Origin of the sequence: Aureibaculum luteum (assembly GCF_003449015.1) — a bacterium.
Taxonomy (GTDB): domain Bacteria; phylum Bacteroidota; class Bacteroidia; order Flavobacteriales; family Flavobacteriaceae; genus Aureibaculum; species Aureibaculum luteum.
Genome location: NZ_QRGD01000002.1, coordinates 634,386 through 692,056, shown reverse-complemented (window position 1 = coordinate 692,056; position 57,671 = coordinate 634,386). Strand labels below are relative to the sequence as shown.

Annotated in this window: 46 protein-coding genes and 1 pseudogene (2 of these 47 cut by a window edge); 18 read left to right on the top strand and 29 right to left on the bottom strand. The window is 31.6% G+C overall.

Annotated elements, in window-relative coordinates:
- The 3 genes from D3P13_RS08210 to D3P13_RS08195 form a co-directional block, all read right to left on the bottom strand.
- Nucleotides 1–1,771, bottom strand: partial view of a GmrSD restriction endonuclease domain-containing protein gene (locus D3P13_RS08210; protein WP_117881080.1) — the 5' portion only. The gene continues 107 nt to the left of window position 1, outside the view; the window shows 1,771 of its 1,878 coding nt (coding positions 1–1,771); its start codon is at nucleotides 1,769–1,771; its stop codon lies beyond the left edge, outside the window.
- Entirely contained in the window at nucleotides 1,768–2,952 is a 1,185-nt protein-coding gene (locus D3P13_RS08205) for a DNA cytosine methyltransferase (RefSeq protein ID WP_117881077.1), read from the bottom strand. The genes D3P13_RS08210 and D3P13_RS08205 overlap by 4 nt, the downstream gene beginning before the upstream one ends.
- Nucleotides 2,953–3,885: 933 nt before the next feature.
- Nucleotides 3,886–5,925 (bottom strand): hypothetical protein, encoded by a 2,040-nt coding sequence (locus D3P13_RS08195; protein WP_117881070.1) that lies wholly within the window; start codon nucleotides 5,923–5,925, stop codon nucleotides 3,886–3,888.
- 201 nt (nucleotides 5,926–6,126) lie between these two features.
- On the opposite strand from D3P13_RS08195, the gene D3P13_RS08190 reads away from it, so the two are divergent.
- The gene (locus D3P13_RS08190) at nucleotides 6,127–6,549 is read left to right on the top strand and encodes a hypothetical protein (RefSeq protein ID WP_117881067.1); all 423 of its coding nucleotides are present in this window, start codon (nucleotides 6,127–6,129) and stop codon (nucleotides 6,547–6,549) included.
- A gap of 38 nt (nucleotides 6,550–6,587) precedes the next feature.
- On the opposite strand, the gene D3P13_RS08185 is transcribed toward D3P13_RS08190, so the two are convergent.
- From D3P13_RS08185 to D3P13_RS08130, 12 genes and pseudogenes are all read right to left on the bottom strand, one after another.
- On the bottom strand, nucleotides 6,588–9,326 hold the full coding sequence (locus D3P13_RS08185) for a S9 family peptidase (protein ID WP_117881064.1): 2,739 nt from the start codon (nucleotides 9,324–9,326) through the stop codon (nucleotides 6,588–6,590).
- A 41-nt stretch (nucleotides 9,327–9,367) separates the two neighbouring features.
- A complete protein-coding gene (locus D3P13_RS08180) occupies nucleotides 9,368–10,987 on the bottom strand; it encodes a M28 family metallopeptidase (protein ID WP_117881061.1) in 1,620 nt (539 codons plus the stop codon).
- 105 nt (nucleotides 10,988–11,092) lie between these two features.
- Nucleotides 11,093–11,227, bottom strand: a complete 135-nt coding sequence (locus D3P13_RS22315; protein ID WP_262511826.1) for a hypothetical protein — start codon at nucleotides 11,225–11,227, stop codon at nucleotides 11,093–11,095.
- Nucleotides 11,228–11,984: 757 nt separating this feature from the next.
- Nucleotides 11,985–12,545, bottom strand: a complete 561-nt coding sequence (locus D3P13_RS08175) for a DinB family protein (RefSeq protein WP_117881058.1) — start codon at nucleotides 12,543–12,545, stop codon at nucleotides 11,985–11,987.
- Nucleotides 12,546–12,601: 56 nt separating this feature from the next.
- Nucleotides 12,602–13,138: a Crp/Fnr family transcriptional regulator gene (locus D3P13_RS08170; protein WP_117881055.1), complete on the bottom strand. Its 537-nt coding sequence runs from the start codon at nucleotides 13,136–13,138 to the stop codon at nucleotides 12,602–12,604.
- A gap of 166 nt (nucleotides 13,139–13,304) precedes the next feature.
- Complete coding sequence (locus D3P13_RS08165) at nucleotides 13,305–13,871, bottom strand: class I SAM-dependent methyltransferase (protein ID WP_117881051.1); 567 nt, start codon at nucleotides 13,869–13,871, stop codon at nucleotides 13,305–13,307.
- Nucleotides 13,872–14,066: 195 nt separating this feature from the next.
- Entirely contained in the window at nucleotides 14,067–14,744 is a 678-nt protein-coding gene (locus D3P13_RS08160; RefSeq protein WP_117881047.1) for a DUF4386 domain-containing protein, read from the bottom strand.
- Between the two features lie 152 nt (nucleotides 14,745–14,896).
- A complete protein-coding gene (locus D3P13_RS08155) occupies nucleotides 14,897–15,376 on the bottom strand; it encodes a DUF423 domain-containing protein (RefSeq protein ID WP_117881045.1) in 480 nt (159 codons plus the stop codon).
- Between the two features lie 148 nt (nucleotides 15,377–15,524).
- On the bottom strand, nucleotides 15,525–17,282 hold the full coding sequence (locus D3P13_RS08150) for a serine hydrolase (protein ID WP_117881042.1): 1,758 nt from the start codon (nucleotides 17,280–17,282) through the stop codon (nucleotides 15,525–15,527).
- A gap of 185 nt (nucleotides 17,283–17,467) precedes the next feature.
- A pseudogene (locus tag D3P13_RS22205) lies at nucleotides 17,468–18,586 on the bottom strand (SGNH/GDSL hydrolase family protein).
- A 146-nt stretch (nucleotides 18,587–18,732) separates the two neighbouring features.
- Entirely contained in the window at nucleotides 18,733–20,064 is a 1,332-nt protein-coding gene (locus D3P13_RS08135; RefSeq protein WP_117881032.1) for a sulfatase family protein, read from the bottom strand.
- 131 nt (nucleotides 20,065–20,195) lie between these two features.
- Nucleotides 20,196–20,921, bottom strand: a complete 726-nt coding sequence (locus tag D3P13_RS08130; protein ID WP_117881029.1) for a lysozyme inhibitor LprI family protein — start codon at nucleotides 20,919–20,921, stop codon at nucleotides 20,196–20,198.
- A gap of 323 nt (nucleotides 20,922–21,244) precedes the next feature.
- On the opposite strand from D3P13_RS08130, the gene D3P13_RS08125 reads away from it, so the two are divergent.
- Nucleotides 21,245–21,709, top strand: a complete 465-nt coding sequence (locus D3P13_RS08125) for a hypothetical protein (RefSeq protein ID WP_232829156.1) — start codon at nucleotides 21,245–21,247, stop codon at nucleotides 21,707–21,709.
- A gap of 282 nt (nucleotides 21,710–21,991) precedes the next feature.
- Here the strand turns inward: D3P13_RS08125 and D3P13_RS08120 are convergent, their stop codons facing one another.
- The 3 genes from D3P13_RS08120 to D3P13_RS08110 form a co-directional block, all read right to left on the bottom strand.
- Nucleotides 21,992–23,215 (bottom strand): toxin-antitoxin system YwqK family antitoxin, encoded by a 1,224-nt coding sequence (locus D3P13_RS08120; RefSeq protein WP_117881024.1) that lies wholly within the window; start codon nucleotides 23,213–23,215, stop codon nucleotides 21,992–21,994.
- A 190-nt stretch (nucleotides 23,216–23,405) separates the two neighbouring features.
- Nucleotides 23,406–24,413, bottom strand: coding sequence for an LLM class flavin-dependent oxidoreductase (locus D3P13_RS08115; RefSeq protein ID WP_117881021.1), 1,008 nt, complete (start codon nucleotides 24,411–24,413; stop codon nucleotides 23,406–23,408).
- Between the two features lie 221 nt (nucleotides 24,414–24,634).
- On the bottom strand, nucleotides 24,635–25,207 hold the full coding sequence (locus D3P13_RS08110) for a DUF2911 domain-containing protein (protein WP_117881018.1): 573 nt from the start codon (nucleotides 25,205–25,207) through the stop codon (nucleotides 24,635–24,637).
- Between the two features lie 463 nt (nucleotides 25,208–25,670).
- Between D3P13_RS08110 and D3P13_RS08105 the strand changes: the two genes are divergently transcribed.
- Nucleotides 25,671–26,531 (top strand): outer membrane beta-barrel protein, encoded by an 861-nt coding sequence (locus tag D3P13_RS08105; RefSeq protein ID WP_117881015.1) that lies wholly within the window; start codon nucleotides 25,671–25,673, stop codon nucleotides 26,529–26,531.
- Between the two features lie 338 nt (nucleotides 26,532–26,869).
- Nucleotides 26,870–29,008 (top strand): YccS family putative transporter, encoded by a 2,139-nt coding sequence (gene yccS, locus D3P13_RS08100; protein ID WP_117881011.1) that lies wholly within the window; start codon nucleotides 26,870–26,872, stop codon nucleotides 29,006–29,008.
- A 107-nt stretch (nucleotides 29,009–29,115) separates the two neighbouring features.
- Here the strand turns inward: yccS and D3P13_RS08095 are convergent, their stop codons facing one another.
- On the bottom strand, nucleotides 29,116–30,165 hold the full coding sequence (locus tag D3P13_RS08095; protein WP_117881255.1) for an ATP-grasp domain-containing protein: 1,050 nt from the start codon (nucleotides 30,163–30,165) through the stop codon (nucleotides 29,116–29,118).
- Nucleotides 30,166–30,366: 201 nt separating this feature from the next.
- Nucleotides 30,367–31,329 (bottom strand): NAD(P)-dependent alcohol dehydrogenase, encoded by a 963-nt coding sequence (locus tag D3P13_RS08090; RefSeq protein WP_232829155.1) that lies wholly within the window; start codon nucleotides 31,327–31,329, stop codon nucleotides 30,367–30,369.
- 349 nt (nucleotides 31,330–31,678) lie between these two features.
- On the opposite strand from D3P13_RS08090, the gene D3P13_RS08085 reads away from it, so the two are divergent.
- The 4 genes from D3P13_RS08085 (at nucleotide 31,679) to D3P13_RS08070 (ending at nucleotide 35,984) form a co-directional block, all read left to right on the top strand.
- Nucleotides 31,679–32,647 (top strand): sugar phosphate isomerase/epimerase family protein, encoded by a 969-nt coding sequence (locus D3P13_RS08085; protein ID WP_117881008.1) that lies wholly within the window; start codon nucleotides 31,679–31,681, stop codon nucleotides 32,645–32,647.
- A gap of 74 nt (nucleotides 32,648–32,721) precedes the next feature.
- Entirely contained in the window at nucleotides 32,722–33,291 is a 570-nt protein-coding gene (locus D3P13_RS08080) for a Crp/Fnr family transcriptional regulator (protein ID WP_117881005.1), read from the top strand.
- Nucleotides 33,292–33,391: 100 nt separating this feature from the next.
- Nucleotides 33,392–34,132 (top strand): acyl-CoA desaturase, encoded by a 741-nt coding sequence (locus tag D3P13_RS08075; RefSeq protein ID WP_117881249.1) that lies wholly within the window; start codon nucleotides 33,392–33,394, stop codon nucleotides 34,130–34,132.
- Between the two features lie 193 nt (nucleotides 34,133–34,325).
- On the top strand, nucleotides 34,326–35,984 hold the full coding sequence (locus tag D3P13_RS08070; protein ID WP_117881002.1) for an FAD-dependent oxidoreductase: 1,659 nt from the start codon (nucleotides 34,326–34,328) through the stop codon (nucleotides 35,982–35,984).
- Nucleotides 35,985–36,034: 50 nt separating this feature from the next.
- On the opposite strand, the gene D3P13_RS08065 is transcribed toward D3P13_RS08070, so the two are convergent.
- Nucleotides 36,035–37,237, bottom strand: coding sequence for an acyl-CoA dehydrogenase family protein (locus D3P13_RS08065; protein WP_117880999.1), 1,203 nt, complete (start codon nucleotides 37,235–37,237; stop codon nucleotides 36,035–36,037).
- Between the two features lie 328 nt (nucleotides 37,238–37,565).
- Here D3P13_RS08065 and D3P13_RS08060 point away from each other — a divergent pair, with 328 nt between their 5' ends.
- The 3 genes from D3P13_RS08060 to D3P13_RS08050 all read left to right on the top strand — a co-directional run bounded on the left by D3P13_RS08060 (nucleotide 37,566) and on the right by D3P13_RS08050 (nucleotide 39,917).
- On the top strand, nucleotides 37,566–38,177 hold the full coding sequence (locus D3P13_RS08060; protein ID WP_117880996.1) for a DEAD/DEAH box helicase: 612 nt from the start codon (nucleotides 37,566–37,568) through the stop codon (nucleotides 38,175–38,177).
- 56 nt (nucleotides 38,178–38,233) lie between these two features.
- Entirely contained in the window at nucleotides 38,234–38,878 is a 645-nt protein-coding gene (gene thiE, locus D3P13_RS08055; RefSeq protein ID WP_117880969.1) for a thiamine phosphate synthase, read from the top strand.
- 139 nt (nucleotides 38,879–39,017) lie between these two features.
- On the top strand, nucleotides 39,018–39,917 hold the full coding sequence (locus tag D3P13_RS08050) for an EamA family transporter (RefSeq protein ID WP_117880966.1): 900 nt from the start codon (nucleotides 39,018–39,020) through the stop codon (nucleotides 39,915–39,917).
- 158 nt (nucleotides 39,918–40,075) lie between these two features.
- Here D3P13_RS08050 and D3P13_RS08045 read toward each other — a convergent pair whose 3' ends face one another.
- From D3P13_RS08045 to D3P13_RS08025, 5 genes are all read right to left on the bottom strand, one after another.
- Nucleotides 40,076–41,089, bottom strand: a complete 1,014-nt coding sequence (locus D3P13_RS08045) for a cadherin repeat domain-containing protein (protein WP_117880963.1) — start codon at nucleotides 41,087–41,089, stop codon at nucleotides 40,076–40,078.
- 325 nt (nucleotides 41,090–41,414) lie between these two features.
- Nucleotides 41,415–44,282: a sensor histidine kinase gene (locus D3P13_RS08040; RefSeq protein WP_117880960.1), complete on the bottom strand. Its 2,868-nt coding sequence runs from the start codon at nucleotides 44,280–44,282 to the stop codon at nucleotides 41,415–41,417.
- A 65-nt stretch (nucleotides 44,283–44,347) separates the two neighbouring features.
- Complete coding sequence (locus D3P13_RS08035) at nucleotides 44,348–45,094, bottom strand: LytR/AlgR family response regulator transcription factor (protein WP_117880957.1); 747 nt, start codon at nucleotides 45,092–45,094, stop codon at nucleotides 44,348–44,350.
- Nucleotides 45,095–45,271: 177 nt separating this feature from the next.
- Complete coding sequence (locus D3P13_RS08030) at nucleotides 45,272–45,763, bottom strand: phosphate ABC transporter permease (protein WP_117880954.1); 492 nt, start codon at nucleotides 45,761–45,763, stop codon at nucleotides 45,272–45,274.
- Between the two features lie 74 nt (nucleotides 45,764–45,837).
- Nucleotides 45,838–46,830 carry a hypothetical protein gene (locus D3P13_RS08025; RefSeq protein ID WP_117880951.1) on the bottom strand — a complete coding sequence of 331 codons (993 nt, stop codon included), beginning with the start codon at nucleotides 46,828–46,830 and terminating at the stop codon, nucleotides 45,838–45,840.
- A 246-nt stretch (nucleotides 46,831–47,076) separates the two neighbouring features.
- Here D3P13_RS08025 and D3P13_RS08020 point away from each other — a divergent pair, with 246 nt between their 5' ends.
- Both D3P13_RS08020 and D3P13_RS08015 read left to right on the top strand, forming a co-directional pair.
- Nucleotides 47,077–47,937 carry a LytR/AlgR family response regulator transcription factor gene (locus tag D3P13_RS08020; protein WP_157972862.1) on the top strand — a complete coding sequence of 287 codons (861 nt, stop codon included), beginning with the start codon at nucleotides 47,077–47,079 and terminating at the stop codon, nucleotides 47,935–47,937.
- Between the two features lie 105 nt (nucleotides 47,938–48,042).
- Nucleotides 48,043–49,161, top strand: coding sequence for an acyltransferase family protein (locus tag D3P13_RS08015; protein ID WP_157972861.1), 1,119 nt, complete (start codon nucleotides 48,043–48,045; stop codon nucleotides 49,159–49,161).
- A gap of 77 nt (nucleotides 49,162–49,238) precedes the next feature.
- Here the strand turns inward: D3P13_RS08015 and D3P13_RS08010 are convergent, their stop codons facing one another.
- Nucleotides 49,239–50,297, bottom strand: a complete 1,059-nt coding sequence (locus D3P13_RS08010) for a mechanosensitive ion channel family protein (protein ID WP_117880942.1) — start codon at nucleotides 50,295–50,297, stop codon at nucleotides 49,239–49,241.
- A gap of 206 nt (nucleotides 50,298–50,503) precedes the next feature.
- On the opposite strand from D3P13_RS08010, the gene D3P13_RS08005 reads away from it, so the two are divergent.
- Genes D3P13_RS08005 through D3P13_RS07990 form a run of 4 tightly spaced genes read left to right on the top strand, consistent with a single transcriptional unit; the run spans nucleotide 50,504 to nucleotide 55,594 of the window.
- Nucleotides 50,504–51,184, top strand: a complete 681-nt coding sequence (locus D3P13_RS08005; RefSeq protein ID WP_117880939.1) for a TetR/AcrR family transcriptional regulator — start codon at nucleotides 50,504–50,506, stop codon at nucleotides 51,182–51,184.
- Nucleotides 51,177–52,841, top strand: a complete 1,665-nt coding sequence (locus tag D3P13_RS08000) for a peptidase domain-containing ABC transporter (protein ID WP_117880936.1) — start codon at nucleotides 51,177–51,179, stop codon at nucleotides 52,839–52,841. Before D3P13_RS08005 ends, D3P13_RS08000 begins: the two co-directional genes overlap by 8 nt.
- A 3-nt stretch (nucleotides 52,842–52,844) precedes the next feature.
- Nucleotides 52,845–54,206 carry an HlyD family secretion protein gene (locus D3P13_RS07995; protein ID WP_117880933.1) on the top strand — a complete coding sequence of 454 codons (1,362 nt, stop codon included), beginning with the start codon at nucleotides 52,845–52,847 and terminating at the stop codon, nucleotides 54,204–54,206.
- Nucleotides 54,206–55,594, top strand: coding sequence for a TolC family protein (locus D3P13_RS07990; RefSeq protein WP_117880930.1), 1,389 nt, complete (start codon nucleotides 54,206–54,208; stop codon nucleotides 55,592–55,594). Before D3P13_RS07995 ends, D3P13_RS07990 begins: the two co-directional genes overlap by 1 nt.
- Before the next feature lie 72 nt (nucleotides 55,595–55,666).
- Here the strand turns inward: D3P13_RS07990 and D3P13_RS07985 are convergent, their stop codons facing one another.
- Nucleotides 55,667–56,149 (bottom strand): ATP-dependent zinc protease family protein, encoded by a 483-nt coding sequence (locus tag D3P13_RS07985; RefSeq protein WP_117880927.1) that lies wholly within the window; start codon nucleotides 56,147–56,149, stop codon nucleotides 55,667–55,669.
- Nucleotides 56,150–56,244: 95 nt separating this feature from the next.
- A complete protein-coding gene (gene rimK, locus D3P13_RS07980) occupies nucleotides 56,245–57,123 on the bottom strand; it encodes a 30S ribosomal protein S6--L-glutamate ligase (protein WP_117880924.1) in 879 nt (292 codons plus the stop codon).
- A gap of 479 nt (nucleotides 57,124–57,602) precedes the next feature.
- Here rimK and D3P13_RS07975 point away from each other — a divergent pair, with 479 nt between their 5' ends.
- On the top strand, nucleotides 57,603–57,671 hold the beginning of the coding sequence (locus D3P13_RS07975; RefSeq protein ID WP_198679989.1) for a DUF4832 domain-containing protein. It continues 1,428 nt past the right edge of the window; the window shows 69 of its 1,497 coding nt (coding positions 1–69); it begins with the start codon at nucleotides 57,603–57,605; its stop codon lies off the right edge, out of view.

Sequence of the window (57,671 nt, the reverse complement as noted above, 5' to 3'; positions counted from 1 at the left end):
AATGAATAAATTCGGCATTATAATTCATCAAATAGATAAAATTATTAATTAATACTTCTTTATTAATTATCAACTTTTTTAAATCTGATAAACTTAAATTTGCCAGTGTAACTGACCATACTTCAAAAAGAGCTTTATTTATTGGCTTTCTTCTCTCACCTTCACCTCCATACATTTTTCGAAAAGCATATGGTCCAAAAATATCGTAAGCTGCTTTCATGGATTTTTGGAAGCTTTTAACGAGTTTTTCCGATTCTTCATTATTAAAACTGTTTAACTTTCCCATGGAAGAGTTTAAGAATGTATCCAAGTCAGGTTTATAATCTCTATAATCATTTATGTAAAAGGCAACAAATCGATTGGCAAAATCTCGATCTAACATGCGGTCAGTATTGATTGAATACGTTGTTGCAACCTTAAACTCCTCACACTCTGCTAATCTGGCGATTAATTTTGAGGCTCTGCCTTGATTTAGAGCATGTCTTATTTCTTGTGAAGAAAGAACTAGACCTCCTGTATTTATCCTGTTAAATACATTATATTTAACCTTCTCAGGAGTTCCTGGATTAATTACGTAAGCAAGTATTTCGAATTCTTCAATTCTTCTTTGTAAATCTCTAGGTAAATCAGAGAATTTTTTCCCATTAAATTGATGTAAAAATTCTAAATTTTCTAGAGCAAAATTTTCATCTTCAACAAAATTCTTTAGTGAAGTTAAACGTTGTAGACCGTCTACTATGAGCCACTCATTATCATTGGATCCATCAAAATAAAAAGCCGGTAGTGGAAATCTTATTAAAATGGATTCAATTAGCCTACTTTGCTTAGTCTTATTCCATAATCCAGCTTTCCTTTGAAAATCTGTGAATAAATTAATTTCCTTATTTCTTAATCTTTTGAAAATTACATCGAGTATTAATGTTCTTGATGAAATGTCTACTTTTTTAGGATCAAACGGATCATCAATTATATTCGAATCATCATATGTAATTTCTAATTCTACATCCTCATCCTCTTCGTTAAATTCTATATCAGTTTTTGAAATTTCAAGTTCAACTTCTTTTTCGGTAACTAGGTTATTAATTCTATATCTATCGATTTCATTAATAACACTGCCTTCATTAGTCAAACCCCAAATAGTTCGCTCAATTTGCTCTATTAATCCAGCTCTTTTCAAGTAGTTTCTTGTCCATGCCAAGTTATATCCAAGTTTAGTCCTTTTACCATAATTTGTGTTGTGTATTTCCTTTCGGCCACTTTCAGAAACACCTAACTTATCGGCTACATAATTCTCAATATTATAAATAGAAGTTTTACCACCAGAAAGTTTCATTGCCTCAAGAGATAATTCATAAAGGTCATCATATTTTGAACTTAATCCTATGATATCCCAATCATCAATATTTTTATTTCCAATAACTAGTTCATTCTGATGGTTAATAAATACAAACCAAATGTCATTTCCCTTTGGTTTGAAGCCTTTTTCATCAGACAAGTACAGTCTTAATTCGTTTTTATTCTTTTTTGGAAAGACTAAATTCAACTCAATTTGAATCATACTAGGGTACAATAAAAATTTCTTTGCTGCTAACTTTGGATTACTAGCTTTATTACCCCTATGAATGTTAGATTTTTCAAAATATGATAGGATTATTTCCTTCTCATCACGTGTCACGGTTATTTGTGAGTCAAAGTTCTCTCTTTCGGTGACGTTAGAAAAAGATCCAAAGTCGCAATTGAAGTACTTCTTATGTATAACTTGAAAAATCATTTAATTGCGGTTTTTAGTAAAACATCTATGATTTTCTTACCAATCTCTTCAATAACAGGCACGGCAACAGAATTACCAAATTGCTTATATGAAGCTGCATTACTCCTGGGAAGAATATAAGACTCTGGAAATCCTTGTAAACGAGCACATTCTCTTGGAGTAAGTTTACGTGGATTAAGACCCATTTGCGGAATCAAACATTCTTTACCATCTTTTCCATATCGTGCGACCAGAGTATTAGAGGGTTTATCGATATCGGCAACATTAGCAGTAAAACCAGTGCCACGTTCAAGATTTCTTTTTGTTCTATTTATATGTCCCTCCCATAATTTATTTGAAATTGTATATTCAGGTGAAACACTATCTTCTAAAATGGATTTCAATTTTTTGAATTCAGATTTTGAACTGGGAAATTCAAATTTTTTCGGATCTTTTTTAAAACAAATCATATAAAAACGTTGCCTTTTTTGGGGAACCCATTGGGCAGAGTTAATGGTTTTACTATAAAAGCTATAACCGAGATCTTCAAAAGTCTTTTTTACTGTTGAATAAGTATTACCTCCATCATGCCCTTTAAAATTTTTTACATTCTCAAGAAAAACCACATTAGGCCTTTTAACATCTACTATTCTTGCAATATCAAAAAAGAGATTGCCTTTATCTTCATCTGAAAATCCATGCAACTGTCCTAAAAAGTTACGAGCGGAAACCCCTGCTAAACTAAAAGGTTGACAAGGAAATCCAGCAGCCAATATATCATGATTTGGTATCAATTTATTTAATTCCTTATCAGTAATTCCTGAGTCAGTAAAATCTCTTATATCACCAAAAGGAAACTCTCCAAAATTGGACTCATAGGTTATTTTTGCCGCATTATCTATCTCTGAAGAAAACACACATTTACCACCTAAATTCTGTAGTGCAATTCGAAACCCTCCTATGCCGGCAAAAAGGTCAATAAACTTAAACTTTGGCTTTTTAGGAGGTGGAAAAGGAACGTCATAGACGGTTGAACCCATTTCTTCAAACCTTGAAGCTATAAAATCTAACGCCTTCTTTTTATAAATTGTAGCTACTTCGTTTTCACTATTCTGCAAATAATGCGTTATATACGCATGTTCATTCGTGAACTTTCTATCCCTTTCAATTTCTAGATATTTCTTAATTTCTGAGTAATTCATCCAATTTTTTGACGATAAATTTTTAATTTATCAAATGTAATGATTAGAATTATTTTTTTAAGTAAAAAGCATTTAAAATTATAATTGAATTTTTAACATAAATTCCATTCCACACACATTCCACTACTCTCCTATCGTCGTTTCGTGTAAAGAGTGTTCCATTAACTTTACTAAAAGATGTTTTGAAAAAGAAAACTTTTAGGGAAATATGCAGATAATTTGCTTTTTCATCAAAGCAAAATCACATAACGCAGAACATTATAGGACAAATCATAGTAATTTGCGGATAGCGTAGCTATTTGACATAATATCAGATATAACAACACGCAGTGTTTTATATCGACAGATATTATGTTAAAGCAAATTACGGTTCTCAATACAGAATTATAATTAGTTCTACATTAGATCCTATAATTATATTATGTAAAATATCCCAAAGTGTTTTGTTTAAAATTTCCATATTCAGTACTTGGGTCAAGAAAATTTAAAATACTCAATTCTCAGCAATTAACATTCCGTACAAATATTCAATACTTTAACCAAATAGCGTCATAATCTTTCGTCAATTCAATTAATATAGCATTAATTCCTTCATAATTATTTATAGCATTTAATTGTGCTATGATCGCAACTATCAACAACCATAATATATAATTTAGTGTTTTTTTTCTAAAAAAATATTCTTTAATGTAAAATATAAAAATTATAAAAGGTTTTTTAAAATTCATTTAAATTGTTATAAAGTCGCCTCTAAAATAGTATAATTTTAACGTAATTTTTAGAAATAAAGTTGTTATTTCGAAACGTTTAATTCATATTCCACAAGTATCCTACCTTCTAATAAAAAAAAAGATGAAATAGCTCCACTCCTATCCACTAATCTTCACATAGTTCCACCTCTATAAATTAGCAAAAAACGATGTTTAGCATCGTTTATTTCAAAAAGTATTTCACTTTAAACTCCCCTTCATTATTATCTGGAAACTTGTCGTTAATTTTAAAATACAAGATGCCACTTTTATTGGCTGTAAAGGTTTTACGAGTACCAATGTAGGTCCAACTACCACTGCCAATTCTCGCCATTAAAGCACCATGGTTATATCTTTTATCTATACTAAACGCACCATAACCAGAGATACCTGCAGGAGATACAGAACCCATAAAATCACCTACTTTTACCTTACCTGAAGCTGTAATCGTAACTTCTTGTCCCTTTTTTACAGCTACATCTGTTACTGTTTTTAGTGAACTTACACTCCAAGTGTCTACCTGAAGTTTATCGGCTAACATCGGAAAGGCTAATTCTCTATTTTCCATAGCTTCTAGAATTAACGTTCCCTTCGCATCTACTTTTAAACTATATTGAGTACCTCCACTTAAAATATAATTATCTTTAGCGGTTGGCATTATAGAAGGTGTCATTATGGTTTTGTCTATATTTCTGAATTCAGAAACAAGCTCTTTACTGTACAATTCAATCATTTTTTTTGACGCATTTGGAATTGTCAACTCGATAGAAGCAAAGGTTCGTCCCACAATACTTGAGGCTCTAATTTTAAAACCACTTCGGTTATAAAAATTTTCAAAAGGTGAAATGGTACCCGTTTCTTCTCTCATGTAGCCTGTATTTTCTACATGTCTAATAAAGAATTCTGCATCTTTTACTTTGTACATTTTGTTATCTTTGACTAACTTTAAATAATAAAATAGCATTACATGTAAAGCTTCAAATTTCGGTAAGTTAGAACCATGCTCTACCCTGAGTTCTTTACGTAATTGTACAACCCTATTTTTATGGTTGTTTATGGTTTGCTGTCTTTTATTTTCTGCTATCGTAAAAATTTGTTCCGCTGCTCTTTTTTGGGCTAATGCCTTTTCTGCCGCTATTTTTTGTGCCTGTTTTATACTATTTTCTTTGGTGGTGAGCTGCTTTTTAAGAACAGTAATTACAGGACTATTTTCCGTTACATTGCTTAAATACGTTGTATTTATATTTTTAAGCTTTGAAAGCTCATTTTGGCTTAAAATTGTCAACCCAATTTTTGAAGACATAGCTGTGACAATGTCCGTTTTTTTAATCTTAATGGCTTCAAAGTGATTTTTTACAAAGTTATATTGACGGTAACGCGAGAAAGATCCATCAAATGATTTGTAATAGTTGTTGATAGTGTTGATATTCTTATCACTAGAGCTTATTTGATTTAACTTTTTTTGTTCATTTTTTACTAACATTTCTAGTTTTGTAATTTTATCCTTTTTTAGAATTTCGGCTACCTCTTTTTTAATATGAGGAGAAGCAGCTGCATAAATGCTGCGATTGTTAGATTCAAAATTTTCTATATTGCTTATTATTAATAAATTGGCATTCTTTTGAGTCAATTCATTGGCTAAGCTTAAAAGGGTTGTATTTGCAATTTTGTTTTCACTTTCTGAAATTACGTTTAAATAATTTTCTACCTCTGAGGGCATTAACCATACAAAACGCGTCTTTGCCATATTTTTATACTTGGTTAGTTCATTAAAAGTAACGCCACCTGATGTAAATAAACTCAATAGTTGGTTGTATTCTGCTCGTATTTTATTTACTTCTGTACTTTGTGCCTTTACATTTTCTGTAATGCGTGGATTGGTTAAGGGCTCAACACCAAACATGGACAACCAACCTATATTCTTTAAACTTTGATACTTTTTTTTAGCTCTACATTTTTTAAGCTTTTTTGATATCGATTTCCCTGCGTTTGTACTTATCTTATCATACGGTTTTCCTGCAAAAGGAACAAAGTATTTGTCCGAATATAAATTATAAAGTATTCTATTACTGACAACACTTCCAGATCTAATATGATAGGTATCTACTTTAGGGAATTCTGCACTAATTATGGTATTCCATTCCTCTAAAGAAGCACAGTTTTGGGCATTAGTAGTCGGATAACTAAGAAATAGAATAAGTAGGATAAGTAGCGGTTTTTTCATAGTTTGGGTTTGGGTTGTGTTCTAAAATTTAAGAACTTTTAGCTTTTAAATTTAAATAAAAAAAATAACTTGGTTATTTAAAGCACTCTACTTCTTTTACTTATGTATCTTTAATATTACCACCTCAATAAATTCCCCAAAAACGATGTTTAACATAGAAATACACTTAACTTTGTTATTAGCAATTAAAATGTAATAATTATGAAAACTAAAATCTTACTTGTATTCGCACTATTTATGTTTATGCAATCCTGTAAAAATGAACCCAAAGAAAAAGAAGAAACCCGTATGGATCGTGTAATGGCGGTGCATGATGAATTGATGCCCAGAATGGGAGAAATTGGAAAACTGACCACTGCTTTAGAAGCAAAAATTGATACTACTGCAACTGGAGAAAAATACAAATTAGCCAAAGATAGCCTTGTAAATGCTTATGATTATATGATGGATTGGATGAAAGGATTTGGCGATAAATTTGATTCAGAAGAGGTGTTAGAAGGTAAAGCACTTAATTCTAAAAAAGAAGCTTTATTGATTGAAGAAGAAAAAAAGGTACATATCATGAAAGATATGATGCTAGGTAGCATTGCCAATGCAGAAGCCTTGTTGGCAAAAGAAAACTAGAATTTCAATACAATTTTGAAGGGGAAATGGTACCACTACTACTCCCCTTTTTTCAATACTTCTGGACCTACCCTTTTTTTATCGGCATGTTTGATACCTTCTTTTATCCAAAGTGGTGCTTCGCTATCTTTTAAATAATAGTCGAAATACTGCTTCATCCGGATTTGAAAATCTTTTTGATTCTCCTGTTTAGCCAAATGATGTGGTTCATTTGGATACGACAGTAATATCACCTCTTTACCCAATCTTCTTGCTGCGGAATAAAACTCTAAACCTTGGTTCCAATCTACCGCACCATCACTTGTACCATGTAAGATTAAAAATGGTGTGTTGATCTTTTTTGCATGATGTACTGGCGATTGACTTTGATAAAGCTCTAAGTTTTCATAAGGACTCACGCCCATCCTACCCTGAGACCATTCTAAAATGGGACCATTTAAACTTCCTGATCGCTTGTAAGCGATATTGTACATGCTCACCAAATTGGTTAATGGGGCACCGGTTACCACGGTTGCAAACATATCCGTTTGCGTAACAATAAAGGAAGATTCATAACCGCCCCAGCTGTGTCCTTGCAAGCCAATATGGTCTGGATCTGCATAGCCCAATTTAATCACTTCTTTTGCGGCACTGGTAACATCATCTAAGGCTGATGAACCCGGTAAACCTTCATCAAAAACGATATCTGGCATTAAAACCAAATAGCTATTGCTCGCATAGGTAGACATGTGTGGTCTGTCGTCATAGGTTGGCATTGAATATTGATGATGTCGGTTAGACATTTTCTCGTAGAAATACACAATCATAGGATATTTTTTAGACGCATCATAGTCCGCCGGTAACGCCAAGGTAGCTTGTAGTTCATTTCCGCGTTCGTCCGTATAGTCAACCAATACTCTTTTGCCCCATTTAAAATCAGCTTGTTGCGGATTGGCATTCGTAATTTTTTTAGGTCTTTTAAAGGCTAAGTTAGACGTCCAATAATCAGGAAAATCAACAAAGGTTTGTTGGGTAAAGATGATGTTGTCTGTATCTTTTGCCTTGATTACGCGTCCCATCATTTTGTCTTCATAACGCAATACTTTTGGTTTTTTACCTACCGTAAGTTCATAATAACCCGATTTTTTAGTGCGGTCGCCAAATGCATAGAGCAATAAGGGTTTGGAAAGGTCAAACGCTTCTGCTTCAAGGTCTAATTGCAGTAATCGAAATCGGATTTTGCCTTCAGTGCCTACCCCTTGTGTTAGGTTTGATGCAGCTTCTGAATTCAGTGAGATACTCCATATATCAAACTTGTGATTTAAGAGTAAAGTTTCTCCATCTTTTGACCATCCTGCAATACCATAGGTAGGTTTTTCAACGGGTATATCGTAATCTTCATTAGCAAAATTGATTCCTGTGCGTTCCGTTAAATTAGATAATGTCCCTTTAGCAAAATGATAGCCCATTACGGCACCGTCTTTAGAAAACAATGCCCATTCGCCATTGGGAGACATTCCCATATTTCGCAACACCCTTTTGGCGATTAACTTTTTAGCTCCTGTTTTGGTATTGATACTGTATAAATCGGTGTAGCCTCTGACAATATTCACATCTTTACGGTATAAGGTATCGACGCTACCCACAGCCCAATCTGATTTTTTACTGACATTTACATTGGGCATTTCTTCATTTTCTAAGGGTATAAATTTCTTGTTTTCTAAATTTAGTACCGCAGTATATGTTGCCTTTTCATCTCGCTTGGCTTGAACCGCTTGTCGAGATTGGATGCGTTCATCTTTATAGTGCCAAACATCTACATCTGCCTTTAATAAATCGTCCTTCTTAATAACGTCTTTTTGGGCTTTTACACCGAATGTAATTTGTGTTCCAGCTTTATTCCAAGTAAGGTTACCATAATTACTAATAGTCAGTAGTTTAGTAAAATTTGAATCTCCTTCTGGGGAATAGATATTTGGGGTAATAGTAGTGGTTATTCCTGAGGATAATTTAGAAGTATAAATCAGCTTGTTTTCACGTTCTACCAGCGTGTCTATTTTTGTCCCGAATACTGCTGCCAATCGGTCTCCTTTTTTATTCCATGTCATTTGAGCGTAGGTAAATTTACCGGTATGCAATGGATAGGTACGTAAGGTATTTAGGTCGATAAGGAAGAGTCCGTTTCCATCATCTTCATCAGCATCAACCACATAAGAAAAGAGGGTGCCTTCTTTGTTAAAGGCATAGCTGGCTACATTTCCAATATTCAGTGTGATGTCTTTGTTTAAATCTTTTAGCAACACATCACTTCCTTTATGATCTGCCTTTTTATCCATCGGATTTTTTTGAATTGCGATAAATTGAGACGTTTTTGAAAAATGATAACCTTTTACATTCTTTACCTCAGAGACTTTGTTGTTTTCTAGATTTAGTAGTTGCAAGTCACTAAGCACAGGCTTTTTAGCCTTTTTAAGCTTATCGGCTTCTTTTTTCGCAGGATCTACTAAGTAGGCTACCCATTTACTATTCGGAGCAAACGTAATATTTTTTCCATTAATAGCGGTTCGTAAGGTATCGCCTTCTGTTTTTTTAATGTGTAAGGTGGCATCACCATCATTGGGTACATAACTAAAAGTAACCCAGTTTCCATTGGGTGATATAGCGGTATTGGTAATTTTATTCCATTGGGCATAGTCGTCTAGCGTTAATGGTTTTTGCGTTTGACCAAAACTGACGAGGCTACACATGAGTAGGCCAAGAAATAAGGAATAGGTGCGTTGATGGTTTAGGGTTCTCATAACGAAAGGGTTAGATTGATTGTATTCAAATTTACTATTTTTTATTTTCTTGCCGCTTTAAACTCACTACCAGCATACCATTTTGGGAAATGAGTCTCATTTCCTAATTTTAAGCCTACGTTATAAAATAGCTGTAAGTCCAATTGAATACCACTCAATTCAAAGGTATTGGCATCGTAATTATCTGATACTTGATGGTATTTTGATTTTCCATAAGTATCATTAAACGCTTTCACTTCTGCAATGCTATGATTAAATCCTTCATAAGTACCGGCGGCATACAACGCAGGGATTCCTATTTTTGCAAAATTAAAATGGTCTGATCTAAAGAAATAGCCTTTTTCGGCTTCTGGATCTGGGATGACATACCTGTTTTGTTCTTCAGCTGCAGCTTTAGCATAGGTATCCATTTCAGACTGACCAAATCCAGTAATGGTTAAATCTTTCATTTTTCCAGGGCTCATAAGTGCATCCATATTAATATTGGCAACTGTTTTTTTAGGTTCAAAAATAGGGTTGGCGGCATAATAGGCTGAACCCAATAAGCCTTGTTCTTCTCCAGTTAATGCAATAAAAACCATAGAACGTTTTGTGGGTCCACTTTTCTTAAACGCTTCTGCAATGGCTAATAATCCTGCAGTTCCTGAAGCATTATCTACCGCTCCATTGTAAATAGAGTCTCCATCTACCGCTTTGCCTATGCCTAGATGGTCCCAATGTCCAGAATAGATAATAAATTCATCTTTTTGATCTGTACCCGGTATCATGGCAAGGACATTTTTAGAAAAGTCTTTTTTGATGCTATTCTGAATCCCCACCGAAACGTTTACGTCTAGTGGAATCGGATGAAAACCTTTGTTGTGTGCAATGGTTTTATAATCTTGCCCTTTCATGGTGGATATATCAAACATTTTTTGAGCACTTTCGCCACTAATCCATGTTTCAACATCTACCAGTGGAGCATCACTCTCTATGACCAGTTTGGCACCACTCCAACTCGACTCAATTACGTTCCAACCATATGAAGCAGGTTCCGTTTCATGAATAATAATTACGCCAGCGGCACCTTGTCGTGCGGCTTCTTCATATTTATACGTCCAACGACCATAATACGTCATGGTATTTCCTTTAAATAAAGTGGAATCTCCTGATTTAAATCCCGGATCGTTAATTAACACCACAGCCGTTTTTCCTTTCCAGTCAATACCTTCATAATCATTCCATCCATATTCAGGAGCAACAATACCGTATCCCGCAAATACCAATTCTGAGTTTTGAAGGCTCACTTCGGGAATGGTCTTATTGGTAGTGGCTACAAAATCTTTTAAATAGGTTAAATCAAAACTTTCATTACCATTCGTAAAAATCATGTTTTCAGTAGGTTTACCCGTAATTTCTACCATTGGAACCTCTTGAAAATAGCTCTCTCCGTTTCCTGGTAAAAGGCCTAATTTCTCAAATTCATCTTTTAAATAGTTTACGGTTTTCACTTCGCCTTCGGTAAATGGTTTTCTTCCTAAAAAGTCATCTGATGCCAAGCGTTCAATATGTGTAGCAATGGTGGTTTGATCTACTTCAACACGATCTGTATTCGATTTCTTGTCGTTTTTACAGGAGCTAAAAAGCACTGCAAGTACTAGAATTTTTAAATAATTTTTCATTGTTGTTAGGTTGGTTAGATGTTGGTTTTAGAAACTAAAGATAAGATTTATTATTTACCCCTCGATTATTACAGATTATTCAATAGCTGCAAAGGGTTTCTTTATTTATTCTTCCGCTGATGGTGTGTCTTCTTTATTAGAAGCATCATTTTTATAGTTACGCCAGATATAGAAAAGCCGTACACCCAACCTCGTAAAGAGGATGATGGCGATAACCATTACAATATTGAAGCCGTCCATTGGTGGTGTGTTATGGTTTCGTTATGGTCTCGAGGCATCGTGAGTGTGTAAGAACCAAGTGATAATTTAAAGGTAAAGAAAGTATATTGGATATTTATCAAGTTCAAGAATAGTTTCGCTTATTAATTGCATAACTATTCCATACGCTGTTAATAAAATCTATCCTCTAAAATTACCCATTTTCTTAAATAAGAGCCATAATAAATATAACATACCAAATGCTATAAGAATAAAGCCTATCCGATATGCTAACTCTATGATAATTTGTTTTTCCATAATTAGCTACTTAAAAATTCACATTTAATATTTATTTATGGTTCCTATTTATTGTATGAAGCTATTGTGTTTAGTTTAGAATATATCCTTAAAGATACTTATTTTATTTAAAATTAACGAGAGGTATTGCCTATTTTAACTGTTATGTATTCAAAGTACTTTGTGGTCCTTATGGGTTTCTTCAAAAAGTTATTAATTTTAGTAAATAGCATATAAGTTGACACTAGCAATTAATTTCTTGCGTGGTCGCTACTCGCTTTTATTTTTTTCTGTCCTTAAATTTTAATGAAACTCCACTTATTAAAAAGGTAACACAGGCTATAATTAGAAAAAATTTAAACCAAGTTGAATTACCAAAAATATCTGTAAACGTAATAATGAGGTAGAATGCAAAGAAAAGGGCGGATAGAAATAAGTAATTATTAGATTTTGTCATTTTTTATTTTTTTAATTATACGTAGACTTGAATATAAAATAACGCTTAGCTGTTTTCTATAGATTTTTTTAATGTTTTTTCTGCTTGTTTTATATGTCTTTCATTATGATATATTAATACTCTAAAGGTGTCTCCTAATCTCAATTTAATTAATTTTGAAATTGAAATAGCGGTTTTAGTTTTGTCAAGATTTACATGTTTTGATTTATCTAAAAGCTCGATGATTTTATGCTGTTGGTTTATAAATTTTTCTAATGTTTTACTATTTAGTTTTGAATTTAAAGGGTTCATAGATTTAAATGTTTTCATTTTTTTTAATTTCTTAGTATATGAAACCGATTTGCTAAAATATTTCCCTAACCAATTGCTATTAAATATTTCTGAACTTTTATGTTTAGACGTTTTTATTTTATTCGTTATTTCGGGTAAATAAAAATCTCCATATCTATTGAGATGTTCAATACATTCTAATGCACTCCAATTTTCAGAACTTTGTTTCCAATTTAAAAAATCAATAGGTTGCGTTTTTAAATTTTCTGCTGCGTTCAGATTCTCTTTGGTGATTTCTAATAAGTTTTGTAATAATTTCTCAGATGCTACTACCATACTATTTATTTTATTGCAAATATCAATTGATAATTTGTTATAAAAATTGATTGAAATTAAGATTTTTTAATTCTTGATAATGTTTCTGGTGTCATTCTTAAATATGATGCGATGTATTTATTTGGTATTTCTTGAAATAGTTGAGGGCTTCTTTTTAAAACACGATTATAGCGTTCAGTAGGTGAAGATGTTAGAATGTCTCTTTCTCTTTCCATTTGTTGTAAGACTAAATTTTCCAAAATAATAAGCCATATTTTTTCATTCTCTATTGACGATGCAATAAACGATTTATACTTTTTTTTATTTATAACTTTTACTCTTGTTTTTTTTAGTGCTTGAATAAATAACTCAGAAGGTTGTTCATTTAAGAATGAATCTAAAGCGGCGATTAGATTGTCTTTATAACCGAATCTAATTGTATGTTCTTCATTTTCGTCGATAACAAAAATTCTTAAGCTTCCTTGTATTACGAAATAGATGTTGGTGTCAATACTACCACTTACTTTTAAATATTCATTACGCTCTAATTCAATTTCTTTATCCCAAAGATTTTCGCTATTGATGCTATTAATAAATTTTAATAAAGGGTTCATATGAGCTTGCAGGTAAAGTTTAAGCATACGATTTGCCACTAGTTCACCTTACTCTTGTGTGGCTTGTCATACGCAACTAATTTAGTAAATAAATCTCATCCCGATGTTTTGAGGTTAATAAGTGGAAAGTAACCAAGCAATTAATTGAACAAGTTATTGTTATGCGTTATTTTTTACGTGCAATCAATAAAAGCGAATCGTTGTCCTCAAATTCTTTATATTCTTCGACTGATAAAATTTCAAAATATTTCCGAAACGCTTCTGAAAGAGACAGTAAGCTATGATAATTTACAAAAAGACCTTTAAAAATTTCAGAACCTTCACCTTTCCAAAAAGAATGACAAATGATGCCATTTGAATTTAGAATTTCGCTTTGCCTTCTCATAGATTCGATTAATTCGTCATCTTTTAAATGATGCATTACTTTGTTTGAATAAATTCCATGAAATTTCATTTCCGTTTTTAAAGAAATGGCATCTAATTCAATGAAATTGCCATCAGGATTTTTACTTACCAAATGATTCATAAATTCACTTGAATTATCAGAACCAGTTACCTTATAAAATTCGTTTAATATTTTCCAACCCGTTCCAGGACCAGAACCAATTTCAAGTAGTGATGATTGTAGAGGTAAAACCTGTTTAAGTTTTTCAATTAAAAGCTGTCTATTAACATTTTTTGCCAATTTAATGTATTCTTCAACAGATTCTTTTGTTTTATAATAATCTCCCATATGTGAATTTCAAATGTATTACAGCAATTAAATTAACGTTTGCGTTTCGTTAAGGTCTTAAAGATACTTATTTTTTAAAATTAGAGAGAGCTAGAACTCATTGTAGATTTTATGTAGCTTTTTGATGCAATGGTAAATGAATCTGAAATGAAAATTTTAGCTTCATTCTTTGTTTTGTGCAGTTTTTTCTCAATGTCATTGTTTAATTTTAGTTTCCACCATGGGTGAATTCAAACCTCGGAATATCAACCAAAGCGGCAGCATAAGTTGAATCAATCCTATTGGTAGCAGCATATTCATACTTATACTATGTCCGAAAATTGAAAATAATTCTTCTATGAACATAAGAAATACAGCAATTATTCCAACAATAGAAATTATTCTTGGAACGAGTTTAGATAAAAACAAGGTGTAATACAACACAAAAACAGGAAAACAAGAAATTAACAGATAAAAATAGTGTGTCCAGAAATGCTTTTTATAAACGAGCGTCTGTAAACTATGTAATGAATTGTCACTTCCATTTGCTACATATGCTCTACTCAATTCTAACATAGAGATGACACTTACATTATCAATCATAATGGTGATAAAGTTTAGAATACAAAAAGAAAAGTATAAATATCCTAAACGGATACTATATTTTTTGAAAATAGGAAATAGTAGTGTTGCAATAACAATAGATGCTATTCCGCTAAAAATTCCAAGTACTATGGAACCGATAATTTGATTAGCGTTTTCGGAAGTTGTTGTTAGAAAGTTATCTGAAAAAAGAATAGGACCTTGTAAGAATTGAAAAATTGTAACGCCTGAAATAAAAATGAATAATAACAATGCACCAGTAATTCTACCAATTTTTTGATTTGAATTCATATGTAGGGTTTTTGATTCGTTTTAAATTTACAGTGTACTTCTAACGACACCTCTAAATATAAAGACGCAAATTTCTTATAAATGGTTGCCTGAGTTTAAATAAAGTACGTTTTCCTTAATTACACACATCAATTATATAAACGTCACCCTTTTTAAGACGTTACTATTTTAGTAATTAAGGTCTTGTATTCTTGAATATCCTTTTTATATTTCTTTTGTAAATTAAGCCATGTTACTACAATTCCTATCGCTAATAGTAGTACTCCAAGTATATACATGTACGTACTGCTGCCGCTGCTGCTTATTTTTAAGATTATCGCAATCAGAAAAGCAAAACCCGTTAACATACTTGAAAATATCACGAATTTCATTAATAAGTATTGCTTAAAAGAAATTTCAATATTGGTTTCATTTTCAGTATCTGTTTTTAAAATCTTTCCAATTACAATGATTTTATTAATTGACATAAGATAAAATGCATATAGACCTCGTTTTTGTAATGTAAATGTTATGGAATCATTTTTACTAGTATCCATAGCAAAAGCAAACCTGTCAACAGAGCCAAGTGAAGCATCTAGTTTCTTAACAACTTCTTGAATATCACTTTTTACTTGAAAATCCCATTTTTTCATATGATCGTTTTAATAATTGATAATGGTACTACTGTACAATTACGTAGTATGCCTATCTCAACTCCTGTAGGTGTAAATGCTACTTTTTTACATACTTCAAAAACGAATCTGTAATCAGCTTTAAAGACATCTGGTTTTAATCTTGTTTTTATTCTATTTTTTTACCCTCCATTTCACGTCCTCCTTGAAATAGGGTTACACTACCTATGTTGCCAACATCATTTTTATTAAAGACTAATTGTGCATCAACTACTTTTAAATAAAATTCATTTTCAGATTTTGGAAATACATCAATTATCGATTGCCCGGTAGCTTGCGTTTTTAATTGATTTCCTTCTCTAGTAACCGTAAGAATAAAGCCTGGTTGGAGTTCATATTTGCCAATATACGTATCTAAAATAGCATTGGATACCTTTACCTCCTTTACCAAATCACTTACATCGTCTCCAAGTTCCTTTAAAAAAGTGATCGCATTTTGATTATTGGGATTTAACACTACCGATTTTCTGTAATTTTTAATGGCTAGATCGTTTTTCTCTAACTTCATAAAACTTTCTCCATAACTATCATAGGCATTTGATGATTTCGGAAATTCTTTAACAATAAGTTGAAATACTTTATTGGCGTCTTCTACCCTATCAGTACCCATAAGTTGATACCCAATAGCATTCATTTCAGTTTCACTTAGACTATAGGTATCAGAGTTTTTAATCGTATTGTAATGTGTTATTCCAGCATCTATACCTTTATCTTCAATAACAGCCAATACCGCATCTGCAACCGATTTTTTAGGCATATCGTATGCTTTTCCGTGCATGATGCCTCTAATAGCTGTTGTTATATCATTAAGTGGTGCTCCACCTGTGTTATTAAGAAGTACAACCAAAGACTTATTAGAAGTAGTTCTAGAAATATTAGTATTAAACCCGTTAATACCGCCTCCGTGTCCAATAGCGTATATACTATCTTTAGATTTTCCTATTTTAGCATAGCCTACACCCCATCCATAAGCATAATGGGCGTTACCAAAAGCAGGAATAGAAGGATTAAAATATAGGGTCATGTATTTTTGTGGTAAAATACTAGTGGTATACAACGCTTGATCCCATTTATATAAGTCTTCAACCGAAGAATACAAAGAACCCGCCGCATAAGGAATAGACATGTCTAAATAGCGAGAATTCACATATGCTCCACCTTGTTTTTCGTAACCACTGGCTCTGTTTTTTAAAATATCTGCATGATTATCATAACCTGTATCCTTCATGTTTAATGGGGTGAAAATTTTATCTTGAAGCATTTGTTCATAGCTTTTTCCAGACAACTTTTCGATAAGCACACCGAGAAGAAAATATCCCGAATTACTATAACTAAATTTTTCACCTGGTATAAAATCTAATGGCTTTTCAGCAAATATTTTCAGAAACGCTTCTGGAGTATAGGGATTGCGACTTTCGTCTTCCATAAATTTAGGAAATGAGGTGTAATTAGGTATTCCAGAAGTATGGGTTAGTAAATGATGACTGGTAATGATATCACCACTGGTTTTAGGATAATCTGGAAGATAAGTAGTGATAGGTTTGTTTAAATCTAATTTTCCTTCCGCTACCAATTGTAAAATAAGCATGGCTGTAAATTGTTTGGTAATAGAACCCAAACGATGTTTTGTATTGGGTTGATTTGGAATATCCCATTCCATATTTGCCATGCCAAATCCTTTCTTATAGATAACTTTTCCTTGATCGGATACTAAAACGGAACCATTAAACTTACCATACTCTTGATAGGTGTTTAAAAGTTCTTCGATTTGCTCAACTTTCGTTTGGGCAAAACTCATACCGCTTACTACTAATAAAAGTATTAAAAGGCCATTTTTAAAAGGTAAATACCTTGGTTTTGAGTTCATAATTGAATATTTTAGTTGGTTATAAAGAAGCACAATATGTTGTGTATGGCTCGGTCTAAGTTAGTGAAAGAAAACAAATTAGAGGGAAATCAGCTGAATAATACGCATACGCCCAACACAGCAATTAATTATACGACCTGCATTTTCTTACTATCTATGAAAGATTAGCACTTAATAAACATGTTTTATTCGGCCTCTTTAGGTATCAGACCCAATTGAAAAAACTGGTCTATCAGAAAATCGGCATATCTTATAAATCCTAAATCTGTAAAATGGACGCCATCAACAGTTCCTTCATGATCGTCTCCTGTAGCATTCTCACTACTTATATAGAAAACATTTTTAAAACCACCTTCAATCATTTTTATGTATTCCGCTTTTAGAGTTGCATTTTTTTCATTAGTCAAAGCTTTCCCCTTTACATCTAGGGCTGATGATTCCCTTAAAAAATTTTCTACAAAAACAATTGGGGTATTCGGTCGTTTCTTTTGTAGCGTTTTAACAAGAGGAATGGTTCTATTTTTTACTTGTTCTGCATTCATATTTGGCAAGCATTCAATAACATAGAATAAAGGATTAAATTCCGAAATTAATTCATTAATTGGTTACTCCATCATACCATTTCCACTAAAACCGAAGTTTATACAATCCATATTTAGTTTTCTGGAAATAATATTGGTATGTGCCATCCCAGGGCGTGAAGCACATCCGCCTTGAGTAATACTAGTTCCGTAAAAAATGATTGACCTAGGGTTTTTATGTAATGGTCTTTCAATTACGCTATTTGAATCAATGCCTATTTCAATACTTTTAATACCATCATACAGCGGTAAAAACATTTTAAATTCTCTCATCTCATTAGACATATTATTCATGAGTTTAAATTCATTTTCAATGCCAGTGGGTCTAGCTGTATTAAGGTATTGCCAATTGCCCTTATTATTAAAATATAAATCAACACCTTTAATGCCGGTTTCAGCCATGTGATTCATTCTTAAATTATTTAGAACGGTCCATTTTACGCTAATAGAAGTGGAATTAGAAAAAAAGCGAATTGACATTCCTGCCGAAGATTTAGACAATTCCCATACTGGTTTTCGAACAATCTCCTTATATGAAAGTGGTAACCTATCATAGCGATTTTCTTTAAGAGAATCGTTAATTACAGTACCTTCTAGGATGAAAAAATCCTTGCCGAAATACTTTATATTATTTTGCTCTTGTGAAATACTAAAGATTGGAATACTTAAAAACAAGAGTATTAAAAAATGTTGAAATGTTGTTTGGTGTGTCTTTATAATCATAATCATAATTATTATAAAATTTAAGTTCGTTTCTCTTTGCATGAATTATGTTGTCTCCTATAAGTAATGATTTTGGTGAACAAAAAATGGAGTAACTGTTTCCCATATATTATTCGAAATCAGCACTATATAGTGATGTTGTTTGATTATAATTCAGTTTCAAATTCATTCATCATGTTGGTTAATTTTTCAACAACCTCAGGAAATTGATCTACCACATTATTTTTTTCACTGATATCCTCATCAAGATTATATAGTGAAACAGGAAAAATACCATTTTCATTTAAATTCCACCCTATTGATTTTTGAATATGAAGTTTCCATTTCCCCATTCTAACCGCTTCTATTTCACCGTTTCGGGCATAAAAATAAAAGGGACGCTCTGGTAATTTGGTGGCTTCAGGATGTAAAAGATAATCGCTAATATCCAAGCCATCCAATTTTAAATTACTAGGAATCGTTGAACCAGATATTTTTGCAAGGGTAGGATATAAATCCAACGTGGATGTAAAATCACTACTCACTATACCTTTAGCAATTTTACTTGGCCAAACTATTATGGCTGGCACACGTTGACCTCCGTCCCATGTTTCAGCTTTTTTACCTCTTAATGGTTTTGCAGAACCCATTTGCGGTCCATTGTCAGATGTGAAAATAAAAATAGTATTATCATAGATATTTTGTTCTTTCAGCGTTTTTACAATCTCTCCTACACTCCAATCCAATTCCATAATAACATCACCATATAAGCCTTTTTCACTTTTACCTATAAAAGCAGGAGAAGCGTGTAATGGTGTATGTGGCATATTTTGAGCAACATACATGAAAAATGGTTTCTCACTTCTGTTTTTTATTTGAGTAATAGCCTCTTCCGTATATTTTTGAGTTAGATAGTCTTGGTCAGGTCCGCTTTCTATCAATGTTTTGTTGCGATAAAAAGGAAGAGGAGGTGATTGAAAATCAATATGCTTATAATAGTAATTATCCATATCATTGGAATAAGGAACACCATAAAACTGATCAAAACCCTGATTATTTGGCATGAACTCCTCTTTATGTCCCAAATGCCATTTCCCGATAATGGAGGTAGTATAACCATTATCCTTCAGCATTTCTGCCATTGTATATTCATTCAATGAAAGTCCACCTTCTGAAAAAGGGAAAAGAACGGCTTCGTGTAGATTGTATCTTTTAGGATAACGACCTGTTAAAAGACCAGCTCTAGAAGGCGTACATACGGTTGCCGGAACATAAAAATTTGTGAAACGAACACCTTCAGAAGCTAAACGATCAATGTGAGGTGTCTCAAAACCTTCTGCACCATAGCATCCTACATCTGCGTAACCTTGATCATCCGTAAAGAAAATGATAATATTTGGTCTATTTTTCGAATTGTTATTATGATGCTGACATGCGGTACTACTAAAAATTATTAGTAGTACCAATTTTGAAATAAAGGGTTTAATCATAATTTTCATTGCAATCTCTTTTTATTAATTATTGCTTACGTTACTTATAAAAGCTGTACGTTTTAAATATACCACCAAGGTTGTCCATTGACCAAAGTTAATAGATTGGCTGTGGTTTTATACTATTTGCAACTGGCTTTTTATTCTTCTTCAAACTCAAACCATTTTTTTAGCATATAAACTTCATCAATTTTCTTACCTGCTTTAAGGATCTCAATTCGTAAAAAGTCATTTTCAGTAGCCACATACTTTAATTTCAAATCTTTCATTTCGTTGGTGTCATAAAACGCTCCGTATTTGCAATCAAACGGATTGTTTTTTACTTCATTGGTAAAAATAGATAGTAAAATCATTTTTGCTGAATACACATCTTTCTTTGCATATCCGAAAATACGATGGTCTTTTTTCATGTTGGCTGTCATCCAAATTGACCCATCTTTTCTTATAGATGCTTTTTCCATCGTATCAGTACTAATACTTTCTAAAATTTTAACTGATCCATTACAGACATCTCCTTCTTCTCCACCGACAATCCATTTTTGAAGGGTTTTAATTCGATTATCAGTTAATTCTTTCATATAAGAAGCTCGACAAATTGGATGGACTGAACCATATTCACTGTGACTTGGATATTTCATTTCCATTTCTGCATCACGAAATTGTATCCATATGCGTTGCGATTTTTTTAAATTCTCTAGAAAAGAGGGATCTGTCTTATATTCTGATAAAATCGTTTTGTAGGTTTCATTTAATATCTTGTCAGATGCATTAAATTCTGCATTGGCTTGTTTATTCATTTCCGCTTGAGTTTGCGAAAAACAAGCTAAATTGAAAGTCAGAAATAATCCGATAAAAATGTTTTTCATGATAAGGTTAGTTTTTAATAGTATTGATTTATGTGTTTGTAAATAGTTTGATAATTATTGTTTTCAGGCTGTTGCTAATTATTGTATAAACGTATACTTTTATATTGATTATTGGCTTAAAGATAATTATTTTATAAACTTTGATGAACTAGCAATTATTGAATCTCTTAAATAGATGTTTAAACTAAAATTCTATAGTTGAATTAAACATATGTTCAACTTCACCTCTACCCTAACTTTGTGCTAACCTATATATTATAAAATTTCTAAATTCTGTATGTTCTCCTGTTTTGTTTATCTTTATATAAAATAAAAATATGAAAATGATACTTTCTATTTTCTTTAGTATATCTATAATTCTTAGTGCTTGTACCACTAAAGAGGAACCTATAAATAACGAAAATGATAAATTGGTAGCTATTGTAAGTGTAGTTTCTTCAGGTACCGAGAATGCCTACAATTTTAGTGTTGGTATTTCTAGTCCGGATACTGGTTGTAATCAATATGCAGATTGGTGGGAAGTTATTGCAGAAGATGGTACGCTTTTGTACCGCAGAATTTTAGACCATAGTCACGTAAATGAACAGCCTTTTGTAAGATCTGGAGGAACCATAGAGATATCCAGTACTCAAATTGTAATTATTAGAGCTCATATGAATACTTCTGGTTACGGAATACTAGCCTTTAAAGGCTCCGTAGATCAAGGGTTTAAATCAACGACACTGGATGAGGGTTTTTTACAAAATTTGGCTAGCGTAGCACCTTTACCAACAGGTTGTGCTTTTTAGGAATTAATAATTAGAGTGTCAATTCTGACATTTTAGGAATGACCTCTTGTATTGAAGATATCTTTTTGCTAATTAGAAACCTTTATTTGATAGGATTGTAGAGCGATGTGAATACATACTGAATGATATAAAGTCTAGCGTCTTAGGTTTCGTCATGTTGGGGTCTATTTCTTTTATTTATAAATTCTACTCCTGCATTATTTCTGCAAATTATTCATAACATTTAATTCTATTATTTACATCATAAATATGGGTTACTCGTGAAAACAAAAAAATCCCTATTTACAATTTCGCAGTCTCTTTATATGCACCTGTTTTTAAATCATATAGAATTAAGGTTCCAGATCCATTTTTTAAGCTACCACTATGTATTCTTTTTCCTTTTATATTGTAGCACTCTAGAACGTTATAGGGCATTTCATTTTTGAAGCTTACTTTTCTGTGGAGTTTACCATTGGTAAAAAAAATGTTGGCAAGAAGCATTTTTCCATCTGCATATTCAACTTCCGTTTCTATTTTCCCCTCTTCATTGTATTTGCTTACAATTCCATGATATTCATTCTTTTTAAAATTGCCTTTTTCTTTTATATTCCCATTTTCGTAATAGGAAGTATAAGGTCCCTCTAAACTACCATTTATAGCAATAGATTCATAGGTCAGTTTTTCTTTGTATCTTTTATTGATACACGTTACAAGTGTATCGTTGCTATAATCACATTTATATAGTTCTCTTCCTTTTTTATCATAGGTTGTCCATATGCCACTTATTTTATCTTCTATATAAGTGCCTTCCTTTTTCAGTGTACCATCATCAAAAAAATCTTTATAAGCTCCATGCCGTCTATAGTTCCTTAAGCCTGATCTATTTGTTCTATAGTTAATGATAGTCGTTTTATATTCATATGCCCCATAATCATGCGTATCATCATTGGCATAACTTCTTTCTTCGCAATCTTTATAAGCTGCACTATAGGTGCATTTTTCAATCAAATCGCCCCTGAGATTAAAATCTCTAGTAACACCCGTACTTATGTTACCATTTAGATACTCTAGTTTATCAATCCACTTGCCATCTTCATTATACCATATATATTCTTTTTCTAATTTTGCATTCTCATTATAATATCCTTTTTCACGTAATTGCTTATTTTCATGATACCTTTTAAATGGACCAAACCATCGTCCATTCACACAATTTATTTCAGACAAAACAGCACCGTTTTTATGATACCAAAATTGGATACCTTCTTTTTTACCATCAATTCTATGATCTATAGATTGAATCATTTTGGTACCATGATAGTAGACTTTATCTTCTTTATATTCTCTTTTATTGTGTTTGTACGTTTTCATTTCACGCCAAACAGTCCCGTCAGAATTGTAAACTTTTATTATTTTAATTTTTCCATATACAGGATCTTTAATAACAGTCTTCTTGCTTTTTTGGGCATAACTATTAGAAATTAAACATAGATTAACTAAAGTAAGAATAATCAATTTATACATTTATGGAGTTTTCTTGTTGTTGTACTAAAATTTTAAATTCAGGTACTTGTTATTTATGAATCAAATATAAGTGCATTCTTATGGAGTATGTATAACGCATTTATATTCGCTTGTTACAAACCTTTATTTGTTATGGTTTAATAAAGATGTGAATCCGTACAGATAGTTATGATGACTAGCGTCTTTTTATTTATATATTCAATTCCTTCATTATTTCTGCAAATAATTCGTACGATTTAATTCTGTCATGTGCATCATAAATATTAGTAACCGCTATAAGTTCATCTGCCTCCGTTTGCTCCATAAATGCTTTAACCTGAGCTTTAACGGTGGCTTTACTGCCAATAAAAGAATACTTTAACATTTGATGCACTTGAGGATGTTTCAAAATCTCCTTTAAATCATTGGTCAGGTCTGTTGGAGGTTTAACATAGTCACGATTACCGGTAAATATGCCTACAATCAATCGTATTAATGAGGTTGACAAGCGTTGAGCTTCTTCATCAGTATCGGAAACGATAATATTTACTCCCGCCATAACATATGGTTTTTGTAATACTTCTGAAGGCTGAAACTCATTACGGTAAATTTTTAGAGCAGCTTCTAAATGCGTAGTCGCAAAATGACTAGCAAAAGCATAAGGCAATCCTTTTTTTGCTGCCAAATGAGCACTGTCTGTACTAGAGCCTAAAATGTAGATAGGCACATCAACACCTTCTGCAACGGTGGCACGTACTTTAGAAGTAGCATTGGCAGTTGAAAAGTATCTCTGAATTTTTTCCAACTCGTTGGGGAAGGATTGTGCCGCTTGCATAAAATCTGTGCGGATAGCTGCTGCGGTTTCTCTGTCTGTACCCGGAGCTCTCCCTAAACCTAGATCAATTCGTTTGGGATATAAAGAAGCTAAGGTTCCAAATTGCTCCGCTATAATTAGTGGCGAATGATTGGGTAACATAATACCACCAGAACCGATGCGAAGTGTATGGGTTCCTTGGGCAACATAACCAATTAAAATAGAGGTGGCACTACTGCCAATAGTTGACGCATTGTGATGTTCTGCTAACCAATAACGTGTGTAACCAGCTGTTTCAGCATGTTGAGCCAATTTTAAGCTGTTATTAAATGTTTGTGTAAGCGTTTGTCCTTCAGAAACTAAGGCGAGGTCTAAGATGGAGTATTTGGTATTTTTTGTTTTCATAATTGAAGTGTTTTCCGTCGTAATGGATTGGGATGAAAGTAGTCGTATTGTAATTAGTAATCTTACGCATTAGACGTATACAAAGATAATCACTTTTCATTTATTTTCGTCAATCTAAGAGGGGCTATTTAAATAGAAATGGGGTCTATTTTAAGCACAAAAAAACCACCTCATTTTTGAGATGGCTTCTTCGTATTGATTTATTAATTATTGTTTAGCTACTATAGCTGAGCTAATGCCTCTTCATTATTTATGGTTAATGGTATTTTTATTCTTGTAGTATCCCATCCCAACACCATTTGAGTGGTTTCTTTCTTTGTTTTAAATGCTATTGAAAATGATTCTAACATTTCTGCTTTAGCTACAGGGACTGAAATTCTTGCAACATCAAAGGTAGGATTGTATTGAAATGAACCTAATACATCTAAATTACTACTCAAAATTACTTCCCATTCATCTTCACCAGGTATGGTATACAAAACATAGGTACCTGAAGGGATATTTACACCACCAAAAACAACATCTTTGTAAAATTTAACTTCAGTAGCTTCATTGGCACCAGTTCTCCATATTTTATTATAAGGAACTTGATTGCCAAAAACTTCTTGTTTGTTTTTTGAAGGTCGACCATAAATTACTTTTATGATAGGCTTGGTTACTCTATTGGTTCTTAAATAAGAAATGTCATGTGGTGCTTTATCAATAGGATCAAATGATTGAGCATTGATAAATTCATAGTTAAAAAGAACGATAACTAATAATAAAGCGAGTTTTTTAAGATTTCTTGTATTCATATTATTTGAGATTATATGATGTTGACGCTTTGTTTATAGAAAATTTAATAAAACAAAGTAATAATTTATGGTTTGTTGTAATTATAACAGCTAATGAAATAAAATTCCTACCCTCCTCTTCTTCTTTTTTAGAAAATTATTTTCAAGTGACATCTGATTTCTGCATTTTTATAGACTACAGCAACTATGAAAATGTCGATTCTCCATGTGTATTTGAACTCCTTATAAAAACAATAATAAATGTGTAAAAAAGATAACGAATTAATATGCTGTACGTTAAACAGTAACTAGCAATCACATTCAATTTTTAACGTTTTTTTTAACATAAAATAAGGAAAAATAGAGCTCGTAAATCTGTTTAAAAATCATAAAAAAAGTACCTTTGTAGTCTATTTGAATTTGTGGTAAATAAGCCTCTTATTTCAATCATTTAAAAAGAAATAATCATATAAATTAAATAATCATGAAACATATAAGTATAGTGTTTATGGCCCTTTTAATAGGTACAATGTCTTATGCTCAATTACAGGTTTCTGTTAGTTCTGGCTATGCTATTGGTAGTGCAACCATGAAGCTAGGTGAAACCATTAATATATCTGAATCGGAAAGCTCTTATGGAAGTTATGGTGAAGGTGTAAATTTTCAAATCAGAGGAACTTATTTCTTTAATAAATCATTTGGTGTTGATGTAGGTTTAGGATATTTGCAAGGTACAGATCAAACCGTATCTAAAGTTAGCCTACCCAGTAACGAGGTTGAGGCCGTTGGTAGAGCACGTGCTTTTGGAGGTTCTGCTTCTGTAGTGTATAGATTTACCAATAATATTTATGGTCGTTTTGGTGCGTTGATAAAAGTAGCTGGTAAAACAGAAGCTGTGGTGTCTAATAAATCTGTTTTTTCGGAAGAAGAAGCTAATGCTGTTGGTGTGCCATTTGGATCTTATTCTCAGACCAATTATGTAGAAGATTTTCATGGGCAATTCCCTTTGGGTTTTGTGGGTGCTCTAGGTTATAAATATCAATTAACTACTAATTTGAGTGTTTTTGCGGAAGCAGAATATTATGGAATTAGTTTAAAACGTAAAGATTCTGAAATTCAAGAATTTAACACGGATATTGTTTTAGCAGATGGTACCGTTGCTGTAAGTAGTTTGTATTCACTAGATAACTTACCTGATGGATATTATAAAGAAACAACGTATGTTGATAACCTTTCTCATACGAATACTGATACCTCTAAAAAACTGGCAGAAAAAGTACCGTATTCTTCCTTCGGTATTAATTTCGGAATTACCTATCATTTTAATAAATTGGCTAAAAAGTAAAAAAGTTATGCAATTCCGAAGAGTTTAATTTATTTTAAGAATTGTATTTGAAAGAATTAATTATAAAGAAGTACTTAGAACCTGTCAAAACAATTGTTTTGACAGGTTTTTTCTTTGGAGATTGTACCAAACCTAGTATTTTACTCCTATTGCCTTTTATTCACAATTTACTTCATGTGTAAATCAAGAATCAGGTTATTCACTAAAAGAGAACCTTTACCACTATTTATTTAATAGTTATTTTCAGGAAATGAAAAGTAGCAATTACTGTTCGTTATTAAGCTCTATTGTTTAATTTTGCAGTCCATTAAAATTTTTTTACGCCTATATATTTTAAAATGAAGCATCTTACTTCTTATTTAAAAAAACAATCTTGGTTTACTTCATTTAGAACTTCTTTTTTAAGCAACCCAAATCGATTACCATCCGTTAAAGCAACTTTTGTTATTGGAGTTCTTGTGATTTTAATGGTGGGTCTAAACTTGCCTTTTTATGCAGTTACTTTAGGTTTAGGGGCACTTGCAGGGGCTCTGTCTGAAACGGATGATCATCCGAAGGGACGCTTAAAGTCAATGGCTTTAAAAGTGATTAGTTTTGCAATATCAAGTTTCTCGGTAGAATTGTTACAACCATATCCTATTTTATTGGGTATTGGACTCTCATTATCTACCATTGTTTTTATTTTAATTGGAGGCGTTAGTGAGCGTTTTAGGGGCGTAACCTTTGGTGCTTTGTTGGTGGGTATTTATACGATGATTGGGACTCAAATTAGTCCAAATTGGTATATCCAACCCATTTTACTAACCGCTGGAGCTTTTATTTATGGAATGTTTTCATACTTATTATTACGTTTAAAGCCCTATAGTCTATTAGAAGAACAATTGGCAAGAGGTTTTTCTGCTCTTTCCTTATATTTAAATGAGAAATCTAAACTTTTTCCAAGTGATAAAGCTGCTGTAAAAGAAATTAGAACAAAACTGGCACTGTTAAATGTGCAAACCGTTGAAGCATTAGACAGATGTAAAGAGGTGTTAAATAGTTACGGTGAATCACTAACCGATGAGAAACCGTTACAGCCCTATTTGTATTATTTTATGGTGTTGCAGAGTTTGCATGAACGTGCTGCTTCTAGTCACGAACGTTATGATTTACTAAGTGCCAATCCTTCAAATGATGAATTAATTGGTGGCATTCGTCAATTATTACATGAGCTCTCTACTGCTACCCAAAGTTTTGCAACTAGTTTATTGACAGGTGTGCCTTATGTACACCCTGTCGCTATAGATTGGTTAATCAATGCCGTTCATAATTCATTTAAAAATAATGAGCAAAAATTGTCACTTCCCATGAAGTTATTGATTCGTAATTTAACCCAGTCTCATGAAACTTTAAAAAATATTCACAAAAATTATGATACGTTGTCATTTCCTAAGTTAGAAAAAAACACACTTTCCTATTTTAAACGCTTTAAACTACAACTTAATATAAATTACCCTAAAATGCTTTATGCGTTGCGATTAAGTATTTCTTTCTTAATTGGATATTCCATATATAAGTATTTTAATATTGAGAAAGGAGAATGGATTGTCCTTACCATTTTATTTGTATTACAACCGAGTTATAGTGAGACTAGAAAACGACTTTTCCAGCGAATTTCAGGCACGTTGGCAGGTGTGATAATTGGTATTTTAGTGATCAAATTATTCACTTTTTCAGGGCAAATCGTTTTAATGCTGACTTCTGCTTATTTATTTTTCTTTTGGATGAAACGCAAGTATTCCATCAGTATCATTTTTATTACCATTTTTGTGTTGTGTGCTTTTAATATCATTGCTGATAAAGGGGTTGATGTTATGGCACCTCGATTAATAGACACGTTGATAGGTGCTTTTATTTCGTTTTTAGTGGTACGTTTTTTATGGCCAGATTGGCAATACAAAAAATTACCCAACCTAATAAGTGAAGTTATTCTTAAAAACACAGCCTATTTAAAAGCCATTTTAAATGAATATAAAAATCCAGTCACTGATGATTTAAACTATAGAATTGTAAGAAGAGAAGCACATAGGGCTGATAATGCATTAGTTATGGCTTGGCAAAACATGCAATTAGATCCTCAAAAACATCAAAAACTTAAAAAAACAGCATTTAGATTAACCTATTTAAATCACGCGTTACTTTCTTACTTGTCCGCACTTGGTGCCCATAGAAGTCAACATAAACAACCTTTAAATTTAGTATCATTTGAAAATCACATTTTAAATGCCTTAGATGAAGCTTTTGATTGGTTAGCAACGACAGATAATAGCGAAATAAATATTATTGCATTAAATTTAGAAGAAATACGAACACAATTACATCGTAAAAAGGAAGAAGAAATACGTATAGAATATAGTTTGTTGTATAATATTACCGGAGTAACTATTGAAATTCTAGAACAGGCTAAACTTTTTAAGCAGACGAAGAACGATAATTAATGATTTGTAATATAGAAGGCCTATGCTTTCATACTTTTGTTTTTTTGATAAAGAAATTATGAAGGTTTTCTATCGCTACACACTATAGTTATTTGATATTTTATGAATTAGTATTTCCAGGCCTGTTGAAGCATATTATTCAGTAAATCGATATAATTCCAACCCATTTTTCTAGCAGCCAATAAGGTCAAACTATCTTGATTCTGTCTATGTGGTCTTGACGGTCCAGTCATATTGGGTTTCATATTTAAATCGAACAAAAAATAATTTTCATTTTCATTTGCACGACAATCTATTCGTATTGGTGCTTTGATATTTAATAATTGACCAGCTTTTTCACATTGTCGGTAAACTTCCTCAATTTTATTGGATTTTAATTCATTATCATTAAGCACAGAACTATTTTTCATTACGGCCACAACACCGTTATAAGTTGCAATACCGTTTTCGTGGTTAAATCTTTTTACGGCAGGAAGACACCAAGGTTTCTTATAACTCTTTTCCAGTTTGTTAATTTTATAATTACCAGTTGGCATTACCGTTACCGTTATTTCTTGGCCACTTAAAAATTGTTCGACATATATCGAATTTCCGTATTCTTTTTTTGAGAATATTTTGTTAAGTATTTTGTCTAATTCTTTGCGATTTGCAACTAATTGAACCCCTTGACTGCCTCGTCCTCTCAAAGGCTTAACAACTATTGGGAAATCAATTTCCAATGTATAATCAGACAAGTTTTCGACTGAAATCAATTTACACTCAGGAATACTAATTTGGTTTTTTCTTAAAAACATATTCGTAAAATATTTGTCATCGTAAAGATCTACTTGACTAGGAAATTGACCCAAAAATTCAATATTTTGATTAAAGAAGTGCTCTACTTCATGGTTTTTGTATAAAACAGTATTTAACCATAGCGTGTTTGCTCCTTTATCTAATGCCCTTTGAATTCCTTTTTTTGTGTCCGGAAAAACCCAATCCAAATCATTTTCAATTTTAGGATTATCAACAGGTGTAATGATATTTTTTCCATTCTTTACGAGTTCACAGGCAATATCTGCACCGCTATCAGCATATCCTCCAGGTTTCATTGGTTTTTGACTGCCATTTCTAATTGGAGGAAGTTTTGCTTGGTATAAAATGGCTATGGTTTGCATATTTTTTTTCAAGTTTATCACTACACTAAAGCAAGTAATAAAATATAATACATCTAGTTGTTTATTACTTATTCAGACTCCTTTCACTTGGTTTGTTTAGGTAATGGTTTTTAAATTTTCACTACTATTTTGTTCTTGATATTTTTTTAAAAGACCTATAGTTACTTATTAAGTTACCATTTTTTTAGTTTATTTACATTTTTAAACATTGATTATTACATTTCCTGTTTTCTCTCCTTTGAGCACATATTCGTAAGCTTTAGATATATCTTCCAAGACATATTCACGGTCAATTACGGGTTTGAAATTTCCTTTAGCCAATTGATTGCTTATATAAGGTATTGTTTTCTGCTTGCTATAGGGAACAGGAAAGATTACTTTTTTTTTAAATACTAAAGTGAATAAAGCGTAAAAAATATTTTGGGAATAGGGACCTAACTCGGATGATATATAAATCCCATTTTTTTTTAGTAAAGGTTTACACTTTCCGAATGTGCTTTTGCCAACTGCATCAAATATAAAGTCATATGTATCATTGTCATCTGTAAAGTCTTTTTCAGTATAATCGTAAATTTTATCAGCACCTAAAGACTGCATTAGATTGACGTTTTTAGTGTTACAGGTTGCTGTTATTTTGACATCATATTGTCTTACAAATTGCAAGAGAGCTGAACCAATGCCACCAGTAGCCCCATTTATTAGAATATTTTGATCTGGTTGGATAGTTACTTTATGAATGAACGTATAAGCATAATTGGCTCCTTCTAAGCTTGCAGCCGCTTGTTTATAGTCTATGTTTTCTGGAATAAGAAATACGTTTTCCTCCGTTTCTATTATATATTCAGCTTGTGATTCTGAACCTGTATCGTTAAATCCAAATACGGTATCATTAACTTTAAATGATTTTACATTTTTTCCTATTGATTTTACTTCACCTGCAAAATCTGTCCCCAATATGATTTTTCTAGGTCTAAACAATCCTAATACAAATCTCATAATAAAGGGCTTAGCGGTAAGGTTTGCACAATCTGTTCTATTTACCGTAGTTGCATAAACTTTAATTAAGATCTCATTGTCTTTCGGAATAGGTTTTTCAATATTCTCAACCTTAATTTGATTTGACGAGCCATATTTCCTACGTATTGAAGCTTTCATTTTTGACATTTTCATTTTTTTAATTCAAATTACTTTAACTAGTAAATCAATATCGTTACAAATGCTTCCGAATTGTTACTAAATTTGGTATTTTTTAATTAGTGGTAGATTTTAAAATGGTAGATAATATATGGAAATATTCTCATTTAATACTATTTTAATTTTCTAAACATCTTATTATTAACATGCTAAAATTTAATACTGTAATTATATTTTAGGAGTAAACAAGTTTTTATTTTCATGAATTCAGTAAAAAAATAAGAATTGTGCAATTTAAATCTCAATGTTAAACTTGAAAAGCCCATCAAAAATAATTAACTTCATACCATATAAAATCACAAACTAATTACACCACAAAATGAGTTCAGATTCAACTAATTATTCTAGAAGGGAGTTTGCCAAACTTTCAGCACTGGGGCTTGCAAGTATTCCATTATTATCATTTCAAAATGGATTAGAAAAAATAGATTCGTCAATGGCAACACCTCTTAATGTGCACTTGTTTTCCAAACACTTACAATTTCTTAATTATAACGATATGTCAGCCGCTGCTGTAGAAATGGGATTTGATGGAATCGATTTGACAGTACGCCCCAAAGGACATGTGTTGCCAGAAAATGTAAAAGAGGATTTACCGAAAGCGGTGGAGGCTATGAAAAAACACGGTCTGCAACCTAAAATGATGTCCACCAATGTTTGGGATGCGAACATCACAGTGCAAAAAACAGTGCTGGAAACGGCAAGTACCTTAGGTTTTACTAATTATCGTACCAATTGGTTGAAGTACCCAGAAGATATCTCCATTACTGAAAGTCAAGCCTTATATGGACGACAGGCCAAAGATTTGGAAATACTCAATGAAAAATTAGGACTTATTGGTGGCTATCAAAATAATTCAGGAATGAATGTAGGTGCACCTATCTGGGATCTTCTCCCTATTTTAGAAGCCACCAATGGCAAATTTATGGGAAGCCAATACGATATCAGGCATGCTGTTGTTGAAGGTGGCGAGTGTTGGGAGCTGGGATTACGGCGTATAAAACCGTTGATTAATTCTATTGTAATTAAAGATGTAAAGTGGGGCGTTGTAGATGGTAAATGGGAGCCCATTAATGTGCCTTTAGGGGAAGGTATGGTTGATTTTAAACTTTATTTTTCATTACTTAAAAAATATGAAATCAATGTACCTGTTTCATTACATGTTGAGTATGATTTAGGTGGTGCAGAACAAGGCCTTGATAAAATTACGATGCCCCAAAAAGAAGTTTTAAGACGAATAAAAAAGGACTTGGTGTATTTACAAGAAGCTTGGGAAAAGGCAGAATAGTAAGTTGAAAAAATAAGATAAAAAACTACAGAGAAAACCTATATTTGTCAGCTAAATAAGTATTATTAAAAGTTTTGGAACAAATAAAAGCTCACTTAGATCAAATTGCTACCCTCTCTAAATTTGATTGGGAGTTTTTTATGTCAAAACTACATCGTAGGGTTATCCCGAAGAAAACGGTGTTTTTAAAACTCAATGAAATAGAGAATCATATCTCTTTTATTGAATCTGGTGTGGTACGCTTATATATTCCAAAAGATAATCCAGAAAAAGAAATCACTTTTGGCTTTAGTTTTGAAAATCAGTTTATTAGTGCTTATGATTCGTTTTTGACTCAGAAACCTTCGGCTTATGAACTTCAGGCACTTACAGAAACTACCCTAGTGAGTATTAGCTATAATGATTTACAAGACGTTTATAAAACGACACAAATAGGAAATCTGATTGGTAGATTGACTGCTGAACGTCTCTTTTTAATAAAATCTAAACGCGAACAGAACTTATTAAATTTATCGGCAGAAGAACGCTATATGAAATTGTTTAAGGATCGTCCAGAACTCTTAAAGGAAGTGCCATTAAAATATGTCAGCTCTTATATTGGGGTTACAGCACAGGCCTTGAGCAGGATTAGGAAACGTTTGTAAGATCAATTATTGTTCTTTTTGAGCTTTCCATAACATGTCATTTATTGATTTGGGTTCATTGTTTAGCTCAGATTATCAAATTATCTTTGAAAAAAAAGTTATGACGATAATTATCTTCGTTCTAGTGCTCTGGTATGGAAGTCTGTTTTTTCAGTCTTTCTTTTTACATCGCTATGCCGCTCATCAAGTTTTTACCATGTCTAAAACCATGGAACGTATTACATTTGTGTTAACTTGGATTTTTCAAGGTTCTAGTTATTTAAGTGCATATGGTTATGGAATAATGCATCGTATACATCATGCGTATACAGATACAGAAAAAGATCCGCACTCGCCCTCTTATGATGCCAATTTATTTGCGATGATGTGGAAAACAAAAACCATTTACCAAGATATTAATAAAGAACGTATTACTATTGAAGAGCGTTTTACCAAAAACGTTCCGCAATGGAAAGGGTTTGATAATTTTGCAAGCTCACGCTTTTCTAGAGTATTGTGGTTGGTACTTTATACTTTGTTTTTCGTTTTCTTTACCACAGCATTATGGCAATGGTTATTATTACCTGTCGCTTTTTTAATGGCACCTATTCATGGGGTTATCATTAATTGGTTCGGTCATATTTATGGTTATGTGAATTTTAAAATGAAAAATACGAGTAAGAATCTCTTTCGTTTTGATTTTTTAATGATGGGTGAAGGCTACCATAATAACCATCATAAATATGCAAGTAGAGCCAATTTTGGTGTAAAATGGTATGAGGTAGATGTAACCTATTTGATTATAAAATTATTGAATTTTTTAGGTATAATTAAGTTGAAGTCAATTAAGATAAAATCCTAATTAATAGTATTTTATAATTTATTTTTTTACGATGTCAATTGAGTCCAACTTAAACTTAATTAGACTATCTCTTTTATTCGCGAAAGTGAAGATTCTTGAGATTGTAAAAATTCAACTTCCCTCCCATTTTTTTTAGATCAGTACATTTTGATGTAAAGATACCATTGTACTCAGTATTTAGTATCTTTGGGTTATGAGAAAAATCACCTACGTTTTCGTCGTGTTCCTAACCTTATTATTAACGTTTCCAAATTCAATAATTAGCCAAAATAAAGATTCTGATTCAACTGCAGATATCATTATTTATGGAGGTACTTCTGCTGCTATTATTGCTGCGGTAGAAGCTAAAAAATATGGTAAATCTGTTATTGTAGTTTCACCTGATATCCATTTAGGTGGGTTAACTTCTGGTGGTCTAGGGTGGACTGATACCGGTGATAAAAGTGTTATTGGAGGGTTGTCGAGAGATTTTTATCATAGGGTTTATATGCATTACAATACCAATGAAGCATGGAATTGGCAACCAAAAGAGGGGTATGGTAATAAAGGGCAAGGTACGAGAGCGATGGATGGTGAAAGTCGCACCATGTGGATATTTGAACCACATGTGGCTGAGCTTATTTTTGAAGATTTTGTTAAAGAATATGGTGTTCAAGTAGAGAGAGATGAATGGCTTAATCGTGAAAATGGAGTTGAAGTTGAAGATGGGAAAATTATATCAATAACCACCTTGAGTGGTAAAACATATTCTGGAAAGGTGTTCTTAGATGCTACCTATGAGGGTGATTTAATGGCAGCCGCAGGTGTAAGTTATCACGTAGGTAGAGAAGCTGGAAGCGTATATAATGAAGAATGGAATGGTGTTCAAACAGGTGTTTTACATCATAAACATTGGTTTTTATCTGATATTTCACCTTATGTAGTTCCTGGTGATGATACAAGTGGTGTATTGCCAAGAATTTCTACAGTATCTCCTGGAAATAAACATGATGGTGATGATAAAATTCAGGCCTATTGTTTTAGAACATGCATGACGAATCATGAAGCCAACAAGGTACCGTTTCCAAAGCCTGAAAACTATGACCCGCTGCAATATGAATTATTAGCAAGATCATTGGCAACGGGACGCGATGATTTTTTTGAAAAATTTGATGGCATTCCCAATTACAAAACAGATACCAATAACCACGGTCCTTTGAGTAGTGACAATATTGGAATGAATTATGATTATCCAGAAGCCTCGTACGACCGAAGAAAAGAGATCATAAAGGAACATGAAGATTATCAAAAAGGCTTTTATTGGTTTGTAGCCAATGACCCAAGGATACCTAAGGATATTCAAATGGAAATGCAAAAATGGGGTTTAGCAAAAGACGAATTTACAGATAATGGAAACTGGCCACACCAAATATATGTGAGAGAAGCACGGAGAATGATAGGGCAATTTATAATGACAGAAAACGAATTGTTAAAAAAACGACCGACTCCAAATCCGATAGGAATGGGATCTTATACTATGGATTCTCATAATACGCAGCGGTATATAAAAGCTGATGGTTTTGTTCAAAATGAAGGCGATATTGGTGTGAACACTAAAGGACCTTATGCCATTTCATACGGTGCGTTAGTACCGAAAAAGGAGGAGTGTACAAATTTACTGGTCCCAGTTTGTGTATCGTCAAGTCATATTGCCTTTGGGTCTATGCGAATGGAACCTGTTTTTATGATTTTAGGTCAATCTTCAGCGGTAGCAGCAGTATTGGCTATTGACAACAATGTAGCCGTACAAGATGTGGACTATGAAATGCTTAAAAATGCCTTAGAGGAAAAAGGACAAGTTTTAAAAAAATAGGTCTATTCTCGTAGTCGTAAAATCTTAGTGTGTTTTAACTTCTTTATAGGTTAAAAAGGCTTTTTCTTGGCTTTTTTTAGCTCTTGGAACAATTCTTTAAATAAACCACGAGCAATCAATATTTTCATGATTTCATTGGTGCCTGCGTAAATTCTTGCGACTCTATTATCGGCATACATTCGAGCAATTGGGTAATCCCATATATATCCATAACCACCAAACAATTGTAGGCATTCATCTACTACGTTACCATGCATTTCTGTTGCTGAATACTTTGCGATGGAGGCACTTTCTGACGTCAGTTGATGGGCTGCTAATAATAGCGTACAGCGATCTAAAAAAGTTTGATGTATTTGTAATTGTGAAGTGCATTCTGCAAGTTTAAATTGTGTATTTTGAAATCCAGCAATGGGTTGTTTAAAAGCGGTTCTTGTAGATGTATAGGCAATTGTTTTTTCTATGGCTCCTTCTGCCCCACCAATAGCATTAAGTGCTACGGTTAAACGTTCTCTAGCCAATTCGGTCATCATTATTTTAAATCCCAATCCTTCTTCTCCTAATAAATTTTCTTTAGGAACTTTTACATTATCAAAAAATAATTCACAAGTATCTTGGGCTTTCATTCCTATTTTCTTGAAAGGAATTCCTTTTTCAAAACCTTCATAACTACTTTCCATAATTAACAACGACACACCCTCTTTTTCTGTACCCGAATTCGTTTTTACAGCGACAATAGACATATCGCACATAAAACCATTGGTTATAAATGTTTTTTGTCCATTTACCACATAATGATCGTCTTTCTTTACCGCCGTTGTTTTGATGGCTTTAAGATCGCTACCACAGTTAGGTTCCGTCATGCCAATAGATGTTATGAATTTGCCTGTTGCCATTTGTGGCAGGTACTTTTGCTTTTGAGCCTCAGTACCATATTTTAAGAGATAGGGAGCAACAATATCTGAATGCAATGAAAAACCGGGACCTGTGATGCCTTCTTTCGCCATTTCTTCAATAAACAGGGCGTTAAAGCTGAAGTCCAGTCCACTTCCACCATAATCTTCAGGCATATCCATACACAGTAAACCCAATGCACCAGCTCGTTCCCAAAGTTCTCTTGGAACCATTCCTTTTTTCTCCCAATCATCGAGATGGTCAATAATTTCATTTTTGATGAAATCTTGAATCATGGCTTGCATCATTTTATGCTCTTCTGATGTGTATATTTCACGTTCTAATAAAACATGTTGTAACATAGTTCCTGATTTTTAATGAATTGTTTTCATAAATTTGAGTACCACACCTCACTATTCTTAATTTTATAAATAACGAACGAAGTCATTTACCTGCTAGATTTGAATAGAATAATTGTCATTAAAGTTACGCAATAGTTTACGAACTTGTTGTTTCTTTTTTATTTGATAAATATCCACAGAGTCATTTGTCCAGAAAATTACCCTGTATAAATGCTCAATAGAAAAAAAAACGAGCATTTAGTAGTATATTTGCCTCAATTATGTTCTCGATACCAGCAAAATTGCATGGCACTCGAACTTACACTAAAAAGTAATCTTATTAGTTTCTATGCCTTTTAAAAAATTACATTCCGACATTCAAGAGAAGTTAGAAATTCAAAAAATTAGTACTCCTACTCCATTTCAAGGCAAGAGTATTCCTGTTATAAAAAGTGGTGCAAATCTTTATGGATTGGCCCCAAAAGATAGTGGAAAAACAACCACTCTGATTCTTACCACCCTACAAAAGTTAAATTTTGAACCCAAAGGAGATTCACCTAGAGCTATGGTTTTGGTAGAGAATAAGGAAATAGCCTTAGCCATGTATGATGCTTTTTTAAAATTCACAAAAAACAGTGGATTACGTGTTTATGTGGGGTATGATCAGCTTCATATTGATGTGCAAAAGTCAGAAATTTATGAAGGTGTAGATATTCTTATTTCTACTCCAAGAACATTAAAAAAGTTGTTTTTATTAAATGGCGTAAACACTTCGCAATTACAACTCTTTAGCTTAGATAATGCTGAATTTTTAGCCAAAAGTTCGTCGTATGATGCCTTTTTAACAGTGACTCAGAGTATTACTAAATGTCAGTATGTGTTTTACTGTGAAAAAACACATTCCGTTTTAAAACGTTTTAAGTCTAGTTTTATGGAACATTCAAAAACAATTTCTATTTAGGATTTTAAAAAAAATAGACCTCTTTTTTTAACTCTATTTTTCTATAATACACAACTATGATTATACCTAAACTTCATTATATTTCTCAAGGCATTACTCCAGCAGCCCATTTAGAGCATATCCAAAAAGCATGTACATCAGGTTCTGAATTGGTGCAATTACGGTTAAAGAATATTTCAGAAAAAAAGTATTTGAAATTTGCTGAAGAGGCTAGGGAAATTACAGCTCATTTTCAAACGCGATTAATTATTAATGATAATTATAAAATAGCAAAAGCAGTAAAAGCTGATGGTGTACATTTAGGGAAAACAGATGCCAGTGCTACAGAAGCTAGAAAGCACTTATATACTTGGCAGCTTATTGGCGGTACGGCAAATACAGTGCAAGATTGTGAAGCATTACTTGCTAAAGAAGTTGATTATATTAGTTTAGGTCCTTTTCGATTTACCACAACTAAAGAAAACCTACCTTCTGTTTTAGGGCTAGATGGATATACTACACTACTTAAAGCATTAAAAACAGAAACTCCCATAATTGGTGTTGGTGGAATTACCACAGCAGATGTTGCAGATATTTTAGCGACAGGAATTGCAGGAATAGCAGTATCTGAAGCCATAACGAAGGATTTTAATACCATTAGAACCTTTAATCAATTGCTAAATGCTTCCGTAACTGCAGAACAGCCTTATAAATTTGAATAATTTATAATTTTGAAAACAAATTAGGGTTGTAAATTAATGTCTATCTCTTTAAAATAGGATATTTTTTGTGATCTTTAATTTGGTAAAAAAACACTTCATTTTCCAAGTCTAAAGTGGCTTAAAAAACTATATTCGCGGCATGTGGATGTATTTGGGCTTATTGGCCGCACTTTTTTTAGGTTTACATAATTTATGTAAGAAACATGCGGTACAAGGAAACGAAGTTTTTCCTGTGTTGTTGGGGACCATTACTTCTGGTTTTCTAATTCTTCTCCCCTTTTTTATCGGTTCGGTTTATTTTCCAGAAGGCACGAAAGAATTGGGTTTTTATATTACACGTATTCCATGGGAAACTCATGGTTTTATTTTTATTAAGTCGATGATAATGGCAGCTTCATGGATTTTAGCATATCAAGCTTTAAAACATTTGCCATTAACTATAGTAACCCCAATACGTTCAGCAGGACCCTTTTTTACCTTTATAGGTGCAATTTTAATTTATAATGAGACGCCTAAGTTTTTACAATGGATTGGTTTTTTTCTTATTATTTTTTCTGTAATGCTCTATTCTAAAATAGGAAAGCAAGAAGGAATCCATTTTAAGCGTAATAAATGGGTTTATGCCATTATTGCCGCTACTTTTTTAGGGGCAGCTAGTGGTTTATACGATAAGTTTTTAATTCAGAGTTTAACTTTGAATCCGCAAACTCTACAATTTTGGTTTTGTTGGTATACCATTTTAATTTTATTAGTCATTTTATCGATAACATGGTTTCCCTATAAGGAAAAACGTAAGGCATTTAAATGGCGTTGGACAATTGTAGCCGTTGGTGTTTTGTTACAAGCAGCTGATTATTTTTATTTTAAAGCGTTGCAAGATCCTGAAGCTTTAATTATGTTGCTATCAGCTATAAAACGGAGTCAATTGATTATCGCTGTTGTAATTGGTGGCCTTGTGTTTAAAGAACAAAATAAACGCAAAAAATTGGTACCATTAACGGGAATTTTAGTGGGGATCTTTTTGATTTTATATTCTTAGTAACTATGGTTTTACTCTTTCACTATTTTCACCTTTCTTGTAACAGATTCTGTTAGGTTTTGTTACTCATTTCCTATAGTTATCATATAACAAAAAAGCAGATTCGTAAGAACGAACCTGCTTTTTAATTTTTTAAATCACGATATTTATATTGTGAATTACCATTGCTTTTGTGTGGTACACAAACCTTGTTGCAACCAAACAATACCTGTTCCGCCACCATCAAAAGCTCCTGAACCTAATATGTTCGAATCAGAACCTGAATAGTAATAAGAAGTCCTTGAGATTCGCTTAAAAAGTGTTGAATTTGATGATGATTTGTAAAATGCCATATGGCCTACTGCAGTTGTTGCAGTAGTGCTTCCTTTCAATACAAAATAGAATGTTTCTGCGTCAGTACTTGTGTGTGATGGTAAGCTACCACCTATATTAGCAAAACCACTGTAATTTGAAGTACTAGATTGTTTTACCTTAGCATCAGTTATTGCTCCGCCATATGGATTTACTTCATATTTAAAAGCAATCAAATACCCTCCATTTGGAATAGTTGTCGTTGCTGTTTTTGAAGGAGATACGGATTTAGAGATGAATTGTCCAGAATTATTTTTTGAAACGGTAAAAGAAGAGGAACCTCCTTCTTCAGAAGCAGTGGTACTGTTAAATTCTGCCTCACTTGCACCTGCTCTACTTACTTCATTTAGTTTATCTTCTAAATTATTGTATTCAGCTGCTGTTATAGCTACCCAATTTCCATCAGAGGCATTTTTATAAGTATTTTTAGAAGTAGATAGTAAAAATTCGATATCATCGATATCATTTAAATTTATAATTACACTTGAATTTTCAATAAGACTTTCAGTGGACACTTGTACTTCCGCTGTTATTTCTGGATTTGTTTCAAAATCGAAAATAGTTGCATCTGCAACTGTCAAGTCACCCGTAGTTGCATTTATAGTCATAGCTCCAGCAGGTGATTGGTTTAAAATACTAAAGGAAACCGTACCAGCATTTGATGTGCCAGAGACTGTAGCTACAACAGCACCATCTGCGGCGTTCTCATCAATACTTTTGGTAATATTAGCAGTAGTAAGTGAATCTGGATCATCACTACTACAACTCATTATTGTTAAACTTAATACGCTAAACAATACTCCTAATTTTAATTTTTTCATCTTTTTTAATTTATTAATTACTATTTGGTTTTTCGTTTTAGTTTAACGCCTCAATTGGCCATATAATATCTTTACTTTCAAGCAGTTTGTGAATGGCAATTTGGGTTTGTTAACGGAAGAATTTATAATGAAAACTAATGAATAGTATGAGTTAGTTCAATTTATTGTTCATTTTAAATAAGGGTATGAGTAATCATAAAACAAGTATCGCATCGCTGTATTGCAGCGTGATTTTTTAAAATTGGAAAATCTCTTTAGATTAGGTAAGCACCTAAAAAGGTACATAAGTTAACTAGAAGCGTTTTATTAAATTCTTGAATAGAACTTAAAATTGTTTTTTAAATGGCATCGTTAAAACAACTGTTGTACCTTTTACATTCTCATTGGTATAACTATCTTTAATGGTAAAGCCAATATTTTGATTGTATTGTTTTTTAAAGATTTCTAAACGTTTTTCAATAGCTTGTAAAGCAAATGATTCGTGAAGATTACCTTGACGATTGGCAATTTCTTCAGCCTTTTTTCTACCAATCCCGTTATCGGTAATAGTACATTGTAAAACACTATTTGTAAAATTAAAAATAACACTTAGTTTCTTTTCACCTACTTTATGCAGCAAACCGTGGACTAAGGCATTCTCTATAAAGGGCTGGATCAGTAAAGAAGGGACTTCTAAGTTCTCATTCCCTTCAAAGTGAATATTGTAGCTAAATGATTCTCCAAAACGAAGTTTTTCTAATTGTAAATAAATATTTAAAAAATCTAATTCCTTTTCCAATGGAATAAAATCTTGATTAGAGTATGTTAATGTGTTTCGTATCAGTTTCGAAAATAAGACAATATAATCGTATGACGCATTGGTATCTTCTTTAAGGACTAAATCTTGTATTGAGTTTAAGGAATTAAATATAAAATGTGGATTCATTTGTGAACGAAGTGCCGTTAAATTCAAATTGATCAATTCTTTTTCTAAAGATATTTTTTCTAATTGTGTTATGCGTTCGTGTTCTTTAATTTTTATTTTCTTTCTATAATACAAAATAGTGCTTCCTAAAATCAGTATACATAAACCAACAAGAAACCACCATGTTTTCCAAAAAGGCTTTCTTATAGTAAAGATTAAAGATTTCATCTTGTTTTCACCTAACCTATTATCTAAAATAGGTTGTACTTGAAAGGTATATTTACCAGTAGGTAAACTATTGTATTTAACTGAATTCACTCCAATATCTGTAGTTAACCATGTATTGTTAAAGCCTTTTAATCGGTATTTATATTTTCTTTTTTGATTGTATAAAAAACCATTAACATTAAAACCAATATTTATAGCATTTTGATGATATTTAAGGCTGTATTTTGAGGTTATTATTGTGTTTTTTTCATTGATCTCCAATTTATTAAAATATACATCAGCATTTTGGGTTTTAAATGATTGGTCTTTGTGTATTGAAAACAACCCTTGTGATGATGAAAAATATACTTTTTCACGTACTATTTCAATACCAGAAACGTCATAAGATAAAACACCATCGCTTTTAGTTAATGTTTTTAACTGTTTTGAATCAACATCCAATACTTGAATACTATTTCCCAAGGCAATCCATAATTTATTCTGGTCTGCCTTAAGCATAAGAACATTATTGGATGTTAGTCCGTTTTTGGTTGTGTAATGCTGTATAACTGTATCGTTTTTAATGCCTAATACGCCATTTTTAAATGTTGCTATCCATAATGTGCCATTAGCTGTTTCTGTTATAGATTTACCGTAAATGGGCTGGTTATTAAAAAGAATTTTTTTAGAATTCCAATTACTGTCATAAGAGACTAGGTTATCAACAAAAGCGATATATGCGGTTTTATTTATTTTATTATAGAATGAAGCATAAGTTCTTTTTTCTCCAGAAATATATTTTTTCTCATTTTTAAAATTACTTTTTTCAAGTGCAATCGCTGAGTTATAACTCGTGAAGAGTAAATTATCATTGTTCAATAAGGTTAAACTTTTTGCTGTTCTGGCCCCTTCAATTTTAGTTAATTTTAATGAATTAATATGTAAAGAATAAGCACTTAGATCTTTGCTGATAAAAACAGTGTTACTATTTGAGAGGTATTTAAGTGTAGATACTCTGTCTTTTGAGGGTAGCTTTATAATCTTTTCAACATACGTATTTGTATTATAAAACCCTATATTCCCATTTGTGTTTCCAAATACAAGCGTACTATCATTGACAATATCTAAGCTGCTAATATTTTTATTTGGTTCTGTAATAATACATGTTTCTATAGTAATATTTGGAATTACATAAATTCCATTATTTAATGTAGTAAACCAATAATTATCATCTTTATCTTTTAATATATTAGTAACATTTCTATCTTTTAAAAATCGTTTGATTAGAAAAAAATGATTTCTTTTTAATTCAAAAACCCATACACCAGTACTTGTGGCAAACCAAATCTCCTTATTATTTTCAAAAGTATTGTATATTCTTTCTTTAGATAAAACTTGGAATTGATGTATTAAATTTAAAGTGTTTTTAGATTTATTTATTGAATAAAAACGATTTGAATTAAAATTATCTTGTCTAAAAACAAGGTTAGCACTTACTTTAAAAATTTTAGTGTTTTTGTTATAATTGTTTATAGTATCAGATTCTTCACGGGAAGACATTAGATTTGTTAATTCATTTTTTTTCTCAGAAACTATCGGTACTATTGAATTTAAGTTTTCATAATAAATACAATCATCAATTTTAAATATTGATCCATATCTTTGTGTTACCGGTTGGTTGTATTCTATACTTTTGGTCTTTAAATTTACTTTATAAATTTTCTTTAACGTAAGTATATATAAATATTCGTTTTTTATTATAAAATCTGCTAATTGACCATTTAACTGTTTACCTAAATCTATAAATAGGTTTAATTTATTGTTTTCAACATAGAAAAATTGTCCAGAGATATTATTACACCAAATAAGACCAGAAGGGGCTTGTTGAATATTAAAAACAGATAACCCGAGTTGTTTTTCACTGTTGTAGTTTTTAAATGTTTTACCATCATATCTATACAACCCCTTATCAGCACCAAGCCAAATAAAACCATTTTCATCTTCGAGAATACTATAGAATTCTTTATCAGGTAAACCATCTTTTTCTGATAAATGTACAGATACTGGTTCTTGAGCCTGCATTAGAAATGAAGCGAAAACCAGAACTAGTAAAAAAATATTTTTAATCAATGTGTTTTTATGACGTATTACAAAATGATTTCCTCAAAAGCTTCAATACGGGCTCTAGAAATTTTAGCCTTAACAGTACCCTTTGCTAATGTGATATTTCGTTCTGTTTTATTTATAAATTCGATATGTTCTAAATTGATAATCCAGGCTCTATGTGAACGAAATAATGAAGAATCTTTAGGCAATACTTCTTCAAAGTATTTTAAATTTTTACTAACTGTAATTGTTTTATTATCCTTTAAATAGATATTGCTATAAGCACCATTTGCTTCAATTGCAATAATATTATCTAAATCAATAATTCTCCTGTTACCTAATTCAGGAATTACTATTTTTTTGAAATCCTTATCTTTTATTGTCTTTAATAATGCTTGATAATCAACTAATTCAGCTTGTTGATTTAATTTACTCTCAAGTTTATTTAATGTTTTTACTAATTTAGTTCTATCAATTGGTTTTACTAAATAATCAATGGCATTCAATTCAAATGCTTTTATGGCATACTGATCATATGCTGTAACAAATATAATTTCGAAATCTATAGTATCAAAAAAGTTTACAATCTCATAGCCTGCATAGTTAGGCATTTGAACATCCAAAAAAATAACATTTGGGTGTAACGCTTTAATTTGATGTACGCCCTTCTCTAAATTATTACAAGTTGCCACAATATCAATATTAGCTGCATTTCTTTCTAATAGATTTGTTAACACATTTCTTGCACCTTGCTCATCATCAATTAATATTGCCTTAATTTTAGTCATAGCTACAAATATACTAATAGCTGCTTTATATAAATTAAAGACTTTGTGGATGTTAGTATTGATTTGTAAAGCTCTATTCTTTCACTATTTTCACCTTTATGGTTGTAGATTCCATTAGGTTTTCTAAGATAAAGGTTTCTCTTGAAAATAGTTTTGCACTAAGTTTTTTTATTAGTTTTATTCTTTATAAAATTCGAAAACACCATAATGGAGTACTACCGCAAATATACCTGAGTTGGAATAAAAACTTTCATCATCAATGTTTACGGTGGTTTTTGGTGTGGTTTTGCATATGAAAATATTGCCTCCATCTACGCATCTCATGGTGCCTCTTTTATGTTGCTCAGTCCAATTAAACTGTTCATATTCATTGTGATCTTCAGAAAATAAAAACCGTCGTAACTTTTTTTCATGCTGTGTAGTGTCGGCTACTTGTATTATAGCCCATCGTTCTAAATCACTGGTGTAACGAGAGATAATTTCTTCTGAATTTTCATTCGCAATTTTTTTTATGGTATACCATTGTTCTGGACTTGTATTTTGTTCAGGGTTGTCTAAAATTTCCATACGGTACGTACCACTCCAAGAATCTTCGGGTTCTGTGATTTGCGAATGCGAGATGTAGGAAATAGCGAACGTTAATAAAAAAGTAAAATATATATTTCTCACTTCAAAATGTTTAATAACAATAAGTTATGTTAGTTTATTTAAATTTTTAATATGACTAGTTACAATATTTAAATTTATTCTTTTAAATATTTTTCAGGAAATAGAATATGAGGTGTTTTTACAATTCTAGAATCACAAAAGAAAGAAGAATTTGTGCTACTAATGTTTATCATCTCATAGGATTCCTCATAGTCATAAAGGTTAGAATCAACTTCAATTTTAAAATTGGCATCTAAGTTGTTTTTTAAATAGTAGTCTCTATTTTCTTTGGTGATATAGTAATTCGATTCCTCTGGAGAGTCTCCTAAAAAGGTATTTAAATCCCACGAATTATCCCAAATACTGGCACAATTAAGACAACCTATTGATGCATTTTCTTCACCATATATAACTGGCAATTTATTTAGTACTTCACTCGTAAAAAATTCATAGTCATCCTTTGATTTAGGCAGGGTTTTTATCTTTTCAATAATTTTTAATTCGTGATTGTAAAATACAAAATAGCCATTGTCTCTATAAGCAAATCCAATAATTTTATTTCGCTTTTCTATAGTTTCTACAGCTTCATCAGTAAATTTAGATGAACTGATTGGTGTTAAATTTTTATCATTTTTAAGAAGCTTTACCTTGTGGTTATCGAAAAGACCAATAACAAGAGTATTTACTTTTTTGTCTTCATTATTATAAAGCGGAATGGTTTTGATGTATTTGTATTTTTCTGTAAGCTGAATCGTTTCCTTCTTTTCGAAATTTACTAAAATCGTATGTGCATCCGTATTGAAAATATGATATTTTTCACCATCTACTTCGATGGTGTTTACATAGATACCTGGAGCCTTTTGTTTTTCACCTGTTTTTAAATTATAAAGGTCTTTTCCATCAAATTCGGCATATAAAAAATCTTCAAACACATGTAAACTTTTATATTCAGGTTTTGCAATCTCACGGTTTAAAGAGTCCACTATACCCCATTTACTTTGATACTTAAATGGTACTATTTTTCTATAGTTCTGAGCTTGAGAGCTTATGGTAAACGTTAAAACTAATACGGCTATTACGGTTTTCATTTGTTGTTTATTTGTAGATTCTTATTATTAATTATGTAACAAATGTAGACACATCTATGGCGTCTAAAGCGGTTACATATATATTCGCTAAGATTGAATCTATATTTGTAATGCAAATTGATTTCTTATGAGTTTTGAATACATTTTCAACAGCATGTTACTTACCTTCTGTTTTATTTTCTATGGGTTGTGAAATTTTAAGTGTCATCTAAAAAAACTAATTTAGCTTTAGATAAAAAAATATTGATGCAAATTGCAAATTATTTAAAAGAGCCTTATCCGTATTATTATAATAACCAGCATCGGTTAATATTGGTATTGCTACTGATATCAAGTTTGAGTTTTTGCTTTTCTTATTTTTTTGAACCTTTTACTGTTAATGTAGCAGAACATAAAATTGGCACAATATGGATATTGTTTATTCATGCCTTTATGCCCTTCCCAATTGCCTATCTATATATTTATTTGGTGAATAGAACGGTGAAAAATGAGATGAATTGGACCTTTGGAAAGGAAATTTTAAACCTATCAATTATCCTGTTAATTATAGGTATTGCAAATTTTTTAATTCGTGATTTTATTTATAACAACCCTCATAATTGGTCATTTCGATATTTTTGGGAAGAAATCCGCAATACATTTTTAGTAGGGTTTCTTTTATTAGCGATTGTGTTGCCCTTAAATTTGGAGCGTCTCATTGCTAAACATACAGCTAGCTTAAAAAAGTTGTTGCCCAAAACGCGATCAGAAACTAATGCGAATATCGTTACCATAAAAAATACAGGATCTAATGAACACTTTGAATTTAAAACACAAGATTTTCTCTACGCTAAAGTGGAAAGTAATTATACAGAGGTCTATACTGCTGCAGAAAATGGTATTCACAAGGTGTTAATTCGAATTACATTGAAAGAACTTGAGGAGCAATTAAAACCCTATGCACGGGTCTTTAAAACACATCGTTCTTATTTGGTCAATTTAAACTCAATTGCATCCATTTCCGGTAATGCACAAGGGTATCATTTGAAATTACAAAAAGGTTCCTTTAAGGTTCCTGTATCTCGATCAACTATAGCCGGCTTTAATGCTGCATATTCTAAAAAATAATAAAAAACCTTGTATTTCGTCACTTTTACCTGCCAGCTATCACAAAATAAAAATAGCATTGTAATTTGTTTTTAGATTTGTTATCGCAACATAAAAACAACGATTTTGACAGAAATTAAACGACGCTACGATTTAGATTGGTTACGTGTAATTGCTATACTCGCAGTGTATTTTCATCATATTGGAATGCCTTTTAATGGAGATAAATTTCATATTATGAATGCAGATACTAGTAAAACATTGGATGATATAATGGTGTTTTTTGAGCAATTTAGATTACCCTTATTGTTTTTAGTTTCTGGTGCGGGTACAATGTTTGCATTTTCAAAAAGAACTTGGATTCAATTTTTGAAAGAACGGAGTACACGTTTATTAATTCCGCTCGTTTTTGGAGTGTTGTTTATTGTGCCACCACAGACCTATTATGAACATATAGAAACCTATACTTCCTATTTTGATGTGTATGGAAATGGTTCTTTTGAAACCAATCACTTGTGGTTTATCGAAAACTTATTTGTTTTGTCAGTACTACTTATTCCTTTGATTTTACTTTTAAGGTCATCAAAATTGGATGGGTATATAGGGCTATTAGATCGAATTGCCACTAGAAAATATGGAATGTTATTATGGGTGTTTCCCCTAATTTTAATCACCATTTTTTTAAAACAGATATACCCTACCGACTCAAAGGCTATTACAAATCTATCCTCGACTTTCTTTTATGGCTATTTTTTTATGTCTGGGATGTTTTTTACGACGTCAAAGAATAGTTGGGATCATCTAAAATCGTATCGAAAATTTAATTTTGTTGCTTTTATAATCAGCACAATTCTATTTTATACCTATTATTTTTTACCCAACGAAGTAATTTCTCCATATTTAACTATAAACATGAGATGGAATATTTGGTATGCCGTTTGTGCGTTGGTGAGTTGGACGGTAGTAATAACTGTCTTGGGGTATGGACAGGTTTGGTTGAATAAAAAAAGTAAGTTTCTTAAAAAATGTAATGAAGCTATATATCCTTTTTATGTCTTACATCAAACCATTATTATTGTAGTAGGATATTATATCATTCGATTAGATGCCTCAATTTTTATAAAAATTATACTATTAATAGCGACTTCTCTACCGTTAATACTTCTAATATATAGATTCTTGATTTATCCATTTAAAATACCAAGAATACTATTTGGCATGAAAAGCAAAGAGGGGTTAAAGTAGTTTTTATAAAAACAACTTTTAGTTTAAAACGCTATTATATAGTTTTTTAAAATCTGTCAATTAAATGTTAATAATGCTTATTGTTTGATGTTATATATCGTTTGTGTTGGGAAAGCGAATTCTAATCCTGCCTTTTCAAATCGATCTAAGATATCCAAATTGATCTTATTTTGAGCTTGTGGAATGTCAGCCTCTTTACGGATGTAGTAGATGAATAATAATACCAATGAAAAATCTGCAAAATTTTCAAAAAACACAACCGGTTCTTCAGTAACAATATCTTGATTGTCAGCAACAATGGCTTTTAAAATATCCATTGATTCTTTCATTTTTTGAGCATTTGTATCATAGGTTAAGCCTAATCGTAACATAATTTTTCGAGTAGGTTCTAAGGCTACATTTTCAACACTATTATTGATAAACATTGAATTAGGTATGGTTACTAAAGAGCCAGACAAGGTTCTTATTCTAGAACTACGAATACCTATTTCTTCTACTTTACCATCAAAGCCATCAATTTTTATACGATCATCAATTGAAAAGGGTTTGTCGGTAAATACAGAAATACCACCAAAGATATTCTGAAGATAATCTTTCGCTGCTAAAGCAAAAGCAAGACCTCCAATTCCTAAACCTGCAATTAGCCCTGCTAAATTGTAACCAATGGTATTAAAAGCAATGATAACTCCTAATATCCATATGGTTATGGTAATAACTTTGGTTATAATTGGTAATAACTGCCGTTTTGATTTACTATTAGAGCTATCAATAGCTGGCTCCATATATTCTTGTACAATAGCATTAACCAAACGCACTATAAACCAAGTAATACAAATTACGATGAGTACTTTAACTGTATTTGATATTATAAGCGTGATATCATCTGTCATATTTAGATGTTTCATACCAATATAGAATCCAAGTATTGTAATGGCTAGAATAACGGGTTTTTCCAAGGTTTCAACCAAGACATCATCTAACATTGATTTTGAATGGCTTACCAATCCCTTAGAGATGCGTTTAAAGATGAAGTAAGCTACTTTGGCAACAACGATACCTCCAGCAATATAGGCAAGAGCAATAAGCCATTGAGATAAGGTGTTCATTAAGTATAGTTGTGATATGTAAATTGTCATTGAGTTTTTTTTATTCCGTTCTACCTAAGTATAAGCAAATATTGAAGAAGTGCAAAGATACTTATTAAAAAGAATTGAAATTCTTTATTTTTTGTTAAGCTTTTTTTAAATGAGATTCTTTTTTCAAGACCAATTTGCTCATATGTTAAATTTAATTAGGATTTTTAATAGTAATACTATTATATTTGAAAATAAATATATTGTTTATGAAAAACTTACTATCAAATATTAAAATTCAAATCCCAGATGGAATCTTTTTGAAAAATCCGGAATCATCTGAATTGGGTAAAAAAGTGATTGAAAATAGTATTATAATTATTCAAGAAATTGGTTTTGAAAATTTCAATTTTAAAAAGCTAGGGCAGCGTATTAAATCTAATGAAAGTTCAATTTATCGCTACTTTGAAAGTAAACACAAATTGTTAGTGTATCTAACCTCTTGGTACTGGAGTTGGATAGAATATCAACTTGTTATAGAGACATACAGCATAAATAACAGTGAAGATAAATTAAGAAAAGCTATAAAGGTGGTCACAAGAACTACAAAGCAAGACAGTAATTATAGTCATATAAATGAAATATTGCTAAATGAAATTGTAATCAATGAAAATTCGAAATCTTATTTAACAATCAATGTAGACTCAGAAAATAAAGAGGGCTATTTTATGCCTTATAAACGTGTAATTCAGCGTTTATCAGAAATAATTTTAGTTTATAACAATACGTATAGTTATAATTTAAGTTTGGCCAGTACTATAGTAGAGGGAGCATTACATCAGCACTTTATGAAGAAGCATTTTAAAACGATAACGAACTGTGATTCTAAAAAAACACCCACTATTTTCTTTACAGATTTAGCATTTAATACCCTTACCCTTAATGACTAAAAACACCTTATCACCATGGAAACGCTTTTTAGGTTTATTAGAATTAGAGCGTAAAGATATTTACCAAATAGGATATTATGCAATTTTTGACGGACTGGTTACACTTTCATTACCACTAGGTATACAGGCTATTATCAATTTAATTCAGGGGGCTCAAGTGTCAACATCATGGATTGTTTTGGTGGTGCTAGTTACGGGTGGTGTTGCCTTTACTGGAATTCTGAAATTAATGCAAATGCGTATCATAGAAACCATTCAACAGCGTATTTTTACTAGGGCCTCATTAGAGTTAAGTTATCGGTTTCCAAAAATAAAAATGAGCGAATTGCGTAATTATTATCTTCCAGAACTCGCAAATCGATTTTTTGACACGTTAGTGATTCAAAAAGGACTTTCAAAAATTTTGATAGATATACCATCAGCACTATTACAAATTGTATTTGCATTAGTACTGCTCTCTTTTTACCATCCATTCTTCATTATTTTCGGTTTATTATTGTTGCTACTTATTTATATTTTATTTAAATATACCGCAAAATTGGGATTAGAAACGAGTTTAGTAGAGTCTAAAAATAAATATAAAGTGGCTCATTGGCTGCAAGAGATATCACGGGCCGTAATCAGCTTTAAATTATCGGGAAATACCAGCCATGCCATGCAAAAAAGTGATGTGCTTGTTGCTAAATACTTAACGTCTAGAGAAAAGCACTTTAAAATTTTAGTAAAGCAGTTTTTGCAAATGATAGGTTTTAAAGTGTTGATTACTGCTGGTTTATTGTTAATTGGAGGCTTTTTAGTGTTAAATCAACGTATGAATATTGGACAATTTGTAGCCGCTGAAATTATAATAATATTGATTATTAATTCAGTAGAAAAATTAATTCTAGGCTTAGAATCTTTTTATGATGTGTTAACTTCAATTGAAAAATTAGGACAAGTTGTTGATAAACCTATTGAAGCTCAAAAAGGAGAAGTAATAACTAAAGATGCCAACTTAACTGTTGAATTCCAAGAAGTTTCTTATCGTATTAAGGAAAAAAACACCCCTATTTTAAATGATATTTCATTTACAATACATCCTAACGATAGGATTCTCATTCAGGGTGAAAGTGGTGCTGGTAAATCTAGTTTATTACATCTTTTATCAGGACTTATTTCACCATCTTCGGGGTATATTTACATAAATGACCTTTCTATAACAAGTCTTTATATGAATGACTATCGTAGTCATTTAGGCCTGTCACTTACTGAAGAAACGCCTTTTGAAGGTAGTATTAGAGATAATATCACTTTTGGCGATAAAAGTATTACAGATGAAGCTATTTATTCAACTTTTGAAAATTTGGGATTAACCGATTTTCTAAAGCAACAGCCCAAAGGTTTAAATACATTTTTAAAACCTGAAGGGAAACAAATGGCATTCACAATATCGAAGAAAATTGTTTTGGCCAGAGCTCTTGTTAAAAAACCTAAATTATTAATTCTAGAAGATCCACTAGAAAATTTTCATAAAGAGGAAGCTAAGCGTATCATTGATTTTTTGGCAAGTAGTTCAAGAGCTTGGAGCTTAATTGTAGTTAGTAATAATTTAAGTTGGAAAGCTCATTGTAATAAGCATATTACACTTAAAAATGGAAACATCGTTAATAGAAAATAATTTATGTTAAACATATCTAATAATAAAGTCTCAGAATTTATTGATTTAAAATCATTTAAATCTGGTAAAAACATATTCGGTAAGGAATACTATAAACGTTTTAAATATTTTTTATTAGCGTTTTCTATATGTGTATTGGTTATTCTGTTTTTACCGTGGACGCAAAACATATCAAGTAGTGGAAATGTAACCACCTTAAGACCAAATCAACGGCCGCAAACATTACAATCACAAATTCCTGGGCGTATTGAAGAATGGTTTGTTCAGGAAGGTGATCTTGTAAAAAAAGGGGACACAATGATTCGTATTTCAGAAGTGAAAAGCGATTATTTTGATGAAAAGTTAACAGAAAGAACGGGCAATCAAATCACTGTTAAGTCCTCATCAGTTGAAGCGTATAAGAATAAGGTAGGGGCTTTAGAAAATCAAATTACAGCAATACGACAAGAACAGTTATTGAAATTAAAACAAGCTAGGAATAAATTTTTACAAGCCCGTTTAAAAGTTAAAACGGATAGTATAGATTTAGAAGCCTTTAAAATAAAGCATGCTATTGCAAATACCCAATATGAACGTGCCCTTTTATTAGAAAAAGAAGGCTTAAAAGCAGTGAAAGATGTCGAAGATAAAAGTGCAAAATTACAAGAAGCGAATGCGAAATTAATGTCTCAACAAAACAAATATTTAAGCACAAAAAATGAAGTTATAAATTCGGAACTATCTATTTCTACTATTTATGCTACTTACGGTGATAAGTTAGCCAAAGCTCAAAGTGGTTTGTATACTGCTCAATCGAGCGGATTTGATACAGAAGCTGAAGTTTCTAAATTAGAAACCAGTCTAGCGAATTATAAAAAGCGGAATAGTTTATTATTTATTACCGCTCCTATTGATGGATATATCAATAGAGCCATAAAATCTGGTGTAGGTGAAACCTTTAAAGAAGGTGAAAAATTGGTAAATATTATGCCTGCCAATTATGAACTTGCTGTTGAAATGTTTGTTCGACCCATTGATTTACCACTACTCCATTTAGGTGAAAGTGTTCGAGTTCAGTTTGATGGTTGGCCGGCAATTGTATTTAGCGGCTGGCCAAATGTTTCGTACGGAACGTATGGTGCTAAAGTAATAGCTATTGAAAATTATATAAGTGAAAATGGTAAATACAGAGTTTTGTTGTCTCCCGATGCAGATGATGTAGCTTGGCCAGAAGCTATACGTGTAGGCTCTGGAGCAAGAACAATTGCATTATTGGAAGATGTACCTATTTGGTTTGAATTATGGCGAAATATAAATAGCTTCCCTCCTAACTTCTATAACCCCTCGAACACAAATGGTAATTTAAAAGATAAAAATAAATCATAATGCAAAAAATATTAACCCTGCTTTTATTTTTGTGTTTTTCAATTGGATTTTCACAACAAAAAGATACTGTTTTAACTCTCGAGGAATTATTAGGGTATGTTAAAAAGTATCATCCCATAGTAAAGCAAGCTCAATTGTTAATTTCAGATAGTGAAGCTAAATTGTTAAAGGCACGTGGGGCTTTTGATCCAAAAATAGAAGTTGATTATAGTAGTAAAAAGTTTAAAGGAACAGGATATTATAACAAATTAAATTCTTCTTTTAAAATACCAACATGGTATGGTGTAGACTTAAAGGCTAATTATGAAAATAATGATGGAACCTACCTTAACTCTGAATTTAAAACACCTGATGACGGTTTGTATAGCGTAGGTGTTTCGTTATCTCTTGCCAAAGGCTTATTGACCAATAAACGGATGGCTACCTTAAAAAAAGCTAAATTATATTTAAAACAGGCTTCCTTAAAGCAGCAATTGGTAGTTAATGATATTATATATAATTCTATAACTACTTATTTCAACTGGTTAAAAAATTATAAAGCTAACGTTGTGTATGCAGATTTTCTGATAAATGCAGAAATACGATTCGAAAATGTTAAAAAAAGTTATTCAGCTGGTGATAAACCGGCAGTTGATACGCTGGAAGCAAGCATAAATTTAAAAAATAGAATGCTAGATTATGAAAAGTCCATAATTGGATATAAAAAATCTACATTAGAACTTTCAAATTATTTGTGGTTACAAAATAATGTACCATTAGAATTGGAATCGTCTATATATCCAGATATATTTATGATAGATAAAATTGATATTGTTTTAAACAGCTCACTATTAAATAGTACTGAAAATTTAATAGAACAGCATCCTAAATTACAGGAATTACAGGTGAAAAAAGAAATATTAACTGTTGATAAACGATTAAAATCTAATAATCTCTTGCCAAAAATTGACTTAGAGTATAACTTTTTAACAACGGATTATAATTCAATTGACGGATTAAATACCACTAACTATAAGAATGGGTTAAGTGTTAGTTTTCCATTGTTTTTAAGAAAGGAACGAGCCGATTTAAGATTAACAAAAATAAAGTTACAAGATGTGCAATTTGATATTTCGGCCGCTACAGTTGTTGTAAACAATAAAGTTAAAGCAACTTTAATGGAAATTGAATCATATAAAAAGCAACATGATCTTTTGCTAGCTATTGTCGTTGATTATAAAAAGCTTGTAAAAAGTGAACAACGTATGTTTAGTCTCGGTGAAAGTTCACTTTTTTTGGTGAATTACAGGGAAGTTAAATTCATTGAAAGTCAATTAAAATCTATAGATACTGAATATAAATTATTTAATGGTAAATCAAATTTGTTAAAAGTATTAAATTTGTTTTAAAATGCACGTTTATAAGCTTATACAGATATATAATTAATGAATAACTTTAATATTATAAAAAACTGTTATATATTAATCAATCTGCTTAGGTTTATATTTTGTAAGAGCCACTTTTCTTAAAATTTTGTTTTGCACTTGTTTAACACCAGAATGAATGACATAGCGATGAGCAATAGCATTGCGACCAAGAAGCATTGCAAATTGCATAGCACTGCGGTTCGCTAGTGAAAGTTCAATATCAAAGGTGTCTTCACCTATGGTAATAGGAGTTTTTATAATAATTCGTTCTTCTGAAGTGCCAAAAGAATTCTTAATCAATCTTTTGTCAAAAAATTTCGCTTCACATGTCACGCTAATACTTTTATTTTTCTGTAAGGGATACACAACAAATTGGACCCAATCTTCATTATTCTTTGTGAATAATTTGATTTTCTTTGCTTGAATTGAAGAAGTTTTTGCTCCAGAATCAATTCTAGCAAGAATAGCCGGAATTTTTAATTCATCGAATGAACACCATTCTTCACTTCCTATTACTTTCAGTTTCTCTATTTCCAATATTTTTAATCTATTTATTTATATTATAATTAATATACCACTGAGATTTGAATCATAACTTCACTTTTAAAACAGAATTACTTGAAAACGCAATTTTAGTGATCTGCATTTCTTTCTATGTATTTAATAATTTGAGTCGCAATGTCTTTACCTGTAGCACTCTCAATACCTTCAAGTCCAGGTGAAGAGTTGACTTCTAAAATTAATGGGCCTCTCTCAGATTGTAACATGTCTACACCGGCAATGCCCAATCCCATTACCCTGGCTGCTTTCAATGCTGCATTTTCTTCTTCATCTGTTAATTCAATAATATTTGCAGATCCTCCTCTGTGTAAATTTGATCTGAACTCACCTTCTTTGCCCTGTCTTTTCATGGCACCTACAACAACTCCGTCTACAATAAAAGCACGTAAATCAGCCCCTTTTGCTTCTTTTACAAACTCTTGAACAATAACTCGAGCTTGTAAGCCATTAAACGCTTCTAAAATTGATTCCGCTGAATTTCTATTATCAGCCAACACTACACCAAGTCCCTGTGTACCTTCTAATAGTTTTATGACAAGTGGTGCACCACCTACCTTATCAATAATATTACTTACATTTTTCGAATAATTACTAAAAACTGTTTTTGGTAAATCAAGACCAGCTCTAGCTAAAATTTGAAGACTTCTTAATTTGTCTCTAGACCTTACCAATGCCTGTGACTCTGTAGCAGTAAAAATTTTCATCATTTCAAACTGTCGTACAACGGCAGTCCCAAAAAAGGTTACAGAAGCTCCAATTCGCGGAATTACAGCATGTACATCTGTTATTTCTTGATCCTTATAAATTACAATAGGTTTCTTTTTTTCAATAACAAGGTCACATTTTGTATGATCGATAATGATCATTTCATGACCCTTTTTTTCACCAGCTTCCTTTATTCTTTTTGTTGAGTATAGATTGGGGTTTGCAGATAGTATAGCGAATTTCATAGCTTTTAATTTATAATAATAATATATATGTATTTTAATACGATAATAATTGGATTAAAAAGTGGGTAAAAGTAAATCTTAAATATTAAAAAACGATTATTGTTTATTAATTTTAGTTTTTAAATACAACTTTTTTGTTATATCTCTAGTTCATTGGGTTTTACGTAAAAAATTCAAACTAAATTTTAAGAAGGGTTTTAAAAATTATTTAAATCAATATTTTTATGTTAAAATTAGTAAGCAACTTTCTTGCAAATAGAATAAACGAGTAAGAAATAAAATGTACAGAAATAATACAATTTCTTTGAAGAATCATTAGCCTAACCGCAATGATAGTTGTGAAATTATCAGTTTTTATTGTATTGTAATTATTATAATATTACTAGTCAAATAATTTGTTATAAATTTGATTACATAACAAATGTGCTTAAACACATGTCAATACTTTTACAATGGTCATTATTAAAATTATAAAAAAAATGGTTAGAAAATCTATATTTTTTATACTCGTATTATTATTAGTTGCTTCATGTTCTAATAGAAACAAT

Excerpts from the sequence above, each read along its gene's own strand:
- D3P13_RS08110 (WP_117881018.1), bottom strand. The coding sequence starts at position 25,207 with ATGAATACAAGAAATCTTAAAAAACTCGCTTTATTATTAGTTATCGTT.
- D3P13_RS08040 (WP_117880960.1), bottom strand. The coding sequence starts at position 44,282 with ATGCAGGCTCAAGAACCAGTATCTGTACATTTATCAGAAAAAGATGGT.
- D3P13_RS08010 (WP_117880942.1), bottom strand. The coding sequence starts at position 50,297 with ATGACAATTTACATATCACAACTATACTTAATGAACACCTTATCTCAA.
- D3P13_RS08195 (WP_117881070.1), bottom strand. The coding sequence starts at position 5,925 with ATGAAAAAACCGCTACTTATCCTACTTATTCTATTTCTTAGTTATCCG.
- D3P13_RS22315 (WP_262511826.1), bottom strand. The coding sequence starts at position 11,227 with ATGGACGGCTTCAATATTGTAATGGTTATCGCCATCATCCTCTTTACG.
- D3P13_RS08185 (WP_117881064.1), bottom strand. The coding sequence starts at position 9,326 with ATGAGAACCCTAAACCATCAACGCACCTATTCCTTATTTCTTGGCCTA.
- D3P13_RS08190 (WP_117881067.1), top strand. The coding sequence starts at position 6,127 with ATGAAAACTAAAATCTTACTTGTATTCGCACTATTTATGTTTATGCAA.
- D3P13_RS08070 (WP_117881002.1), top strand. The coding sequence starts at position 34,326 with ATGAGAAAAATCACCTACGTTTTCGTCGTGTTCCTAACCTTATTATTA.
- D3P13_RS08180 (WP_117881061.1), bottom strand. The coding sequence starts at position 10,987 with ATGAAAAATTATTTAAAAATTCTAGTACTTGCAGTGCTTTTTAGCTCC.
- D3P13_RS08170 (WP_117881055.1), bottom strand. The coding sequence starts at position 13,138 with ATGAACCCTTTATTAAAATTTATTAATAGCATCAATAGCGAAAATCTT.
- D3P13_RS08050 (WP_117880966.1), top strand. The coding sequence starts at position 39,018 with ATGTGGATGTATTTGGGCTTATTGGCCGCACTTTTTTTAGGTTTACAT.
- D3P13_RS08065 (WP_117880999.1), bottom strand. The coding sequence starts at position 37,237 with ATGTTACAACATGTTTTATTAGAACGTGAAATATACACATCAGAAGAG.
- D3P13_RS08150 (WP_117881042.1), bottom strand. The coding sequence starts at position 17,282 with ATGAACTCAAAACCAAGGTATTTACCTTTTAAAAATGGCCTTTTAATA.
- D3P13_RS07995 (WP_117880933.1), top strand. The coding sequence starts at position 52,845 with ATGTTAAACATATCTAATAATAAAGTCTCAGAATTTATTGATTTAAAA.
- D3P13_RS08025 (WP_117880951.1), bottom strand. The coding sequence starts at position 46,830 with ATGAAAACCGTAATAGCCGTATTAGTTTTAACGTTTACCATAAGCTCT.
- D3P13_RS08130 (WP_117881029.1), bottom strand. The coding sequence starts at position 20,921 with ATGAAAAACATTTTTATCGGATTATTTCTGACTTTCAATTTAGCTTGT.
- D3P13_RS08135 (WP_117881032.1), bottom strand. The coding sequence starts at position 20,064 with ATGAAAATTATGATTAAACCCTTTATTTCAAAATTGGTACTACTAATA.
- D3P13_RS07990 (WP_117880930.1), top strand. The coding sequence starts at position 54,206 with ATGCAAAAAATATTAACCCTGCTTTTATTTTTGTGTTTTTCAATTGGA.
- D3P13_RS08060 (WP_117880996.1), top strand. The coding sequence starts at position 37,566 with ATGCCTTTTAAAAAATTACATTCCGACATTCAAGAGAAGTTAGAAATT.
- D3P13_RS08155 (WP_117881045.1), bottom strand. The coding sequence starts at position 15,376 with ATGAAAAAATGGGATTTTCAAGTAAAAAGTGATATTCAAGAAGTTGTT.
- yccS (WP_117881011.1), top strand. The coding sequence starts at position 26,870 with ATGAAGCATCTTACTTCTTATTTAAAAAAACAATCTTGGTTTACTTCA.
- D3P13_RS08095 (WP_117881255.1), bottom strand. The coding sequence starts at position 30,165 with ATGCAAACCATAGCCATTTTATACCAAGCAAAACTTCCTCCAATTAGA.
- D3P13_RS08165 (WP_117881051.1), bottom strand. The coding sequence starts at position 13,871 with ATGGGAGATTATTATAAAACAAAAGAATCTGTTGAAGAATACATTAAA.
- D3P13_RS08045 (WP_117880963.1), bottom strand. The coding sequence starts at position 41,089 with ATGAAAAAATTAAAATTAGGAGTATTGTTTAGCGTATTAAGTTTAACA.
- D3P13_RS08075 (WP_117881249.1), top strand. The coding sequence starts at position 33,392 with ATGACGATAATTATCTTCGTTCTAGTGCTCTGGTATGGAAGTCTGTTT.
- D3P13_RS08005 (WP_117880939.1), top strand. The coding sequence starts at position 50,504 with ATGAAAAACTTACTATCAAATATTAAAATTCAAATCCCAGATGGAATC.
- D3P13_RS08125 (WP_232829156.1), top strand. The coding sequence starts at position 21,245 with ATGATACTTTCTATTTTCTTTAGTATATCTATAATTCTTAGTGCTTGT.
- D3P13_RS08090 (WP_232829155.1), bottom strand. The coding sequence starts at position 31,329 with ATGTCAAAAATGAAAGCTTCAATACGTAGGAAATATGGCTCGTCAAAT.
- D3P13_RS08115 (WP_117881021.1), bottom strand. The coding sequence starts at position 24,413 with ATGAAAACAAAAAATACCAAATACTCCATCTTAGACCTCGCCTTAGTT.
- D3P13_RS08175 (WP_117881058.1), bottom strand. The coding sequence starts at position 12,545 with ATGGTAGTAGCATCTGAGAAATTATTACAAAACTTATTAGAAATCACC.
- D3P13_RS08035 (WP_117880957.1), bottom strand. The coding sequence starts at position 45,094 with ATGACTAAAATTAAGGCAATATTAATTGATGATGAGCAAGGTGCAAGA.
- D3P13_RS08085 (WP_117881008.1), top strand. The coding sequence starts at position 31,679 with ATGAGTTCAGATTCAACTAATTATTCTAGAAGGGAGTTTGCCAAACTT.
- D3P13_RS08205 (WP_117881077.1), bottom strand. The coding sequence starts at position 2,952 with ATGAATTACTCAGAAATTAAGAAATATCTAGAAATTGAAAGGGATAGA.
- D3P13_RS08160 (WP_117881047.1), bottom strand. The coding sequence starts at position 14,744 with ATGAATTCAAATCAAAAAATTGGTAGAATTACTGGTGCATTGTTATTA.
- D3P13_RS08000 (WP_117880936.1), top strand. The coding sequence starts at position 51,177 with ATGACTAAAAACACCTTATCACCATGGAAACGCTTTTTAGGTTTATTA.
- thiE (WP_117880969.1), top strand. The coding sequence starts at position 38,234 with ATGATTATACCTAAACTTCATTATATTTCTCAAGGCATTACTCCAGCA.
- D3P13_RS08120 (WP_117881024.1), bottom strand. The coding sequence starts at position 23,215 with ATGTATAAATTGATTATTCTTACTTTAGTTAATCTATGTTTAATTTCT.
- rimK (WP_117880924.1), bottom strand. The coding sequence starts at position 57,123 with ATGAAATTCGCTATACTATCTGCAAACCCCAATCTATACTCAACAAAA.
- D3P13_RS08020 (WP_157972862.1), top strand. The coding sequence starts at position 47,077 with ATGCAAATTGCAAATTATTTAAAAGAGCCTTATCCGTATTATTATAAT.
- D3P13_RS08105 (WP_117881015.1), top strand. The coding sequence starts at position 25,671 with ATGAAACATATAAGTATAGTGTTTATGGCCCTTTTAATAGGTACAATG.